At 39.1% G+C, this 56,853-nt stretch carries 69 protein-coding genes (2 of these 69 only partly in view); 21 read left to right on the top strand and 48 right to left on the bottom strand.

The window, feature by feature from the left end; translation table 11 throughout:
* From metH to QF028_RS33230, 6 genes are all read left to right on the top strand, one after another.
* On the top strand, positions 1-1,746 hold the 3' portion of the coding sequence (gene metH / locus QF028_RS33255; RefSeq protein ID WP_429472131.1) for a methionine synthase. The gene continues 1,704 nt to the left of window position 1, outside the view; 1,746 of the gene's 3,450 nt are visible here — the last part of the coding sequence; the start codon falls outside the window, past its left edge; it ends in the stop codon at positions 1,744-1,746.
* Between the two features lie 253 nt (positions 1,747-1,999).
* Positions 2,000-2,413 (top strand): MarR family winged helix-turn-helix transcriptional regulator, encoded by a 414-nt coding sequence (locus QF028_RS33250; protein WP_429472128.1) that lies wholly within the window; start codon positions 2,000-2,002, stop codon positions 2,411-2,413.
* A gap of 14 nt (positions 2,414-2,427) precedes the next feature.
* A complete protein-coding gene (locus QF028_RS33245) occupies positions 2,428-3,636 on the top strand; it encodes an MFS transporter (protein ID WP_429472126.1) in 1,209 nt (402 codons plus the stop codon).
* A gap of 221 nt (positions 3,637-3,857) precedes the next feature.
* Entirely contained in the window at positions 3,858-4,421 is a 564-nt protein-coding gene (locus QF028_RS33240; RefSeq protein ID WP_429472123.1) for an FAD-dependent oxidoreductase, read from the top strand.
* A 27-nt stretch (positions 4,422-4,448) separates the two neighbouring features.
* Entirely contained in the window at positions 4,449-4,832 is a 384-nt protein-coding gene (locus tag QF028_RS33235; RefSeq protein ID WP_410882720.1) for a VOC family protein, read from the top strand.
* 212 nt (positions 4,833-5,044) lie between these two features.
* The gene (locus QF028_RS33230) at positions 5,045-6,556 is read left to right on the top strand and encodes an MDR family MFS transporter (protein ID WP_429472121.1); all 1,512 of its coding nucleotides are present in this window, start codon (positions 5,045-5,047) and stop codon (positions 6,554-6,556) included.
* Between the two features lie 48 nt (positions 6,557-6,604).
* Here QF028_RS33230 and QF028_RS33225 read toward each other — a convergent pair whose 3' ends face one another.
* Together QF028_RS33225 and QF028_RS33220 are read right to left on the bottom strand one after the other, a co-directional pair.
* Positions 6,605-7,444 (bottom strand): pirin family protein, encoded by an 840-nt coding sequence (locus tag QF028_RS33225; protein WP_429472119.1) that lies wholly within the window; start codon positions 7,442-7,444, stop codon positions 6,605-6,607.
* A 231-nt stretch (positions 7,445-7,675) separates the two neighbouring features.
* Positions 7,676-9,244 (bottom strand): IS200/IS605 family accessory protein TnpB-related protein, encoded by a 1,569-nt coding sequence (locus QF028_RS33220; RefSeq protein ID WP_429472117.1) that lies wholly within the window; start codon positions 9,242-9,244, stop codon positions 7,676-7,678.
* 353 nt (positions 9,245-9,597) lie between these two features.
* On the opposite strand from QF028_RS33220, the gene QF028_RS33215 reads away from it, so the two are divergent.
* Positions 9,598-10,575: a nuclease-related domain-containing protein gene (locus tag QF028_RS33215; protein WP_429472115.1), complete on the top strand. Its 978-nt coding sequence runs from the start codon at positions 9,598-9,600 to the stop codon at positions 10,573-10,575.
* 237 nt (positions 10,576-10,812) lie between these two features.
* Here QF028_RS33215 and QF028_RS33210 read toward each other — a convergent pair whose 3' ends face one another.
* From QF028_RS33210 to QF028_RS33180, 7 genes are all read right to left on the bottom strand, one after another.
* A complete protein-coding gene (locus QF028_RS33210) occupies positions 10,813-11,211 on the bottom strand; it encodes a cytosolic protein (RefSeq protein WP_098930793.1) in 399 nt (132 codons plus the stop codon).
* Between the two features lie 110 nt (positions 11,212-11,321).
* Positions 11,322-11,483 carry a hypothetical protein gene (locus QF028_RS33205; RefSeq protein WP_179195941.1) on the bottom strand — a complete coding sequence of 54 codons (162 nt, stop codon included), beginning with the start codon at positions 11,481-11,483 and terminating at the stop codon, positions 11,322-11,324.
* A gap of 114 nt (positions 11,484-11,597) precedes the next feature.
* The gene (locus tag QF028_RS33200; protein WP_429472112.1) at positions 11,598-11,747 is read right to left on the bottom strand and encodes a hypothetical protein; all 150 of its coding nucleotides are present in this window, start codon (positions 11,745-11,747) and stop codon (positions 11,598-11,600) included.
* A gap of 19 nt (positions 11,748-11,766) precedes the next feature.
* A complete protein-coding gene (locus QF028_RS33195; RefSeq protein ID WP_429472110.1) occupies positions 11,767-12,987 on the bottom strand; it encodes a tetratricopeptide repeat protein in 1,221 nt (406 codons plus the stop codon).
* A gap of 167 nt (positions 12,988-13,154) precedes the next feature.
* A complete protein-coding gene (locus QF028_RS33190) occupies positions 13,155-14,093 on the bottom strand; it encodes a magnesium transporter CorA family protein (RefSeq protein WP_088089439.1) in 939 nt (312 codons plus the stop codon).
* A gap of 226 nt (positions 14,094-14,319) precedes the next feature.
* The gene (locus QF028_RS33185) at positions 14,320-15,216 is read right to left on the bottom strand and encodes a cation diffusion facilitator family transporter (protein ID WP_410882707.1); all 897 of its coding nucleotides are present in this window, start codon (positions 15,214-15,216) and stop codon (positions 14,320-14,322) included.
* A gap of 107 nt (positions 15,217-15,323) precedes the next feature.
* Positions 15,324-15,464, bottom strand: a complete 141-nt coding sequence (locus tag QF028_RS33180) for a hypothetical protein (RefSeq protein ID WP_215002630.1) — start codon at positions 15,462-15,464, stop codon at positions 15,324-15,326.
* A 99-nt stretch (positions 15,465-15,563) separates the two neighbouring features.
* Between QF028_RS33180 and QF028_RS33175 the strand changes: the two genes are divergently transcribed.
* Complete coding sequence (locus tag QF028_RS33175) at positions 15,564-15,782, top strand: YozQ family protein (RefSeq protein ID WP_098930799.1); 219 nt, start codon at positions 15,564-15,566, stop codon at positions 15,780-15,782.
* A 50-nt stretch (positions 15,783-15,832) separates the two neighbouring features.
* Here QF028_RS33175 and QF028_RS33170 read toward each other — a convergent pair whose 3' ends face one another.
* Positions 15,833-16,591, bottom strand: a complete 759-nt coding sequence (locus QF028_RS33170) for a yteA family sporulation protein (protein WP_429472107.1) — start codon at positions 16,589-16,591, stop codon at positions 15,833-15,835.
* 230 nt (positions 16,592-16,821) lie between these two features.
* Here QF028_RS33170 and QF028_RS33165 point away from each other — a divergent pair, with 230 nt between their 5' ends.
* Complete coding sequence (locus QF028_RS33165) at positions 16,822-16,983, top strand: hypothetical protein (protein ID WP_429472105.1); 162 nt, start codon at positions 16,822-16,824, stop codon at positions 16,981-16,983.
* 16 nt (positions 16,984-16,999) lie between these two features.
* The gene (locus QF028_RS33160) at positions 17,000-18,355 is read left to right on the top strand and encodes an amino acid permease (protein ID WP_429472103.1); all 1,356 of its coding nucleotides are present in this window, start codon (positions 17,000-17,002) and stop codon (positions 18,353-18,355) included.
* Between the two features lie 34 nt (positions 18,356-18,389).
* Here the strand turns inward: QF028_RS33160 and QF028_RS33155 are convergent, their stop codons facing one another.
* The 5 genes from QF028_RS33155 to QF028_RS33135 form a co-directional block, all read right to left on the bottom strand.
* The gene (locus tag QF028_RS33155; protein ID WP_088089444.1) at positions 18,390-19,016 is read right to left on the bottom strand and encodes a LysE family transporter; all 627 of its coding nucleotides are present in this window, start codon (positions 19,014-19,016) and stop codon (positions 18,390-18,392) included.
* Between the two features lie 113 nt (positions 19,017-19,129).
* On the bottom strand, positions 19,130-19,579 hold the full coding sequence (locus QF028_RS33150; protein WP_429472100.1) for a GtrA family protein: 450 nt from the start codon (positions 19,577-19,579) through the stop codon (positions 19,130-19,132).
* Positions 19,530-20,570: a glycosyltransferase family 2 protein gene (locus QF028_RS33145; protein WP_429472098.1), complete on the bottom strand. Its 1,041-nt coding sequence runs from the start codon at positions 20,568-20,570 to the stop codon at positions 19,530-19,532. Before QF028_RS33145 ends, QF028_RS33150 begins: the two co-directional genes overlap by 50 nt.
* Before the next feature lie 20 nt (positions 20,571-20,590).
* The gene (locus QF028_RS33140; RefSeq protein ID WP_429472096.1) at positions 20,591-22,267 is read right to left on the bottom strand and encodes a DUF6044 family protein; all 1,677 of its coding nucleotides are present in this window, start codon (positions 22,265-22,267) and stop codon (positions 20,591-20,593) included.
* Between the two features lie 134 nt (positions 22,268-22,401).
* Positions 22,402-22,563: a Spo0E family sporulation regulatory protein-aspartic acid phosphatase gene (locus QF028_RS33135; RefSeq protein ID WP_429472094.1), complete on the bottom strand. Its 162-nt coding sequence runs from the start codon at positions 22,561-22,563 to the stop codon at positions 22,402-22,404.
* A gap of 241 nt (positions 22,564-22,804) precedes the next feature.
* On the opposite strand from QF028_RS33135, the gene QF028_RS33130 reads away from it, so the two are divergent.
* Positions 22,805-23,791, top strand: a complete 987-nt coding sequence (locus QF028_RS33130) for a potassium channel family protein (protein WP_429472092.1) — start codon at positions 22,805-22,807, stop codon at positions 23,789-23,791.
* Position 23,792: 1 nt separating this feature from the next.
* Here the strand turns inward: QF028_RS33130 and QF028_RS33125 are convergent, their stop codons facing one another.
* The 6 genes from QF028_RS33125 to yugI form a co-directional block, all read right to left on the bottom strand.
* Positions 23,793-24,206, bottom strand: coding sequence for a YugN-like family protein (locus QF028_RS33125; protein ID WP_429472089.1), 414 nt, complete (start codon positions 24,204-24,206; stop codon positions 23,793-23,795).
* Positions 24,207-24,313: 107 nt separating this feature from the next.
* Positions 24,314-25,660: a glucose-6-phosphate isomerase gene (locus QF028_RS33120; RefSeq protein WP_429472086.1), complete on the bottom strand. Its 1,347-nt coding sequence runs from the start codon at positions 25,658-25,660 to the stop codon at positions 24,314-24,316.
* A 121-nt stretch (positions 25,661-25,781) separates the two neighbouring features.
* A complete protein-coding gene (locus tag QF028_RS33115) occupies positions 25,782-26,945 on the bottom strand; it encodes an iron-containing alcohol dehydrogenase (protein WP_429472084.1) in 1,164 nt (387 codons plus the stop codon).
* A gap of 117 nt (positions 26,946-27,062) precedes the next feature.
* A complete protein-coding gene (locus QF028_RS33110; protein ID WP_429472082.1) occupies positions 27,063-28,346 on the bottom strand; it encodes a Glu/Leu/Phe/Val family dehydrogenase in 1,284 nt (427 codons plus the stop codon).
* A gap of 25 nt (positions 28,347-28,371) precedes the next feature.
* Positions 28,372-29,571: an ornithine--oxo-acid transaminase gene (locus QF028_RS33105; RefSeq protein ID WP_168245561.1), complete on the bottom strand. Its 1,200-nt coding sequence runs from the start codon at positions 29,569-29,571 to the stop codon at positions 28,372-28,374.
* Positions 29,572-29,765: 194 nt separating this feature from the next.
* Positions 29,766-30,173, bottom strand: a complete 408-nt coding sequence (gene yugI / locus QF028_RS33100) for a S1 domain-containing post-transcriptional regulator GSP13 (RefSeq protein WP_168245562.1) — start codon at positions 30,171-30,173, stop codon at positions 29,766-29,768.
* A gap of 218 nt (positions 30,174-30,391) precedes the next feature.
* Between yugI and QF028_RS33095 the strand changes: the two genes are divergently transcribed.
* Entirely contained in the window at positions 30,392-30,589 is a 198-nt protein-coding gene (locus tag QF028_RS33095; RefSeq protein ID WP_098930821.1) for a helix-turn-helix domain-containing protein, read from the top strand.
* 180 nt (positions 30,590-30,769) lie between these two features.
* Here QF028_RS33095 and QF028_RS33090 read toward each other — a convergent pair whose 3' ends face one another.
* The 7 genes from QF028_RS33090 to QF028_RS33060 form a co-directional block, all read right to left on the bottom strand.
* Positions 30,770-31,033, bottom strand: a complete 264-nt coding sequence (locus QF028_RS33090; protein ID WP_429472079.1) for a DUF1871 family protein — start codon at positions 31,031-31,033, stop codon at positions 30,770-30,772.
* A 55-nt stretch (positions 31,034-31,088) separates the two neighbouring features.
* Positions 31,089-31,466 carry a PH domain-containing protein gene (locus tag QF028_RS33085; RefSeq protein WP_429472077.1) on the bottom strand — a complete coding sequence of 126 codons (378 nt, stop codon included), beginning with the start codon at positions 31,464-31,466 and terminating at the stop codon, positions 31,089-31,091.
* A 173-nt stretch (positions 31,467-31,639) separates the two neighbouring features.
* The gene (locus tag QF028_RS33080; RefSeq protein WP_429472075.1) at positions 31,640-32,836 is read right to left on the bottom strand and encodes an alanyl-tRNA editing protein; all 1,197 of its coding nucleotides are present in this window, start codon (positions 32,834-32,836) and stop codon (positions 31,640-31,642) included.
* A gap of 140 nt (positions 32,837-32,976) precedes the next feature.
* Positions 32,977-33,534 carry a hypothetical protein gene (locus QF028_RS33075; RefSeq protein ID WP_429472073.1) on the bottom strand — a complete coding sequence of 186 codons (558 nt, stop codon included), beginning with the start codon at positions 33,532-33,534 and terminating at the stop codon, positions 32,977-32,979.
* A gap of 153 nt (positions 33,535-33,687) precedes the next feature.
* A complete protein-coding gene (locus QF028_RS33070; protein WP_429472071.1) occupies positions 33,688-34,236 on the bottom strand; it encodes a superoxide dismutase family protein in 549 nt (182 codons plus the stop codon).
* 95 nt (positions 34,237-34,331) lie between these two features.
* The gene (locus QF028_RS33065) at positions 34,332-34,541 is read right to left on the bottom strand and encodes a hypothetical protein (RefSeq protein ID WP_410882672.1); all 210 of its coding nucleotides are present in this window, start codon (positions 34,539-34,541) and stop codon (positions 34,332-34,334) included.
* Positions 34,542-34,636: 95 nt separating this feature from the next.
* The gene (locus tag QF028_RS33060) at positions 34,637-35,392 is read right to left on the bottom strand and encodes a peptidylprolyl isomerase (RefSeq protein ID WP_429472069.1); all 756 of its coding nucleotides are present in this window, start codon (positions 35,390-35,392) and stop codon (positions 34,637-34,639) included.
* 111 nt (positions 35,393-35,503) lie between these two features.
* Between QF028_RS33060 and QF028_RS33055 the strand changes: the two genes are divergently transcribed.
* On the top strand, positions 35,504-35,884 hold the full coding sequence (locus QF028_RS33055) for a kinase-associated lipoprotein B (RefSeq protein WP_215002671.1): 381 nt from the start codon (positions 35,504-35,506) through the stop codon (positions 35,882-35,884).
* Positions 35,885-35,923: 39 nt separating this feature from the next.
* On the opposite strand, the gene kapD is transcribed toward QF028_RS33055, so the two are convergent.
* From kapD to QF028_RS33010, 9 genes are all read right to left on the bottom strand, one after another.
* Positions 35,924-36,547 carry a 3'-5' exonuclease KapD gene (gene kapD, locus QF028_RS33050; RefSeq protein ID WP_088089465.1) on the bottom strand — a complete coding sequence of 208 codons (624 nt, stop codon included), beginning with the start codon at positions 36,545-36,547 and terminating at the stop codon, positions 35,924-35,926.
* 195 nt (positions 36,548-36,742) lie between these two features.
* Positions 36,743-37,126, bottom strand: a complete 384-nt coding sequence (locus QF028_RS33045; RefSeq protein WP_429472066.1) for a hotdog fold thioesterase — start codon at positions 37,124-37,126, stop codon at positions 36,743-36,745.
* Positions 37,127-37,252: 126 nt separating this feature from the next.
* Complete coding sequence (locus QF028_RS33040; protein ID WP_429472064.1) at positions 37,253-37,531, bottom strand: hypothetical protein; 279 nt, start codon at positions 37,529-37,531, stop codon at positions 37,253-37,255.
* Between the two features lie 216 nt (positions 37,532-37,747).
* On the bottom strand, positions 37,748-39,256 hold the full coding sequence (locus QF028_RS33035; protein WP_429472062.1) for a leucyl aminopeptidase: 1,509 nt from the start codon (positions 39,254-39,256) through the stop codon (positions 37,748-37,750).
* A gap of 112 nt (positions 39,257-39,368) precedes the next feature.
* A complete protein-coding gene (locus tag QF028_RS33030) occupies positions 39,369-39,977 on the bottom strand; it encodes a 3D domain-containing protein (RefSeq protein ID WP_429472060.1) in 609 nt (202 codons plus the stop codon).
* 175 nt (positions 39,978-40,152) lie between these two features.
* Positions 40,153-40,476 (bottom strand): YuiB family protein, encoded by a 324-nt coding sequence (locus QF028_RS33025; RefSeq protein ID WP_214714945.1) that lies wholly within the window; start codon positions 40,474-40,476, stop codon positions 40,153-40,155.
* Positions 40,477-40,652: 176 nt separating this feature from the next.
* Positions 40,653-40,778 (bottom strand): YuiA family protein, encoded by a 126-nt coding sequence (locus tag QF028_RS33020; RefSeq protein ID WP_168245575.1) that lies wholly within the window; start codon positions 40,776-40,778, stop codon positions 40,653-40,655.
* A 156-nt stretch (positions 40,779-40,934) separates the two neighbouring features.
* The gene (locus QF028_RS33015) at positions 40,935-41,453 is read right to left on the bottom strand and encodes an NUDIX domain-containing protein (protein ID WP_429472057.1); all 519 of its coding nucleotides are present in this window, start codon (positions 41,451-41,453) and stop codon (positions 40,935-40,937) included.
* A 57-nt stretch (positions 41,454-41,510) separates the two neighbouring features.
* The gene (locus tag QF028_RS33010; RefSeq protein ID WP_088089471.1) at positions 41,511-42,728 is read right to left on the bottom strand and encodes an NAD(P)/FAD-dependent oxidoreductase; all 1,218 of its coding nucleotides are present in this window, start codon (positions 42,726-42,728) and stop codon (positions 41,511-41,513) included.
* 467 nt (positions 42,729-43,195) lie between these two features.
* Here QF028_RS33010 and QF028_RS33005 point away from each other — a divergent pair, with 467 nt between their 5' ends.
* Positions 43,196-44,194 (top strand): NAD(P)/FAD-dependent oxidoreductase, encoded by a 999-nt coding sequence (locus QF028_RS33005; protein ID WP_215002687.1) that lies wholly within the window; start codon positions 43,196-43,198, stop codon positions 44,192-44,194.
* A 45-nt stretch (positions 44,195-44,239) separates the two neighbouring features.
* Here QF028_RS33005 and QF028_RS33000 read toward each other — a convergent pair whose 3' ends face one another.
* A complete protein-coding gene (locus QF028_RS33000; RefSeq protein WP_429472055.1) occupies positions 44,240-44,605 on the bottom strand; it encodes a HesB/IscA family protein in 366 nt (121 codons plus the stop codon).
* A gap of 165 nt (positions 44,606-44,770) precedes the next feature.
* The gene (locus QF028_RS32995) at positions 44,771-45,010 is read right to left on the bottom strand and encodes a YuzB family protein (RefSeq protein WP_088089474.1); all 240 of its coding nucleotides are present in this window, start codon (positions 45,008-45,010) and stop codon (positions 44,771-44,773) included.
* Between the two features lie 225 nt (positions 45,011-45,235).
* On the opposite strand from QF028_RS32995, the gene QF028_RS32990 reads away from it, so the two are divergent.
* Positions 45,236-46,303, top strand: coding sequence for an NAD(P)/FAD-dependent oxidoreductase (locus QF028_RS32990; RefSeq protein WP_429472053.1), 1,068 nt, complete (start codon positions 45,236-45,238; stop codon positions 46,301-46,303).
* Positions 46,304-46,345: 42 nt separating this feature from the next.
* On the opposite strand, the gene QF028_RS32985 is transcribed toward QF028_RS32990, so the two are convergent.
* Positions 46,346-46,672: a YuzD family protein gene (locus QF028_RS32985; protein WP_215002741.1), complete on the bottom strand. Its 327-nt coding sequence runs from the start codon at positions 46,670-46,672 to the stop codon at positions 46,346-46,348.
* A gap of 135 nt (positions 46,673-46,807) precedes the next feature.
* Between QF028_RS32985 and QF028_RS32980 the strand changes: the two genes are divergently transcribed.
* Entirely contained in the window at positions 46,808-47,065 is a 258-nt protein-coding gene (locus tag QF028_RS32980) for a NifU family protein (protein ID WP_246869831.1), read from the top strand.
* A 67-nt stretch (positions 47,066-47,132) separates the two neighbouring features.
* On the opposite strand, the gene yutH is transcribed toward QF028_RS32980, so the two are convergent.
* The gene (gene yutH, locus QF028_RS32975; RefSeq protein ID WP_215002693.1) at positions 47,133-48,143 is read right to left on the bottom strand and encodes a spore coat putative kinase YutH; all 1,011 of its coding nucleotides are present in this window, start codon (positions 48,141-48,143) and stop codon (positions 47,133-47,135) included.
* Between the two features lie 197 nt (positions 48,144-48,340).
* On the opposite strand from yutH, the gene QF028_RS32970 reads away from it, so the two are divergent.
* Positions 48,341-48,853, top strand: a complete 513-nt coding sequence (locus QF028_RS32970; RefSeq protein ID WP_088089479.1) for a phosphatidylglycerophosphatase A family protein — start codon at positions 48,341-48,343, stop codon at positions 48,851-48,853.
* Between the two features lie 33 nt (positions 48,854-48,886).
* Here QF028_RS32970 and QF028_RS32965 read toward each other — a convergent pair whose 3' ends face one another.
* Together QF028_RS32965 and QF028_RS32960 are read right to left on the bottom strand one after the other, a co-directional pair.
* Positions 48,887-49,651, bottom strand: coding sequence for a TIGR01457 family HAD-type hydrolase (locus QF028_RS32965; protein WP_215005356.1), 765 nt, complete (start codon positions 49,649-49,651; stop codon positions 48,887-48,889).
* A gap of 67 nt (positions 49,652-49,718) precedes the next feature.
* Positions 49,719-50,156: a DUF86 domain-containing protein gene (locus tag QF028_RS32960; protein ID WP_429472050.1), complete on the bottom strand. Its 438-nt coding sequence runs from the start codon at positions 50,154-50,156 to the stop codon at positions 49,719-49,721.
* A 214-nt stretch (positions 50,157-50,370) separates the two neighbouring features.
* On the opposite strand from QF028_RS32960, the gene QF028_RS32955 reads away from it, so the two are divergent.
* A complete protein-coding gene (locus QF028_RS32955; RefSeq protein WP_088089483.1) occupies positions 50,371-50,637 on the top strand; it encodes a DUF3055 domain-containing protein in 267 nt (88 codons plus the stop codon).
* A gap of 58 nt (positions 50,638-50,695) precedes the next feature.
* The gene (locus QF028_RS32950) at positions 50,696-50,986 is read left to right on the top strand and encodes a cytosolic protein (protein ID WP_429472048.1); all 291 of its coding nucleotides are present in this window, start codon (positions 50,696-50,698) and stop codon (positions 50,984-50,986) included.
* 29 nt (positions 50,987-51,015) lie between these two features.
* On the opposite strand, the gene QF028_RS32945 is transcribed toward QF028_RS32950, so the two are convergent.
* The gene (locus tag QF028_RS32945) at positions 51,016-51,291 is read right to left on the bottom strand and encodes a YutD family protein (RefSeq protein WP_066258581.1); all 276 of its coding nucleotides are present in this window, start codon (positions 51,289-51,291) and stop codon (positions 51,016-51,018) included.
* A gap of 115 nt (positions 51,292-51,406) precedes the next feature.
* Between QF028_RS32945 and QF028_RS32940 the strand changes: the two genes are divergently transcribed.
* Entirely contained in the window at positions 51,407-52,027 is a 621-nt protein-coding gene (locus QF028_RS32940; protein ID WP_410882643.1) for a YhcN/YlaJ family sporulation lipoprotein, read from the top strand.
* A 104-nt stretch (positions 52,028-52,131) separates the two neighbouring features.
* On the opposite strand, the gene lipA is transcribed toward QF028_RS32940, so the two are convergent.
* Complete coding sequence (lipA, locus tag QF028_RS32935; RefSeq protein ID WP_215015394.1) at positions 52,132-53,049, bottom strand: lipoyl synthase; 918 nt, start codon at positions 53,047-53,049, stop codon at positions 52,132-52,134.
* Positions 53,050-53,256: 207 nt separating this feature from the next.
* Here lipA and QF028_RS32930 point away from each other — a divergent pair, with 207 nt between their 5' ends.
* Entirely contained in the window at positions 53,257-54,255 is a 999-nt protein-coding gene (locus tag QF028_RS32930; protein WP_429472045.1) for a M23 family metallopeptidase, read from the top strand.
* Between the two features lie 27 nt (positions 54,256-54,282).
* Here QF028_RS32930 and yunB read toward each other — a convergent pair whose 3' ends face one another.
* The 3 genes from yunB to QF028_RS32915 all read right to left on the bottom strand — a co-directional run.
* Positions 54,283-55,068: a sporulation protein YunB gene (yunB, locus tag QF028_RS32925; RefSeq protein ID WP_215005371.1), complete on the bottom strand. Its 786-nt coding sequence runs from the start codon at positions 55,066-55,068 to the stop codon at positions 54,283-54,285.
* 81 nt (positions 55,069-55,149) lie between these two features.
* A complete protein-coding gene (locus tag QF028_RS32920; protein ID WP_214715652.1) occupies positions 55,150-55,452 on the bottom strand; it encodes a YunC family protein in 303 nt (100 codons plus the stop codon).
* 62 nt (positions 55,453-55,514) lie between these two features.
* Positions 55,515-56,853: the 3' portion of a bifunctional metallophosphatase/5'-nucleotidase gene (locus QF028_RS32915; RefSeq protein ID WP_429472042.1), read on the bottom strand. The gene runs 14 nt beyond the window's last position; 1,339 of the gene's 1,353 nt are visible here — the last part of the coding sequence; its start codon lies off the right edge, out of view; its stop codon occupies positions 55,515-55,517.

Raw genomic sequence — 56,853 nt, 5'->3', positions numbered from 1 at the left:
TATGCTATTGTTAATACAGAAAAACTAGAACGGTTTGCATCTATTTCAAAAGAAGAAGTTCAATTAGCGGAGGCCCTCTTGTTTGATACAACAGATGAGTCTCTCGCTACATTCACTGAATTTTACCGCGGCAAAAAGAAAGAACCGAAAACAACCGTTCCAAATATGACCTTAGAAGAGAGACTCGCCTATTATGTGGTTGAAGGTACAAAAGAAGGCTTGCTGCCGGATCTAGACCTAGCGCTTGAAACGTATCCTGCCCCGCTTGATATTATTAATGGACCATTAATGGACGGGATGAAAGAGGTTGGCCGACTCTTTAACGACAACCAGCTCATCGTTGCTGAGGTTCTCCAGAGTGCTGAAGTAATGAAAGCAGCCGTTTCGCATTTAGAACCTCATATGGAAAAAGGCGATGTTTCTGCTACAAAAGGGAAAATCATTTTAGCTACCGTAAAAGGCGATGTTCATGATATCGGTAAAAACCTCGTCGATATTATTCTCAGCAATAATGGCTATGAAGTAATCGACCTTGGGATTAAGGTGAATCCAACTGACTTGGTTCAAGCCATTCTTAGAGAAAAACCAGACATGGTTGGTTTATCGGGTTTGCTCGTGAAATCTGCGCAGCAAATGGTGTTAACAGCACAGGATATGAAGGATTCCGGTATTGCTGTACCTATCCTCGTTGGCGGTGCGGCACTTTCTCGGAAATTCACAGATACGAAGATTTCCAAAGAATATGACGGCCTTGTCCTTTATGCAAAGGATGCAATGAATGGTTTAGCCCTTGCGAATCAATTGAATTCGGAAGAGGAAGTTCAGAAATTAATGCTTGAGAAAAATGAAAAGTTAGCCTCTTTAAATGTGCCGAGGGAGTATGAACGTCCATCCACTGTTTCCGTTGCCGTGAAACCGAAGCCAGCTGTATCGACAAAGGCTCCTGTATTTACGCCAATGGATACAAAGCGACATATCCTTAAATCGTATTCACTTTCTCATATCGAACCCTATATCAATATGCAAATGTTGATTGGCCACCATCTCGGTGTAAAAGGGAAAATCGCGAAGTTGCTAGCTGAGAAGGATGAAAAGGCTGTTAAGGTAAAAGAAGTGGTGGATCAATTACTAGCAAATGCTAGTGCAAACAATTGGATTACGCCTGCAGCTGTTTATCAATTTTTCCCAGCACAATCCGATGGGAATAAGGTCATTATTTATCATCCGGAAAATCCTGATCAAATTTTGGAAACCTTCGACTTCCCACGTCAGGAATCAGCACCAGGTCTTTGCTTAGCTGATTTTCTAAAGTCAGTTGATAGCGGAGAAAAGGACTATGTCGGCTTCTTCACCGTCACGGCTGGTAGAGGAATTCGTGAAAAGGCAGAACAATTTAAAGCGGAAGGACGCTTTTTGGAGTGCCATGCACTTCAATCATTGGCACTTGAAACGGCGGAAGGCTTCGCTGAATTAATTCACCGCCAAATGCGTGACCGTTGGGGCTTCCCAGATCCACTGGATTTTACAATGCAAGACAGGTTTTCCGCTAAATATCAAGGACAGCGTTTCTCGTTTGGCTACCCAGCGTGTCCAGAACTAGAAGATCAAAAGAAGCTGTTTAAGTTGATTCAACCGGAGGAGATCGGCATCCAATTAACAGATGGCTGTATGATGGAGCCAGAAGCATCTGTTTCTGCCATCGTATTTGCCCATCCGGAAGCTAGATATTTTAATGTGTTAAGATAAGGATTTTATATGAGATTCCGCGGAAGTTCGTCATTCCGCGGAATTTCTCTTTTTCCGTGAGCACCTCTTGTCGTTATTCCGCCAAAAGCGGATTGGATTCCGCCAAACTAAAACATGATTCCGCCAACTTTGTATTTAATTCCGCGAACCGGATTTACAGCCTTAAATCTGTGAACCTTTCTTGACATATTCCAACAAATCCACTATAGTTACCTAGGTAACTAATTAGTAATTTTTGAGGTGACCTACATAAATGAATAGCCACGAATTATTCCATACGCTGCATCAGCTATCACGCCATCTTACCAATAGACTCAATGAAGCATTAAAACCATTAGGGTTATACGGGTCACAATGGTCTGTCATTTTTGTTTTAAAAACCAAAGGCTCTTTAAGCCAAAAAGAACTTTGTGATTACTTATTTGTTGAGGCACCTCCAATGACCCGTACCATTCAACGGCTTGTTAAGCAAGGATACGTACGTCAGGTCCCCGGTAAAGACAAACGTGAGAAACTGATTCAATTAACAGATGTGGCGTTAAAGATGTTCCCCGAATGGGAAAGAAGAGTCTTTGAAACGAATCAGTCAATATTGAAGCATTTCCCAGAAACATCACAGGAAGAGCTTTTAAATTTGCAAAAAAGCTGGTTGCAACAGCTTTTATAAAAGGAGAGGATCATATGAATAAACCTAAATTATGGACGAAAAGTTTTATAAGTATTTCTTTAAGTAACTTCTTTCTATTTTTAACCTTTTATGTTTTACTCGTCACACTTCCTATTTATGCGATACAGGAGTTCCATAGCAATGCATCAGAAGCGGGATTGATGACAACGGTCTTTTTATTTTCTGCGATTATCTCCCGTCCTCTGGCTGGTCAATGGCTTGAAAAAGCTGGTCACAAAAAGGTGCTGCTTACCGCACTGATAATTTTCTCAGGCGCCTCCCTGTTATACTTTTTTCCAAAAACAATTATTGGTTTTCTTTTCATTCGTTTATTACACGGAATTGGTTTTGGCATGGCAACAACCGCTGCAGGGGCAATCGTGGCGGATCTCATTCCGACTTCACGCCGTGGTGAAGGCATGGGCTATTTTATTATGTCGACGAATATGGCGATGGTGCTAGGGCCATTTATCGGCTTAACGGCCATTCAGCAATGGGGAGCAAAAACCCTGTTTATCATCAGTGTCATTGTCGCGATTGGGGCCCTGATTACAGGTTTAAGTGTAAGGGTTAAAGAAATGGGGCAAGCAGACCACATGGTCGTCCATTCTGCGTTTTCATTTCGAAACTTTTTCGAAGTTTCCGCCATTCCTATCGCAATTGTCGGCTGCTTTCTTGCCATCGTTTATTCAGCGCTTCTTTCTTTCGTATCTGTATTTGCCACTGAAATACACCTTACCGAGATTTCTAGTCTTTTCTTTGTCGTCTATGCGATTGTTTTATTGATTTCAAGACCTTTTACTGGAAAATGGTTAGACCAGCATGGTCCCAATGTGATTGTCTATCCATCCATCGTATTGTTTGCCATTGGGATGTTTATTTTAAGTCAAAGCGGCAGCGCGGTCAGCTTTCTCCTTTCTGCAGGAATGATTGGTTTAGGCTGGGGAACACTTTTTCCAACCTTTCAAACCATCGCCATTCAAGATGCTGCGCCTAGAAAACGAGGGTTAGCTACAGCTACTTTCCTATCAATCTATGATATTGGGATTGCATTAGGCTCGTTTCTTTTAGGCTTAGCGGCCGCAAAAATGGATTATAGCTCGCTCTATTTCTTATGTTCATTCTACATTCTTTTGGGTATTGTTCTTTATTACTTTCTTCATACGCGAAAACAAGCATCGTTTAAGGAACATAAAACAGAGTTAAATAACGTTAACTCTTAATGCATGCCAACCCTTTTTAAAAATGGATAATTTAACTACAAGAACCATCAATCCGAAGCAGGAAATGATGGTTCTTTTTATTTTGCTGCCAGCACTAATCGTTGTTTGACGGTCTGCCATTAAGAAATATTTTCTAGGATGGGCAGTTGATTTTACATAAGTTTCTAATTACGCTAAGCTTAATCTAGCTTTAATTTTTTTAAAAAATGGAGGTTATTGATATGATTGACGTTCTAATTGTTGGTGCTGGGCCTACAGGAGCAAGTGCAGCCCTATTTACAGCTAAAGCTGGTAAGAAAACATTGGTTATTGATAATGATAAAACTGTGACCAAGCGTGCTTGGATTGAGAACCATTATGGTGTTGCAGAAATTACTGGACCTGACCTAGTTGAAACTGGTAAGAAACAAGCCAGCAAATTCGGTGCAGAAATTGTCCAAGCTACGGTTTCAAATATCAGTAAAACTGAAAGCGGTTTTAAAGTTGAAACCGGTCAAGGGGAATATGAGGCTAAACATGTTATCCTTGCCACTGGCATGTCTGTTGATCTAGCTGAAACAGCGGGTTTACAAACAAAGCCAGGTACAGAGCCAAGAATCAAGACTATTTTTGACGTAGATGCTGCTGGAAAAACAAATATTGACGGCATTTGGGCAGCAGGAACAGTTGCCGGTGTGAGTATGCATACCATTATTACTGCTGGTGACGGTGCCAAGGTGGCGATTAATGTTATTAGTGAAATAAACGGTGAACGTTATGTTGACCATGATGTTTTAAAAGCTTAAAAAAGGATACATAAAGGGGGAAGCCAGATGGCAGTAAAGAAAATGGACCATGTCGGCGTAATGGTAAATGACCTTAATGCCTCACTTCTTTTTTATCAAAAAGTGGTTGGGATGGAGCTAAAAGACCAATTTACGATTGCCAACGGTACGATAAATTTAGCCTTCCTTGGGTTCAATGGGTCAGACGAAACAGAATTAGAATTAGTGTATGGTGGAAATCCCGACCTTCCAACTGAAGGGAAAGTTAATCACGTTGCCTTTTTGGTGGACGATATAGAAGATGAATTCACGCGTTTAAAAGGTGTCAACGTAGTTTTCATTAGTGATGAGATCGTGACACTTCCGAACGGATATCGTAATTTCTTTGTGCAAGGACCCGATGGTGAAAAAGTCGAGTTTTTCCAAAGGTAAGTTAAATTTAAGAAAAGGGACTCAGCAGTTGAGTCCCTTTTCTTCATTGTGAGTACAAGATGCTTTTCACATAAAAATTGACAGTCTAAAACCTTCCTTTTAAAATTGGTTTAACTTGATTATCATTAGCTTTGGTAATCTTCCTAAATATTTTAAAACACATACAAGGAGCGGTTTCATACTTATCATTTTCTAGAGTAAGGGGAAATTTTATGATTAAAAAAGATACGAATCTTAAACCAGTTGTCGCTGGTTTACTGTTAGCGATTTTAATGGCAGCTATGGACAATACCATTGTAGCTACGGCGATGGCTACGATTGTAGCAGACCTCGGCGGCTTTGATAAATTTATATGGGTCACCTCTGCCTATATGGTAGCGGTAATGGCAGGAATGCCTATTTTCGGTAAGCTTTCCGATATGTACGGACGGAAACGCTTTTTTATTTTTGGACTCATCGTCTTTCTGATTGGCTCGGCATTATGCGGTATTGCCCAGAGCATCGTTCAATTAAGTATTTTCCGTGCCATTCAGGGGATCGGCGGCGGAGCCCTGATGCCGATTGCTTTTACGATTGTTTTTGATATTTTCCCACCTGAAAACCGCGGGAAAATGACCGGTTTGTTGGGGGCAGTTTTCGGAGCATCCAGCGTCTTAGGGCCGTTACTTGGGGCCTACATAACTGATTATATTAGTTGGCACTGGGTTTTCTATGTGAATGTGCCAATTGGTATTGTATCGATTTACTTAATTGTTCGTTATTATCATGAATCATTACAGCATTCCAAGCAAAAGGTTGATTGGCTTGGGGCGATAACACTGGTCATTTCGGTGGTGAGCTTAATGTTTGCCCTTGAGCTAGGCGGGAAAGAATATGCTTGGGATTCTACTCCAATCATCGCTTTGTTTGCAAGCTTCTTCGTCTTTTTTGTGGCCTTTTTCATTGCTGAAATAAAGGCTGCTGAACCGATTTTACCGCTTTGGCTCTTCAAAAGGCGCTTATTTGCCACCTCGCAAATCTTGTCCTTTTTATACGGCGGTACGTTTATTATTTTAACCGTGTTTATCCCAATCTTCGTTCAAGCGGTTTATGGTGGGTCGGCTAAGAATGCTGGATTGATTTTAACACCAATGATGCTCGGGTCTGTTGCAGGGAGTTCGGTGGGCGGTATTTTCTTGACGAAAACCTCCTACCGCAATTTGATGATTGTTTCGATTATTTCATACGTTCTTGGCATGTATTTCCTGGGTACCTTGACTGTCGATACAGCACGTTCCTTGCTGACGATTTATATGATTTTGGTTGGCTTCGGGGTTGGTTTTTCCTTTTCTTTATTACCAACTGCTTCTATGCACAATTTGGAGCCGCAATACCGCGGGACAGCCAACTCAACAAACTCATTTTTACGGTCATTTGGAATGACACTTGGGGTAACAATCTTTGGAAGCCTGCAAAACAATTTGTTTACGGATAAATTGAAAGATGCGTTTAAAGGCATGCAGGGTGCAGGAGATTTTAAAATGGGCGATCCCCGCCAAATTTTCCAAGCGAGTGAACGCTCAAAAATTCCAGATTTTATTTTAGATAAAATTGTTCATGCGATGTCGGATTCAATCACACATACCTTTTTACTAACATTGATTCCCATTGCGATTGCGGCGATTACAATCTTATTCATGGGCAATGCCCGGGTAAAAGTCAGTAAGAAACAGGTAAAAGGATAATAATTAAGCACTTGGGCGTTTTTATCCCAAGTGCTTATTTTTGTAATCTTATTCTGCAAACTTCCCGTCCATATAATCGCGATAGGCCTGGCGGATTTCTTCTTCGGTATTCATGACAAAAGGTCCCCTCGCAACGATTGGCTCATTCAGTGGTTTTCCTGCATATAACAACAAGCGAAGAGATTCCCTGGCGGTAATAGTAACTTCACTGGCTTGTCCCTCCTCGCCTTTTCCTAGCAGAAGCACATGGCCTTTTTCTGCCTCTGTCTTACTTTTTCCAAACTGACCTTTTCCTTCTAAAACATACATGAAGCCATTGTAGTCTCCCGGAAGATCCTGGATAACGGTTGCTCCTGGTTGTAAGTTGATTTCAACCATTGTCACCGGAACATAATTTTTCGTTGTCGATTGAATGCCGCCTGATGAACCGGAAAAGATTCTGATTAATACCCCATCCTCTTCGCGCACTGGCATGTCTTTGGCACGGAGATTTTGATAACGCGGTTCAGCCATTTTGTGCTCACGCGGCAGGTTCACCCATAGCTGCAAGGAATGAACGGTTTCTCCTTCAGCCGGGTCTTCGATATGGATCACGCCTTTTCCGGCTGTCATCCACTGGACATCACCAGGAATTAGCTCCCCCCATCCCGCTTTATTATCCTGATGCTCAAGTTTACCCTCAATCACATAAGTCACTGTTTCAATCCCACGATGCGGGTGGAAATCAAAGGTACCTTTTTTAAAAAAATCTTCTGCTAGAAATAGAAATGGATCTGACTCTTTCATTTGATTTGGATCCAAAACCATTCCCGCTGTATGTATTGGACTATTCTGGTGATGCTGCACCGTCCAAACACGGTCAATACCCCTTTGGAAAATTTCACTCATCCTTTGTATCCTGGTTACTAAAATCTATAAAAATCTACCCTTCGCCTCCGAACCAAGAAAAGAGACATACCGTGACGATTCTCACGTCATTCCATCAGGAAGGGAATTGAACCCTTGTCATGAACCTGCTGTTCAAGACACCCCGCGGTGCTCTGTTAGAGCCGGCGATTTGCAACAGACCATTCCTTCCATTGGTCAGCCTGCCGCAAAGATTGGATTTTAGTACCGAGACTACACCTCCTTGAATTGTAATTCCTGGTTCTTTATTATTAATGTTTTATGAATCACGTTCCATAGCTTCCAGCAATGATTTTCTTTGAATGTTTCTATATTTCTTAACAACATCCCCATATACTTCCGCCTTTGCCTGCCGTTTTTTGACTTTTTCTCGGATTCTTCCATTGACCCAAGAATGGAAATCAGTTTGGGCTTTACTAGCGTACGTACCTGGTTTAGGATTTCTTGCGGTATTTTTTCATCAAAACCAAGACCTCTTCTCCCAATAACAAAAGCAGCCGCTTCATGAACGGATAAGCCATATTTTTTACTATATTTAAACCGTCCAATGACAGATGTGTAAGCCGGGTTAACTTTTTTTATTTTAAACCCGAATTTAATTCCTCTTGAGATGATGGATTTTTGTATCTTTGTTTTTGCAAACGAATGGACAAGGCGATTGAATCGTTTATTCGTGTCATGATCTTGTTTTAATGTGATATCTTCTATAACCATAGCTCCCACGTTCCAAGTCAAAAGATACTGAATGATGTCTTTTGCGATTTCTCCTGAAATATTGGATCTGCGATTGCTTTTTACATATTCCATTTCATGACAATAAAAGGTTTTGGATTCTAATAAATTTCCCTGTTTCGTTAAAATAGACACCGCTACTCGATCAATGTTCACATCAATCCCCGCCACTCGATCAGACAGAATCATTTCATTCCAATTCAGTATGGAACCATGGACAACCTCATCGTAAGTGATATGGACATAGACCTTATTATTTTTCCGTTTTAACTCAATGGAATAGGGGCAATATTCCTCGAGATGTTTTTTCTTTGAGGTAACACCAACTTCATTAGGGAACACGATCTCAACTATTTCATTGAAAAATTTGTCGGGAACTAGAAGTTTGAATCGTAATCTTGGACTTTTTTTTCGCCCCGCAACTTGCAGTGGATTTGCCACTTCTAGATAAAATTGCTGCTCCATGTCATCGAATACGATTCGGGTATTCAAATTCCCCTTTTTAGACTTGTCACCACGAGAATAAAGAGCATTAGAACGTAAATCCTTCCAGTCATTTCTTGATATTTTCCCTTTTAAACGTTCATAAAAGTTCTTTTTTCCTCCAAAGACGACGGGAGGAATTGTCCGATCTTCCTGGTGATTTAATAAAATGGATTCCTTTACTTGAAGTTTTTCTAAGCGGGCGCTCAGTCCCTTTAAACATATCTCAAGGGGAACTTTTTTCGGCCTTTTCTTACCTGTCTGATAATCTTCTATTTTCTTGCAGGTCTTTTTAATTTTCCCTTGTACGCCTTCGATTCTTAAGGGGAGAAGTTCTTTTTGACTTGAGATGATGGCTTGGGCTTGCATCACGGCATCTTCAGCATATCTTTTGTTCAAATGAAAGAGGGCACTTACCGATTTAATTAATCTACCTGACTGTTCACCCTCTAATAGGCGATTAAAGGAATACCGCCATGCCGCACAAAAAACAGCCATTAATCGATTTAGTTTTTCAAGCTCTATGGCATTCCCATCATCAATAAGGCAAATTTTCGTTACCCTCATTCCATTCACCCCTTAAGAACAAATGTTCCGTGTTAATTATAGGGTTTTACTGGAAGGAAAGCAAGATAATAGTCTCCTTATCTTTGGTAGATTTTAATAATATTTTGTAGGTTCTTATAGATAATTTTAAGCAGTTGTATCCTCCCTTTGTAAATTATGATAATGGTATCGTTATAGAGATGTTTTATCAAATTTAAGGATTGATATGTGCAAAAATAGGATCCGCTCATTGAATACCGGGATTCGCCCATTGAAATATATTCAGAAAAATATTTTACAAAAATCGATAAAATTCGGCAGGAATTTCTATACTTCTACTAGAATTCATTCATAAATTGAGAGGAGTGTTAGTTTTGATAATAAAAGAACGGACAAAACCATTAATTATGCTTATATTAGAAGCTTTACTGCGGCGACTCCCCTACAGTCACCAAAAGTACCAACAAATTTTAGAAGAGCTTGGAAGGAGACAGGCCGGCTACCTTGGTGAGAAATCGCTCGATTACTATTATCGTGACCTTCCACAGCAGAAATATATGATCCTCCACGATTTAAACCTACCTGATGGTGACTACAACTGCCAAATTGATACCCTACTTCTAACACCTGAATTCGCCCTAACAATTGATGTGAAAAACATGGCTGGAAAATTAATATTTGATACTGAAAATGAACAGTTTATTCAAATCAACAATGGAAATGAAAAAGGTTTCCCCTATCCGATTGCTCAGGGAGAAAGACATCAAAAATACTTACAGAAACTTCTTGCTGAACATCATTTCCCTCCCGTTCCAGTTGAATATTTAGTGGTGATTAGTAATAGCTATACTACATATGCTGTTACAGGAAAAAATACCCACAAAGTTAAACCTCGAGTATGTAAGGCCGACGTCTTCTTAAACAAAATTACCCTTTTAGAGAAACAATATCCGAATCCGCTACTGACCGCTAAAGACCTCCGTAAGCTTTGCCGTCTCCTCGTGAAAAAGAATACCATTCCAACAAGCTTTGTATTGAATAAATATGGTATTCAGAAATGTGACCTGTTAACGGGTGTCCACTGCCCTACCCACTCTAATCATTCCCTTGTCCGTAAGAACCAAAAATGGTACTGTCCTGCCTGCGATACTTTTTCAAAGGATGCGCATATTAACGCACTGAATGATTATTTTCTGCTATTTGGTCCGACAATAACAAATAAGCAATTTCGGGAATTTGCTCATATAAAATCACATGATATTGCAAAAAGATTACTCAAATCCTGTAACCTTCTACATTCAGGGAATTACAGATTCCGTTCCTACTTTCCAAAGACCATCCCCTGGTATTAATGAACATAATTTCGAACTGAAATAGAGTTAAAATTTAAATTCGCTGATTGATTGGCCAAATTCGCTGATTGAAAGCTAAAATTCGCTGATTGACCACATAAATTCGCTGATAGAACGTAAATTTAATCAAATATAGCAAGAAATTTAGCTTATAAAAGCAAAAAGGACACCTAAATTAGGTGTCCTCTACCATAATATTGAGGAACGCGAGTATCTTTTTCAAAAAATGCCCCCTCGTTATACCTCGAGATCCTTTCCTTCTTCGACTACATGGAACAGAAGATGGGCTAGATGATGAATCGGGCCATATTCTTCCTCGTCCTCATCGTCTGGTTCCTCATTAAACTCCATGTCATTTAAGAATAGCGCCATAAATTCGTAAAAGTCCTTCAATTGGAAGGAATAGCAGCCAACTGGGTCTTCATTGTCTTCCTCATAATGCAATACCATATAAGAGAGGTCCCCGTCCTCATCTTCTGCATCAAAAAACACAAATAGACCAATGTTTGTGTCGAGCTCAAATAAATGCCTTGTTCCACCTTCCGTGGCTTTCGTAAAATCTTCTTGACTAAGTTTTTGAATCTGCATGCTATCTACATTATCTTCTTGATGGAATCCGACAACAAATGATTTCATGTTTTCCTCCTTCATTCTTTTCCGTAATAAAAAACACATGTCAATAGCATACCCTAATTCAAGCACGTTTCATTCCTAATCAGTTAAAAATAGGGAAAAAGGTGACATCATTAATCACACTGTTTCTCTTCCCCTTCAAAATGTTCATTTAATAGTGTATTTTCACTTGGAGCGAAATTAACTGACTGTAAACTCATTTTCGGTTCCAGTCCGTAAAGTTCGTCGACTGATTTCCCCTCATTTTTCTCACTTGGAGATTTTTCTTTTTTCATTTTTATCACCTCTTTCATAATAATATTTTCCTAGTATTGTCTGCCTTAATTTTAATTAACATTCCAATCCTCAAAAAAAAAACCCCTGATCAGTTCAGGGATTTTTGATAACGATCAGCCAATTGGCGGTTGAATGGGATGATATGCAGGGCCACCAGTTGAATAGGCCACGTCACTGCTTGATGTTGACACTTTCACATCCTTAGTTGAAGTAAAAAGAGCAATCAGTGAGATTGAAAACATTATGACAACAAACTTTTTCATAAAAATTGCCTCCTTGGCTTTAAGTTATTTTATTTAAATAAGTAACTGCATCAACAACCATACCCTTTTGATTGTAATAATCTGCAAGCATTTTATAAAAACAGGTTAGGTCATCACTATGTTCATTTTCCTCTTCAAAATAGGGAATTACCTTAGATTCCAAATATTTAAACGCTTTTGCTGGAGAGGCCATATGGAGGAGATAAAAGTCCGCCAAGAGTCTATATTTTTTAACCCCCAGCTCTTTTGACAGTAAGTTAACTTCTTGGAAGCAGTCTTTTGCTTTTTCGATGGAGTTAAGTGAATGGTGCAGCTCACCAATCGCATGTAATGTGACCAGATAGTGCTGATTTTTGTTTGGCTGCAAGGCCAAACTTTTTTGATAATAGTACAGAGCTTCCTTTGCATTCTTCATTTTAAATTGCAAATGGCCCATATTATGATAGATCTCGGGAAGTAATTTAACTTTCTTTAATAATTCTGCGTTACGGATTATGTGCTGAAAACACTCCTGTGCTTCCTCATATATATTGGAGTGGGTATAATTAATCCCGAGCAGCATAAGTGTGTGGAGAATTCGGATGAAGTTATGCTGATTCATGAATATTTGCAGGGCCATCTTACCAAAATGGATAGCATGTCCTGATTGCTCAAGTGAGCTTTTTACAAGTGATCGATGATAGAGAAATTCCCCACTTGATGCTTCATTATTATTTTCTGTATGTAAAACATCGAGGATTTCATCCGCATTTTGATATTGACCCTTCCACATTAAGAATATCGCATGATAGTATCGAAATAAATAATCTTCATGTTGGGAAAAATTTTTCTTTTGCTTATATAAAAGAGCTCTTTGATGCTCTGCATCTTCAACAAGTCCCTTAAATATAAGATATCTAAATTTATATAGCTCGTAGATATACATATATTTGGAGTATGGGATGAGGTGTTCTATTTTCACTAGTTTCTGATAATTTTCTTCTATTTCATCCCTTAGATAAAAATTAATCTTACCGTCTAGCCTTCTTAATAAGATCTTTATTTCTTCTTCTTTTTCCTCCATCTCTTCTAGGCTTATGTTTAGCCGCTTGAGTAACAGGGAAATTGTTTCTTCGTTTGCTTCTTTTGAATTGTTCTCAATTTTACTTAAATGCGGGACAGAGCAAATCCCTTTGGAAAGCTCAGCTTGTGTCATTCCTCTTTGAGTTCGATAGAATTTAATCAGAGCTCCAAATTCCATAATACCACCCAGCGTGCCTTTCCTTTTTACACTATTTTACAACAATTTATGTATTTCTTACAGATACTTTTCAGATTATTAAAAAAATAAGAATTTTAGTACCACTTAAAACTTGGGAAAATTTTTATAATATACAAAAAAACCAGCCCTCCGAAGGACTGGTAAATCTAAAAATATTTCTTTTTCCAAAAAACGAAGGCTGTTAAACTTGTTAAAAAAGCAGAGATTACTAGTGGTATTGCATAGGAATGAGTAGCATGCTGGAATGGGATATCAACGTTCATCCCATAAAAGCTCGCTACCATCGTTGGGAATGATAAAATAATTGTAATGGAAGTTAAGAATTTCATTACAATGTTTAAGTTATTAGAAATAATCGATGCAAAGGCATTCATCATACCTGTTAAGATCGAGCGATAGGTTTCGGCCATTTCAATCGCCTGTGTTTTTTCAATAATCACATCTTCTAATAAGTCCTTGTCTTCTTCATACATTTTTAAATAGTTAAAGCGTAAAATTTTATCGAGGACAACCTTATTTGACTTTAACGAGGTCGTAAAATAAACCAAACTTTTCTCTAAAGCCAGAAAGGCGAATAGCTCTTTATTTTTCAACGATTGATGAACAACGCGTTCAATTTCATTTGTTTTCTTGTTAATTTGCTTTAAGTACCGAAGATAATAAGAAGAGATGACAAACAGAATTTGCAACGCAAAGCGTGTCTTTTTAAACGTAAAAAACTCTTTCACTCTGTTTTTCCGAAATTCTTCTAAAATCGGTGTATCTTTTAAGGAAACGGTAATGATACATTCGTCCGTAAGAATTATACCGATTGGAATGGTTTCATAACCAGCAAAACCATCTTCATCATGAACAATGTAGGGAAAATCGACAATGATATAGACCCGGCCATCATCACGTTCAATCCTCGGGCGTTCTTCATCATCCAGGGCATCTTTGATGATATCCACATCCACTTGAGCATCCATTGATACCTTATTAATTTCTTCTTGTGTTGGGGCATACATATTGACCCAGCAGCCTTTTGAGATTACATCTACTTGTTCTAAAACTTTTGTCTCCGTGCTTTTAAAAATTTCCAGCATGACTTAACCTCCTCACTCAATTTGTTTGAGGAAGCCAACAACCTTTTCTAGAGTTGATATTCTTGATATTCAATTCAATCCATTCAAAGATAACATTGACTTCCCCTCGCCTACTTGGGTCCGGGTCTACGGAATAACTCAAAAATATCAACTCCCTCTAACCTTATATATATCCTTTCCTATCATAAACCCTAATCATCGAAAGTTCAAAGGAGTTTTTTTGGAATTATTCATCTTTCTCAAAATAGGGATTTAAATGAATTAAAACTTCCTGAATGTTATCAAATTTATCCATCAATTTTTGTTTGATGGTTTTTGCGAGGTCATGCCCCTCCTTGATCGTTTTATAGTGATCAATCGCTATACGTAAATCAACCAATACATAATGACCAAGTTCTCTTGCTCTAATCCGGTCAATTCGTTTTACCTCTTGGAACTCGTTAACAACCGCGATGTATTCCTGAAGTGTCTCTGTATTAATATTACGTTCGAGTAAGATGTCAAATGCCTCTGTTAACATTTCCTTCGCTATTTTAAAAATTAAGTAGGCGACAAAAATACTGGCTGCCTTATCTCCGTAAAGTAAAAAATGGATATCGAACCGATTCCCCGCTATTGAAAGGAGAACCCCTATTGCAGCAGCAATTGATGCGACAATATCTGCTTTATGGTCAAAGGCAATTGCCTCAATGGCTTTACTCTTATTCTGTTTCGCAACCTTTAATGAACTGCGGTATAAAATAACCTTGGTTACATATGAAAATAGGGCAACCCACATCGCTAGAAAACTGGGTGATTCCACTTTATGAAAGAAACCGCTAATGCCTTCGTAAACCACATAAATGGCGACGAGAAAAAGCAATATACCAATAATGCCTGAAACAATGACTTCGGCCTTCCCATGTCCATAAGGATGTTCATTATCGGCAGGCTTATTAGCAATTTTAATCACTAACAGCACAATGACAGATGCAAAAACATCTGCGGCTGAGTGGATTCCATCTGCAAAGACCGCGTCACTATGTCCATACCAACCAATGACTATTTTGCCTAATGTAAGAATAATGTTACTGATTACACTGATCCAGGCTACTTTTTTAGCCAGAGTTTCTCTCATCTCCATAAGTAAACCACCTTTAAAATTACCTCTAGAAATCATAGCAAACGTAACCTAGATGGGTCTAGAGAAAAAGTCTTGCCTGCTTCAAGCTATGTTGGGCATACACAAAATCATAATCCTTCTTCACCTTGACTATCCTCTTTTACCATTTCGATCTCTTCAACAACAGAAATTTTATTGATTTGGTCATGCAGAAAATGAAAAGCTTCGTCTAACTTTTCCCGAGATGGGAATTCATTTTTTTCGTTCATAATGTAACCTCCATTTGAGATTTATTTTTTATTGGGAGTAATCCTGTCAAAAAAAGAAAAAAATACCCTTGTATCAAACACGAAAAGGGAGGAATTAAGATGGACAATAAGAATCAGAAAGCTAATCCAAAGAAAGAATTGGCAGGTAGTTTCTATCATCCAAGTTATTATCAAGAATCAGATGACCTTTCTGCCGGGCTTGCCACTACACATGAGCAAGCTAGTGACACGTATACAGAAGGTGAAATTGGCGCAGTGATTGATGATGTAAACGGTAAGGATATCCCCATTCCACAAAAAGGCTATGATAAACAATAAAATTAGAGAAAACAGCTCTCACTTGAAAGCTGTTTTCTTTTTTTAACCCATCATTTATCATCATGATCAACGTAAGGGTCGTGTTCAAATGCAGGTAAATCCCCAAAGCTTGTCATGATTCCTTCCTCATCAAGGGCATCTTCATATTTTTCATGCTGAGGGTTTGGATAAACCTTGATTTCATTACCATACATGTCATTTCCAACGAAATTTTCATAGTCCTCGACATAGCCAATGTTTTCGTCTGCTTCAGAATAGATATCAGTATAACTATCCTGTGGGAAGGCTAAATCAGATGGAGTTTCGGATGTTCCCCATGCTGCAACTGTCTGCCAAGAATCTTCGGCATCATATGCAACATTCTCATCTTTTTCATCCATATCAAACTTACCAAATGGCGGCATCCAAACGCCTTCTTCAACTGGTCGTTTGCGTGAAGTAACCTGATCGGGGCTGTGCTCGATACAATAGGTTGTATTTGGCAAAGCCTCTAAACGTTCTAACGGTATTTCCTTTCCGCATACCTCACAGTTTCCATACGTTCCATTTTCCATTGCTTCTAATGCATGATTTATGTTTCTTAGTTCAAATTGATAATGTTCATTTAAAGCAATATCTTTCTCCCGTTCATATAATTCGGTTCCTTCATCGGCTGGATGGTTATCAATGCTGGATAACTCCCCCATTGACTCATGAAAATGACCTCTTTCTAATCCAAAATGATCATTTTGTTCTAAATGCCCTTCCACTTCACTCTTTTCCTGTAACAACTGTAACCGTAACTCAGCTAGCTGCTGTGTCGATAACATGTGATAAACCCCTTTCAATGAAAAGCGCAATTATTTATTACTCGATCTATTTCACCATTTATTGTTTTTATTTTTTTCGTTCTCCTATATTTTCATTTTTTTCGTGGTTGATTATGTAATGAAAATTTAATTCCATCAAAAACCTAACTAATGCATCAATTTTTAACTGAATAAGAATTGAACAGGCGAGTATCTTAATAAATATCAATTAGGAGAAAAGAGGAGATAATGTGGTTAATGAAAACTTTGATAAATTCAGACAAGAGCAAAAGGAACATCAAGCAGTATATTTAGGCGGTAACAAAACGCAAAAGCCAGGACTTAATGATCCGGAATATAATAATCAAGAAGATACCGACAAATCACCAGGAGCAACCGGACGGGATATTTAGTTAAAGGAGAATTTCAATGAATAAATCTAAAGCCGGTGCGGGCGAAAAAAACGACATGAAATGGTGGCAGCTTTCCTTATTTGGAGTGGGTTGCACAATTGGGACAGGTTTTTTCCTTGGCTCTGGTTTAGCAATTAAGATGACTGGCCCATCTATTTTAGCTGCGTTTATGATTGCTGCCCTTGGTACCTATTTTGTCTATGATGCTCTGTCAAAGATGACTTCCCAAGAGCCGCTTAAGGGCGGTTTTAGGTCGTATGCCAAGAAAGCATATGGAAGATGGGCAGGATTTAGCAGCGGCTGGGTTTACTGGTCCTCAGAGGTGCTAATCATGGGAAGCCAAATGACGGCTCTCTCCATTTTTTCTCGTTTCTGGCTTCCAAAAATACCTTTATGGATTTTCGCCACAATATACGCTGTTTTAGGATTAGCCGTTATTTTAATTGGAGTAAAAGTTTTAAACAAGCTCGAAAATATTCTTGCCATCTTAAAAATCTCAGCAATACTAATGTTTATCGTTATCGCTTTGCTAGCCATTTTTGGGGTCATTAATGGGGATCGCCCGATTCAGTACCCGAATAGTAAAAGCGAAATCCTTCCACATGGATTTAAAGGTTTGTGGTCGGCTGTAATATTTGCTTTCTATGCCTTCGGGGGAATAGAAATCTTAGGTTTAATGGCAACAAATTTAAAAGATCCAAAAGAGGCTCCAAAAGCAGGAAAAGTGATGTTGTTTACGCTGATGGTTATTTATGTTATTTCGATCGGCCTAGCGGTCATCATCGTTTCATGGAATCAATTTAATACAAAGGAAAGTACATTTGTGGTTGCCTTAGATGCTTACCATCTAACTTTTGTTCCGCATTTATTTAATGCAGCATTAATTATAGCAGGGTTTTCGACAATGACCGCTTCTCTTTATGGCGTTACAAGCGTTCTTGTTACCCTTGGAGAAGAAGGCGATGCACCTGCAAGTTTTTCAAAACAAGGGAAATTAAAGGTTCCCCTCCCTGCACTCCTAGTTACAATGCTTGGAATTACTGCTTCGATTGTATCCGCGCTGGTACTGCCAGATCAAATTTATGAGTGGGTGACAACAGGAGCAGCATTAATGCTACTTTATAATTGGCTCTTTATCCTTGCATCCTCCAGAAAAATCTTAGAGTTAAAGCTGAAAGAAAAAATCATGTATTCAATTGGTGCTCTATTTATTTTAATTGCTGTCAGTGGAACACTTTTTCACAAAACAAGCAGACCCGGCTTTTTTATAAGCTTAGCCTTTCTTGTGATTATTGGAGCAATTACCTTAATCATGTCGTTCAAATGGAAAAAGTCTAAGAAAAAAGTACTGAGCCCTTGGCCAACCGCATAAAAAATCCAGCGAGTTTTTTCGCTGGATTTTTTTGTTATCCAAGTAAAATATTAAAGGCTTGCATGCCAAAATAAATCCCAAAGCCAATCAATGAAAGACCAGATAGGCAGGAAATGACTACAAGTAAATGGGCTGTTAAAAATTGTCTGAAGCTGCTAGCGACACTTGCCATCGCAATATCCCAGATTAAAAGTCCAATAAAAATTGCACTGCTATAAATCACTAATTGACCAGTATTATAGGTTGCAGCTGTTTTGGCAAGAACAGACCCATAAATACCTAACCAAAAAAGAATGGTTAACGGATTGGATATCGACATTAGGAACCCAGAAAAAAAAGATTTGATTAGCGGTTCCTTCCCTCTGGAATGCTCTAAATTAATCTTGCCAGCATTCATAAAGGTTTCTATGCCTGTATACATCAGTACAAAACAACCAAAAAACCAGAGAAAGGTTTGCATAAATGCAGTCTCAAGAAATTGGACAACTCCTATGTAAACAACAAACATATATATGCCATCTGCGACAACTGCCCCTACTCCAATAAGCCACGAGTTCATAAAACCGTTTCTTATGCCTCTGTCTATTTGCGCGGCATTAATCGGTCCAATAGGAGCCGCTAGTGACAATCCTAAAAGTATGTAGCTCAAAAATACATTCATCCATATCTCTCCCCTAATAAATGAGTAGAAGCTTGTCTATCCATTTTTATTCAGAGAAATAGGTTTGTACGACAAAAAAATAAAATGAGCTTACTAATAATTCAGGAAAACTATCACGCAGTTTTTAGATTTTTGAAGACAAAATACTTTTGTCCAAGATAATTTGCTATTGTATACAAAGTACTGCCTAATAGAACGGAAGCACTTTCCTTAATAGACGTGCTAAGAAGAACAAATTGACTTGCCAGCTCGACCAATTTCTCACTACAGAAATAGGCGGAAAAATAACAAATAAAAAGAAGCGCGAAAAACCTGGGCAGACCTCTATGAAAGGAAACATTACTTTTAAAAGTAAACGTCCGATTTAATAAAAAGCTTACACATGCCCCGATCGCATTTCCTGCAAATGTGGATGTCCAGTAGGATAAGCCCACAACGTTAAGAAGAAAGAACATAAAAGTCAAACCAATAATTGTATTTACAATGCCTACAAGGAGAAATCGAACAAGTGAGTTAGTTGTTGGTTTCAGATATTTGTCTAAGGTCAAGATTATAAAACTCATCCTCTACTGTTGGATTAAGCAAATGGTGCCTTGGTTTTGCCAGATTAAAGGAATCGATATCAACAATATACTTTGGACGCTGTTTTGATTCTTTATAAATTTTCCCTACATACTCGCCAATCAATCCGATTGCAATTAACTGCAAGCCGCCAATAAGCCAAATCGAAGTAATCAGTGACGTCCAGCCCGTCTCGGTATTCCCAAAAAACTTTAGCGTTAAAAAATAGACTCCAAAGAATAGACTAAAGAAAAAAGAAACCAAACCGATGATTAACACAAAGCGAATCGGCGAAACAGAAAAGGAGGTAATTCCGTCAAAAGCAAAGGCGAGCATCTTTTTTAAAGGATACTTCGTTTCACCCGCTTGTCTCTCTAGCCTGTCATAATAAACTATATCTGAGCGAAAGCCGAGGAGAGGAACAATCCCCCGTAAAAATAAATTGACTTCGCTAAATCGTTCTAATTCTTGCACAGCTCTTTTACTCATTAATCGGAAATCGGCATGATTATAAACGAGGTCAACCCCCATCTTTTCCATGATCTTATAAAATCCTTGGGCAGTACTTCGTTTGAAGAGAGTATCCGTGTCACGCCCCTTCCTTACACCGTAAACAATTTCACACCCTTCATGAAACTTCAGGACAAACTCACGGATTACATTGATATCATCCTGTAAATCTGCATCAATGGATACAACGCAATCAGAAAGATCCTTTGCTGTAAATAAACCAGCAAGTAATGCATTTTGGTGACCTACATTTCTGGATAATTTTAAGCCCCGTACAAATTCATTTCTTAATCCCTCTTTATAAATCAATTCCCATGTTCGATCCTGACTTCCATCATCGACAAACAAGATCTTGCTTTGTTTAGAAACAAGCCTATCGTTAATCAGCTCCTTCACCAATTGCTGGAGCTCAGCAATGGTCAAAGGTAAAACCTCCTCCTCGTTATAGCAAGGCACAACAATTGTAAGAACTGGTTCCATCATCTGTTTAAAACCCCCGCTGTCTACAAAGTCTTGTATAGATATATTTTCCATGCTGATGTTTTCGATTCGAAGACTTTTATTAGCAATAATTGATTTTCCTTTGCGTTATCGATAGGCAGCGCCGAAAAAATAAAGCGGCCTCCCATTTTTTTAAAAACACCCGTATTCAGTTCTAAATGTTTCAAATGACGTTTAGAATCTTTTTTGATCATATAATGTTTTCCAAGCTGTGCGGTAAAAATGTAACAACGGCCTCCCCATTTATCAAAATAGGTGCGAACCTTTTTATTTTTAGCCAATTCCCTTTCAATTATTTTCCTAAACTGACGTTTATAGGTTAATGGATAAAAATTATTATAGGTATCCAGTGTGTAAAACCCGTTATATTGAGAGATGGCTGGGTGTATTCCTATACTGGCAACACGATATTCTTCCTTTGGAAGTGCGATATATTCCTCTATTTCATGGAACATTTCCTCAGCAAAAAATGCTTTGACAGTAGGCTTTTCCCGATAAATGATTTCATCATTAAATAGGAATAAAAAGAGGAGTTGCAGGACGGCATACCATTTTGCGGCTTTAACCCACCCCTGCCCTTGAAGAGTAAGGACTTTTAATGCAAGGGCAAAGCCTGCATAAATGACCATCGGTCGTAAAAAGTGATAGCGGGCGAAATTAAAGGTAGCCAAAAAATGGAATCGGTTGACTATAGGCGCCCATCCTTCATAAAACCAAAAAGCATACCAGATCGATAGCAAAATATTTAGAGCGAATAAAAAAACAAATAGGCTCTCCTGCTTCCAAAGTTTTTTCCTGAAGACAAACCATATGGCGGTAAAGGTTGCAGGTAAAATAAACAGCGTATGAACCGTCATCACATGGGTATGTCCGAGCAGGTAATTTTTTATGGTAAGCCTGATCGCTCTCCAAAAAGGCAAGGTGGCATGAAGATACTCGTCCCGACTATTCGGTTCATCAATTAATAGAAATGAAAAAATGAGCCGATATTCAACGAACATAAAAATGACGGTCATATAAATAATCGCTGCCCAAAAACGAAGGTTCCATCCCTTCCCACTTAAACCATCAGTTACCCAAAAGAACCCGATCGCAGTTAAAAAAAAGAAAAATCCTAAAACAATGCTTGCATAAAAAGGTATGAGGGTGAGCACCAATAAATCCGACCAAGCTCCCTCTCCTTTGCGAATGTTAAGAAGTGCCCAAAGTGCAAGCGGCATCCCCAACGTACTCAACATCCCAGACGGCCAAAAAGGCGTCAGGGCAAAGGCAAGAGCGGTTCCAATTTGTAAAAACAGCCATTTCTCCCCAGGTAAAAAGTGTTTTTTTAAGAGCCAATACATGCCAAAAAAAGCTACGATTCTTGTCAGGGCTTGGCTTAAACCATAGGCAATCATTGTTGGAAAAAGGGCGTAGAGCCAGACAATGATACTATATTCAGTCCCAAAGGCATTTCTCGATAATTGTCCATTGATGATTTGGGGAATCTTCGCATCAACAGGGCCGAACATTTCTCCACTCCTCGTTAAAACCTTATACCAAGCCAGGTTCGAATCAAGATTATCATGAACACGTATATGCGCATCTTCCTGGAGAATAAATAGTGGAGAAAGATAGACCGCTATAACAAGCAGAGCAAAGATGATGAATCTTTGCTCTTTTTTGGTTTTAATAAGCACTCTTCTTCACCTCATAGGTCAAAACTTAAAAAGGACAATTCCGTTTTAACGTTTGCCTATCTGGAAAATATTATTCCCATTTGACAAAAATAAACCTTCCGGGTTACCGGAAGGTTTTATGTTGTGGACATGAATTATTGTTTTCGAAAATTATAATAGACATTTAATAGAGAATCGAGTTTCTGGCTGCATTGTACTACATTTGGATTAGAAAAACCGTAAAGATGCGCTAATTCAACCATTTCTGACCTTGTTTTTTCAATTTTTGATAGTAGCGTATTCAAACCAATCCTCATGAAACCAACCCTCTTTCGATGTTGTAAATATATTAATGTTAATAACCATAATTTATAAGTTTTAAGCATTAAATACAAGTAGATTAGAGAAAAATATTCGTATCTTTTGTGAACATTGACCTATTTTTAAAATTATCAAGTAGTCCTATTAGATCGATTCTTTTTCGTCAATAATAGGAATAACTGTTTCAGCAACAAATCTAAGTGATGGAGCTAGATCACGAGAAAAGAGGTGACATTCGTGCCGAACAGAGTATATATCAGTTTCTTGCGTTTACCGCTCCTCGTTCGAATTCTATTAATTGCGTTGCTAGTGTTTCTCTCATTTGGAATATCCATTCATTTATTAGAACCTGATACGTTTCCAACCATTTTCGATGGCATTTGGTGGGCCATTATTACTGCATCAACAGTCGGATATGGCGATTATGTACCACATTCCTTCTTAGGCAGACTAACAGCGTTAATTTTAATACTGTTAGGTGTTGGATTTGTTTCTTCCTATTTTGGAACATTGGCAGCCGCTGCCGTTACGAAACAAGATGCCTTTTCCGAAGGGAGAATTCCTTTTAAAGGCGAGGGCCATATCATTATTATCGGTTGGAATGAACGGTCAAAAGAGTTAATAAGTAAGCTTACCCACACGAAATTCGCACAAATGATTGTTTTAATAGATGAAACACTTGAAGCAAACCCAGTGAAATCACGGTTTGTCCACTTTATCCAAGGGAAAGGCCATGTCGATGAAACGATCATCAAAAGTGATATCACTCGAGCGGAGAAGGTGCTGATTACTGCTGACAGAGGAAACGATGAACTCCAAGCAGATATGAACAGTATTCTTACCTTACTAACGATAAAAGGGATATGTGCTCAAGTAAAATGTATCGTTGAAATATTAACGGCTGAGCAAGTGGTCAACGCCTTTAGAGCTGGTGCCGACGAAGTCATACAATCCAATAAACTGACATGTGTTTTTATGGTTAACAGCCTGCACTCGAATGGGAATGGACTCTTATCAAACATTGTTCATGAGTTACAGGAAAGTCGATTGTCCTCCTATCGAGCCGAGGAACAGGAGATTGGAAAGCCCTTCAGCGATGTTTGCCATATCCTTTTAAAAAAGGGCTTCCTTTTGATTGGGATTCAAAGAGGGGATGAAACCTTGCTGAATCCATCCCACTCCTTGCCAATCGAAGAAAATGATCAACTGTTAATTTTTAAATAGCCTAATCAGCTAGGAGCAGCATTTCCAATTCCTGTACCAATGCTTTCCCTTCATCGATATATGCTTGTGGAAAGCTAGCATCCTTATCGATAGGCTCTTGAAACTGATTGATGGTTCCAGAAAAGGTGCCTGTTCCTGCTTCGTCATCTAGTTCTGCCTCAAATAGGTGCGACAATAGAAACGGTCGTCCTAGCTTAACGGTACAATTATTAGCATCAAGCTGCCCGTCGACTGCTTGAAAGGGCAAGCGCAAGAACTGATAGCCTTCTTCTTCTTCACCATTAATTTTATAATCAAATGCACCATGATCATAATCCCAGTTCCCGCCAATCGTATAGCCGATTGGTTTTAGTTTTTTTTCAAGCTTATACAAATCAAACTGCTTACCTTCCACCTTTGATGGTACCTCAATCATAAAAATTTACCCCCTAATCATCGATACAATTAGTTTCTCCAAATCAGGTAAATTTCAATAAAAAAAAGAGAACTGATTTATTCACTATCAGTTCTCTTTCTGGTTTATTATAATCGGTTTTCTAATTCTGCCTTTTTCTCTTCATATCCCGGTTTTCCTAAGAGAGCAAACATATTTACTTTATAGGCTTCTACCCCTGGCTGATCGAAAGGATTTACACCCAGTAAGTAGCCGCTCATCGCGCAGGCCTTTTCAAAGAAATAAACAAGGTAGCCTAATGTATATTCATCCATTGCTGGAATATTTACAATTAAGTTCGGCACACCGCCATCTGTGTGGGCAAGCATGGTCCCTTGAAATGCCTTATTATTAACAAAGTCAACCGTTTGACCAGCGAGGTAATTCAGCCCATCTAAGTCATTCTCGACAGCTTCAATTTTCAACTCGTGGCGCGGCTTGTCGACCTTAATAATGGTTTCAAATAAATCACGACGACCTTCTTGAACATATTGTCCAAGCGAGTGAAGATCCGTTGAAAAATTTGCTGAAGATGGATAAATACCTTTTTGGTCTTTCCCTTCACTTTCTCCAAATAACTGCTTCCACCACTCTGAAAAATACTGTAGTCCTGGCTCATAATTAATCAGCATTTCAATCGTCTTGCCTTTATTATACAGCACATTTCTAACGACAGCGTATTGGTAGGCAGCATTATCTTCGAGTTCAGAATGACCAAAGTCGGTTTGTGCTTGTGCGGCGCCCTCCATTATTTTTTCAATGTTTGCTCCGCTTACTGCTATCGGAAGCAGCCCTACTGCTGTTAGGACAGAATAACGGCCGCCAATATCATCGGCGATCACAAATGTCTCGTAGCCCTCTTCTGTTGCTAAAGTTTTAAGAGCACCTCTTGCTTTGTCCGTTGTTGCATAGATTCGTTTGCGCGCCTCATCTTGACCATATTTTTCTTCAAGAAGCTTACGGAAAATGCGGAAAGCAATTGCTGGTTCGGTTGTCGTTCCCGATTTGGAAATAACATTAATAGAGAAGTCCTTTCCGTCGAGGACGTCGATTAGATCTCTCATGTAAGTAGAACTGATATTATTACCAACAAATATTACTTGAGGTGTCTTTCGTTTTTCTTTTGACAATGCATTGTAAAAACTATGCTGGAGCATTTCGATCGCAGCTCTTGCTCCAAGGTATGAACCACCGATTCCAATGACAAGAAGTACATCAGAATCAGCTTTGATTTTTTCAGCTGATTTTTGTATGCGTGAAAACTCTTCCTTGTCATAGTTGGTTGGAAGTTCAATCCACCCTAAAAAGTCACTGCCTGCACCTGTTTGCTCATGTAGAGAATGATGAGCAACTTTTACAGCATCTCGTAAATATGTAAGTTCATGTTCTCCGAAAAAGCTTAATGCTTTTGAGTAATCAAAACGAACGTGTGTCATGCATGATCCTCCAAAAATTTATTTTTCACTAACCACTTTATCGAATGATGAGATGATTATCAAGGAAGGTCACTTCATGTAAGCGCACCCAATTTCGACAAATTTCTTCACAATCGATATATTATAGTGATGCACGATAAATAGCCAATACATCCTCACGGTTTAACTTAGTAAAGTTTCCAAATTCTCCGTTTTCCATCGCTCTGTCCGCCATTAACTCAAGCTTCGAATCGTCAATGTCATAATCGGCTAACCGTGAAGGTGCTTCGATGCTATTCCAGAATTCACGTAACTTTTGAATGCCTTCAAGCCCTGCCTCTTCGGCACTCCTGCCTTCAGGATTAACCCCAAACACCCGAACAGCAAGCTGCTTAAAACGTTCCGGCTTCACCGCTAAATTATGGCGCATCCAGTGCGGGAATAGGATGGCAAGACCCCCGCCATGTGGGATATCATAGACTGCTGATACAGCGTGTTCAAGATTGTGAGTAGCCCAATCGCCGCGATATCCCATATTCAAGATGCCATTGAGAGCCATTGTACCGCAATAAAGGATTGTTGCCCGGTGTTGATAATTTTCTAGGTCTGAGACCAATTTTGGCGCGGTTTCCATTACAGTAATAAGCAGTGATTCACACATGCGATCTTGAAAGTCTGTATTTTCTTCTAAGTGAAAATAGTGTTCAAGGACATGTGACATCATATCGACCATTCCATATATCGTTTGATTCCTAGGAACCGTAAATGTATTAACTGGGTCTAATATCGAGAATTTAGGGTAAGTTACTGGACTTCCCCAGCCATATTTTTCATTTGTTTCCCAATTAGTAATGACGGAACCTGGATTCATTTCTGAGCCTGTTGCCGCAAGTGTTAAGACGGTTCCAAAAGGAAGTGCATCTTTTGCAAGCGCCTTTTTAACGACTAAATCCCAAGCATCCCCATCATGCTTCGCTCCCGCTGCAATTAGTTTTGTACAATCAATGACACTGCCGCCGCCAACTGCCAGCAAGAATTCAATCCCCTCTTGTTTACAAATTTCTACCCCTTTTCGTGCGGTAGTTATCCGTGGATTCGGTTCCACTCCCGGGAGTTCAAAAACCTCAGCACCGATTTCAGCTAATAGGCTAATAACATTTTCATACAAGCCACTTCGTTTGATACTGCCGCCGCCATAGACGAGTAAAACTTTTTTACCATAACGAGGTACTTCTGTTTTTAATTGTTCCAACTCACCTTTTCCAAAAATTAATTTGGTTGGATTCAAAAATGTAAAATTTTCCAAAATAAAACACCACCCTTTACCTTTTCCATTATTAGTTATTATGGTTCAATATGCAAAAAAACTAGCTAAGTTCTAGACAAAAAAATCCTTGCATATTGAATAATGCAAGGATTTTTTTTATACCCATCCTCTAAACAGGGAGGCCTCCGCCATTTTTCTTACACCAACCATATATGCGGCTAATCGCATATTGACGTTGCTAGTTTGCGAAAGATGATAAATATCATGAAACGATTTGATAAGCTTGGTACGTAATTTAACCTCCACCTCATCTTCATTCCAATATAACCCCTGCTTATTTTGAACCCATTCAAAATAGGAGACTGTAACTCCTCCAGCACCTGCCAAAACATCTGGAACGAGCAGAATCCCTCGTTCTGTAAGAATATTCGTTGCCTCCAGCGTCGTCGGTCCATTTGCCGCTTCTACGACAATTCCTGCTTTGATGTTAGAGGCATTTTCAGCTGTAATCTGATTTGAAATCGCTGCAGGGACCAACACATCACATTCCTGCTCTAGTAATTCTTTATTGGTGATTGTCCCCTCAAAAAGCGAAGTCACCGTACCAAAGCTGTCCCGGCGGTCCAAGAGATAATTAATATTTAGACCATCCGGGTTATAGAGGGCACCATAAACATCGGATATACCCACCACGATTGCTCCCGCATCATGCATAAATTTAGCGATATAGCTGCCAGCATTTCCAAATCCTTGGACAATCACACGGGCTCCTTTTACCTTCATTCCGCGTTTTTTGGCCGCTTCTTCAATACAAATGGTTACTCCCTTTGCCCCAGCCTTTTCCCGCCCTTCAGAACCTCCAAGTACAAGTGGCTTGCCTGTAATAAAACCGGAAGAGCCAAATTGGCGAAGTCGGCTGTATTCATCCATCATCCAGGCCATAATCTGAGAATTTGTATACATATCGGGTGCCGGAATATCCTTTGTAGGTCCGACAATTTGACTGATCGCACGCACATAACCTCTGCTTAACCGCTCAAGCTCACCAAATGACATCGTTCGGGGGTTACAAAGAATCGCTCCTTTTCCCCCGCCAAAAGGCAAGTCAGCAATTCCGCATTTTAAACTCATCCACATCGATAATGCCTTTACTTCATTAGCAGTCACTTTAGGATGAAAGCGGACACCACCCATGGTCGGTCCAACCGCATCATTATGCTGTGCCCTAAACCCACTAAAAATTTTTGTAGAACCATCATCCATCCGAACAGGAATTCTAACATCGGACATTCTTAACGGTTCTTTTAATAATTCGTACATTTCTTGGTTATAGCCTATTTTTTTTAATGCATCATGAATAACAATCTGTGTTGATGTGAGTAGGTTCAATTTCTCTATATCCTTTTCATCTTCACTACTCGTTACATCATAAATCCCCATTTTGGCACCCCTAATTAGTAGTCCATTATCCTAGAACGTTGTTTATCCTTTCTATCGCCCAATCCAATTCCTCTTTACTGATAATCAGCGGCGGCGCAAAACGAATCACCGTGTCATGTGTCTCCTTACACAGTAGACCTTGGTCCTTTAATTGTTCACAATATTTTCGGGCCGGTGCCGTTAGTTCAACACCAATAAATAAGCCGCGGCCGCGAACATCTTTGATTAACGGATTTTTAATTTCTTTTAATTTACTGAGAAAATAATCACCAAGTTCAAGGGATCTTTCAGCAAGTTTTTCATCCGTTAGCACATCAAGGGCAGCAATTGAAACCGCACATGCCATCGGATTTCCACCAAAGGTAGAACCGTGCGATCCTGGATTAAAAACACCCAAAATATCTTTATTAGCAACTACACACGAAATGGGGAACACACCGCCGCCAAGTGCTTTACCGAGGATATACATGTCAGGTTCGATCCCTTCCCACTCGCAGGCGAACATTTTACCTGTTCGGGCCAAACCAGCTTGAATTTCGTCAGCAATAAACAGAATATTATTTTCCTTACATAAATCAAAGGCCGCCTTCATAAAGCCTTCAGGCGGAATGACAATCCCAGCTTCACCTTGAATGGGTTCAATTAAAAACGCTGCAGTATTAGGCGTAATCGCAGCTTTTAATGCCTCCAAATCACCATAAGGAATAAGTTTGATCCCTGGCAGCATTGGTCCAAAGCCGCGTTTATATTCATCATCAGATGATAAGGAAACTGCCGTCATGGTCCTGCCGTGAAAGTTTCCAATACATGCAATAATTTCTGCTTGGTTCTCTGCCACACCTTTAACATCATAGCTCCAACGTCGCGCCGTTTTCACAGCCGTTTCCACTGCTTCCGCCCCTGTGTTCATTGGCAGCACCATTTCTTTATTCGTTAATTGACAAACTTTTTCATACCATGGGCCCAGCTGGTCATTATGAAAAGCACGCGAAGTTAACGTAACCTTATCTGCTTGATCCTTTAACGCTTGAATAATTCGTGGGTGACGATGCCCTTGGTTTACCGCAGAATAAGCACTAAGCATGTCCATATATTTATTGCCTTCAGGATCCTCTACCCAAACACCCTCTGCACGAGTGATGACAATTGGCAATGGATGATAGTTTTTCGCACCGTATTTCTCCGTTTTTGCGATTAATTCATTCGAATTAACGTTTGTTGTCATAATGAAATTTCCTCCATTTCAAAGCTGGGATATGTATATATAGTTCTATTGTAGCCGAGCTTGAAAAAAGAATGAACACTTCATCAAAACTTTTATTTATGAAAAAGGCTATATTTTTGTATAATTTGTGTGCATAAAAAAAAGGCCTAGTCCACTGCTAAAATCATAGCATTTGGACTAGGCTTTTTTAAAATTTATTTTTTAATTAAATCTTCACGTTGAGACTGGTCAATCCATTCTTGAAGCTTATCTTTTAATGTGTTAAAGCCTTGTTGTCCTTCCACTTCTGGAATAATCGCAGCTGCTTGGCGTTTACGAGGCTTCTTTGCTTTTGGAGCAGCCTGTTGTTGAACAGGTGCTTCTTCAGTAGCACGGATGGACAGACCAATCTTGCCTGCACCTTCATCTACAGATAATACTTTAACCTTAACTTCATCGCCTACTTTAAGGTGTTCATTAATATCTTTCACGTAACCATGTGTAATTTCAGAAATATGCACAAGGCCTTGGGTATTATCGTCAAGCGCAACAAACGCTCCATATGGTTGAATTCCTGTAACTTTACCTGTTAATATACTTCCAGTTTCGATCTTTTCTGACATGAAAACACTCCTAAGTGATTAATTATTTTATCCATTATATATGCATTATAATATTATATCACAAAGAATGCCTTTAATCAAAAAAGATTAAAATATTAAATATAAAAGGGCTCATTTAAAAAGCTTAACATAATGTTCAAGTTGTGCAGGAAAAAGATATACCAAACGTGATACACTAATAGTGAGGAAATCTAATTTTTAAAGGAGAGGTGAACCAAATGAATACAATCGGCCAAACCATTAAAAATGCCCGCGAAATGCTCAACATGTCTCAAGAGGAGCTGGCACAAAAAATCAGAGTTGGATCACACACAATTGAGAAATACGAATCTGGTGAACAAATTCCAAGTACGCAGACACTGTTAAAGTTATCTACTGTTTTAGATCTCCCAGCTGCAGAGTTATTAAAACAATAATATATTCAACCATTTTTTGATGCAATGATCCTTATGGTAAAATAATCCGTTTTTTCTTTCCACGACGGTATAAAAAAAGGAAATACTGGAAAACCTTTATATCATAAGGCTTTCTAGTATTCCCCCCTTTTTGAAGTGGACATCCAATAATGGTATGTCCCTTTTTTTTTTCCTAAATTGCTAAATGGAACAAGAATCATTTGCTTTAATAGCTAGTAATTCTTTTGCTACTTTCAGACATTTTTCCATTGGTATTACCTTTTCAAATGAAAATTCATAAATGCTTTGTATTTTTTTGGCCAACTCATCCGAGGCATCAAGTTCATGAATCGCTTGGATCGTATCAGCGATTTCTGTTTCATATCCTCCGTGGGTCAATTGGAATGGGTCCCACTCATTTAATACGTCAACATATTGCAAATTTATTTGAAGCTCTTTTCTCATATGCTTTACTCCTAATTTTTGCTTTTAAATAGTATACCATAATACACTGTTTCACTTACTTAAGAACATACTCAGCTAGAACACTTTGAAGCTCGTAGATGTTTAAGTTCTTGTTAAATTGTTTTTGTAATGGCAGGGCATTTCCAGAAATCCATATTTTCAGTTCTGCATCTAAATCAAAGTTTCCCGCAGTTTCAATGCTGAAATGTGTAATGCTTTTATAGGGAATGGAATGGTATTCAATCTTTTTACCCGTTAGCCCCTGTTTATCCACTAAAATCAAACGTTTATTGGTAAAAATAAACATGTCACGAATTAACTTGTACGCTTTATCAATACGCTCATTCGGTGAAAGCACTTTTCCAAATTCCCGCTGTACATCGGCGGCATTTACCTCTGATGCGTTACCCATCAATCCATCTAAAAACCCCACTAACTTCACCCTTTCAAACTAATAATTTACTTCAAGTCCATCCTTACCTTTGATTAAATAGGCACTTTTATATTGCCCTGGGGTCAACCCTGTATACTTTTTAAATAGGGAGGTGTAATAGCTTTGATTGCATTGGGCTTCCTTGGAATGGAGGCCTATTTTGCGTTGCGTGACTATTGTGCTGTTTCCAATATATGCTGTAGCATTTGCTCCCCTGACATCAGGGCTTCACCGCCACCCTGGGCAAAGGAATCATTTCCACCGCCCTTTCCGTTTATAAGGAAAAGCGCCTTGGCGATTACTTTCTTCATACTTTCCGTTCCAGATGCCCCCCTCGCACAAACTAGCTGCAGCCGATTTTCAGTTTGTGAAACAAAGTAAACGATTGCTGTTTCATCTTCCGCAGTGATGATTCGGGCAAGCTTTTGCAGATCTTGAAGCGATCTATTTTGAAATACTTCACTGACGAGTTTCTGCTCATTCGGATTACTTTTTCCAAGTAAGTCTTGCGCCTCATAATGGAGAAGGTTTTCCTGAGTTTCTTCCAGGGCTTTTTCTAAGGTTTTATTATTTTCAAGGAGACGAAGGGCAGCTTGTTCCATTTCTTTTTCTGGTGCATTAAGAATCTTTGTTAATTCTAGCAGTACCTTTTGTTTTTGACCAAGTTGCTTAAGCACTCGGTTTCCACAAACAAATTGGACTCGAACTTTTTTCTTTTGCCTTTCCCAATCCAATACTTTTATTGCGCTAACCTCACCAGTTGCCTTTGGATGCGTGCCACCGCAGCCGTTATAATCAAAGTCTGGAATATTAACAAGGCGAATATCCTCTTTGACCTTGGTTTCTTTTCGTAGTGTAAATTGAGTCAACTCTTCTTCAGACACCCATTTAATCTCGATCGGCCTGTTTTCAAGGATGATCTGATTCGCAAGTTCTTCTGCTTTTTGAACTTGGTGCTGGGTTAGATTTTCTGTCTCTAAATCAATCGTGAGCAATTCCGCACCCAAATGGAAGCCGACGGTCTTGAACTCGAATAACTGGTCAAAGGCCGCAGATAAAATATGCTGTCCAGCGTGCTGCTGCATATGATCATAGCGCCGTTCCCAAGCAATGATACCAGATACTTCCTTCCCTATCCCTGGTAATGGCCCCACAAGATAATGACGAATTTCCCCGTCGATTTCTTCAACATTTATTACGTTTTGATCAGCAAGGGTTCCTAAGTCGTGTGGCTGTCCGCCACCAGTTGGATAAAAAGCGGTCTGATTCAAAACCACGTACCAATTACCAGTTGAGTCTTGCTCTTGTTTTAACACCAACGCTGTAAAGGCTTTTATATATGCGTCCTGATAATACAATTTATTCTCCATTTTTGTTGTGCACTCCTATGTATTTAACATTTATTTATAAACTCATTGTCGTGAAAAAAGGGAAATAAATCAAGGTATAAGAAAACTGTTCCCTCGGTTATGAAGGAACAGTTTTATATAACCATATTATTTCTTACCTGTTATTTCTTTCCTTTACGCTGCGTGGGTTTAGTTGGTGGTTTTTGTCCACTTTGCTGGGAGCCGCCCATGCCTTGAGAGAAACCAGTATGCTGTTGTCCGCCCATCAGTTGCGGTAATCCGCCCATGCCTTGAGGGGATCCTGTTTGTTGTCCTCCCATCATTTGCGGAAACCCTCCCATGCCTTGAGGGGATCCTGTTTGTTGTCCTCCCATCATTTGCGGGAACCCTCCCATGCCTTGAGGGGATCCTGTTTGTTGTCCTCCCATCATTTGCGGGAACCCTCCCATGCCTTGAGGGGATCCGTGATGATATCCACCCATCATATGTGGATAGCCCGGTTGTTGGTATCCCCCCATTTGCGGGTAGCTAGGATGTTGGTATCCCCCCATTTGTGGATAGCCAGGTTGTTGGTATCCTCCCATTTGTGGATAGCCAGGTTGTTGGTATCCTCCCATTTGTGGATAGCCAGGTTGTTGGTATCCTCCCATTTGTGGATAGCCCATTTGTTGGTAACCAGGTTGTCCCGGAAATCCTCCAAAGAATTGCCTTTTTTCCATTATTTTCGCCTCCTAAACTGTCTCCATGCTAGTGTATGTCCACTTTTAGGATAAGCTTAGATTACTACCTATTTAGAAGAAAATTTCTCAAAATAAAAACCTTCATGATGAAAAATAGACTATCACATTTCGGTGATAGCCATTAAAATTTTATTATTTCTCATCCTGAGCATTCGTTTGACCTTCTTTTTTATTTTTAGTAATTTCACCGCAAGCAATCCGTTTACCAGAATCTCCTGCAGGTGGTGTCATGCCATCATCTTTTCCTTCATCAACCACAATCGTGGTTCCTTTTTTTGTAAACAATGAAGTTTTTCCATCTTTTAAGGTAACATTGGGTGCCATTAAGTCTGCCTTAACTGACCCATCATCCTCGACGATTAAATTAGGAAGATCCCCTGCGTGGGCACCTTTAGGATGGAGAAGCCCATGTTCCTTATTCTCAGGATTAAAATGGTCCCCTGCAGATTTAAAATCTGGAGCCTCACATTTCCCGCTATCATGAATATGAATGGCATGTTCCCCAGCTGGAAGGCCCTTTAAATCCACTGATAATTTCACACCACTAGCCTGCTCAGCTAACTTAACTTTACCAAGCGAATCTCCCACTGCATTATACATTTCCACATCAATCTTTCTAATTTCCTTTTCAGTACAACCTGTAAGAATGAGCAGTGGAATGATCAACCAGGTTTTCTTCATATGTATACCCCCACACTAGCCAATTTGCCCTTAGTATGGTCAATCACCCCCTCCTTTATCCAATGGAAGGATAATTGAAAAGGAACAGCTATTTGTTAACTGTTCCTTTGTGGTGGCTGCTGATTTTTTAATTGTTCTTCTAATTCTTTTGCTTTTTGGGCCTCCCGTTTGGAAACCACAATTATTAATCGCATCGTAAGAAAGGCTCCAATTAAAAAAATTGCAAACGTAATTGCAGCAGGAATATATTCTGATTTATCTTCTGGAAAGTATAAAAATAAAGAAAGTACCAATGGTTGAAACATTTTCCTTCTCCCTTTCTATCAAGGAACTGCTCTAAAAATTAATTATAGCAACAAAAAATGTTTCCTACCACTTTATCCATTCGATATTCATTTCTTTATTTTAAAACCTTAATCTTTTCAATGATAACATCTTTTTTGGGTTTATCTTGGGCACCAACTGGAGTGTTGGCAATTTTATCAACAATATCCATGCCATCAATCACCTGGCCAAAAACCGTATGACGATGATCCAGCCACGGTGTACCGCCGTTTTTATTATAAGCTTCAATAATTTCTTTTGGATACCCAGCCTTTTCCATTTGTTCTTTCATTGCTGGATCAAGTGAAGAGCTTTGCACAATAAAAAACTGACTCCCATTAGTGTTGCTGCCCGAATTAGCCATGGACAAGGCACCGCGGAGATTATAAAGATTCTTTGAAAACTCATCTTCAAAAGGCTTCCCATAGATGCTCTCTCCGCCTGTTCCGTTCCCGCTCGGATCTCCGCCCTGAATCATGAAATCCTTTATGACTCTGTGAAAAATTAGTCCATCATAATAACCTTCTTCACTATGTTTTACAAAGTTTTCAACCGCTTTTGGTGCATGCTCAGGAAATAATTTGATTTTAATGGTTCCCATTGACGTTTCCATTTCAACAAGCTTTTCATCATCGGAAACCTCGGTTGAAAGTTGAGGAAAGCCTTCATTTGTCACTTGTTGGTCCCCTTCCTTCTGTTCCGTTTTTGGTGTCGTCGTTTTTGGTGTCGTCGTTTTCGGTGTGGATTCTTCTTTCTTTGTGCTTGTCCCACATGCGGCCAATACTAAAACAATCGCCCATAATGTAAACAAGATTTGCAAATTCTTTCTCATATATCATTCCTCCATTTTTTTCACTTTAACCGAAATAATTTCCTCACAATGTTTTAAATTTACTATGTTTCATATTAAAATGAAAGAGGAAAAGCGAAAGGGGTGTTTGTTGTGTCAGAATTACAAATCGGTGAAATCGTAACAGCCATTTATAAAACAGGAAAATATATCGGAGAAATAACAGAAGTACGCCCACAGCATTATTTAGTAAGAATCCTCGCAGTACTTAAACATCCGATGCAAGGAGATTTACATAATCCGAAAGATGCTGATGTACTTATTTTTCATGAGAGAAAAGCGCTCAGCTATCGTGAGCAAGCGAATATTCCATACAAAATGGTTAAGGCCTTCGAAAATGAAGTTCCAGACTATATGGAGTCCTTAAAAGAGGCCGTAGCCATTATGAAAAAGGAACTGGCAGAGACATCTTCAGATTGGGCTGAGATGAGCTTAAAGGCATTAGAATCGCTAGAAAAAGATTATAAATTATAAAAATGCTAAAGGCCAAATCAGTTTGAATGATTTGGCCTTTTATGCGAATTCGCTTAATAACTTTGAGAAATCAATCCGATCACCAATTGTCGTTGGTTCTGGTTTTTCTAAATAACGTTTATCCTTTTCAACGAGCTTGAATATATTAAAGGTAGTCAACGCATCATCAAGTGCTCGGTGATGCCTGCCTGTCCCTTCTTTCCCATATTCCTGTACAGCTTTCCAGAGGCCAGTTTGATTTTGGTCACCAAAAAAGCGTTTATATTCCATGGAAAGATCTAATTCAGCTGCCTTGAGCGGAAAAGCAACCCCTGCCTTTAAGCAATTATGCCGAAGGACCTTCATATCCATATTTCCCCACGTAACAATGGTTGTTTCATAATTATGCTTATTGAACTCCTCCAATTTTTTTACAAGTTCAAAAATAGATAAACCCTTGTCTACTTGCTGCTGGGAAATATGTAAAAAGGATTTACAGCGTTCCGTAAGTTTTGGGAATTTAAGTGGAGTCACAAAGGAAGAAAACTGTTCCGTCACTTGGTCATCAACGACTGCAACTATTCCAACCTCGATAATTTCTGCATAAAAGTCCTTCATTCGTACATTTCGTTCAGGCATTGTAAACTCAAAATCGATAAACAAATATTGCCGCCTTGCTCTCATCAATTTCACCACCTTTACGTTTCTTCTTAATACATTATATAAAGAAACCTGTACAAAGAATTGTGCTTTTTTTCTATTTTTTTATTTCTTACATTATAACATGAAATTAAAGTTAATTTTTTAAATTTTTCATCAATATAAAAAAGAATGGGAATGACTCCATCCTTATATACAATCTTGGTATGTACGTTTTTATTATCTTTTTAACTTAATGACCGCCATCGTACATCTAGACACGCAAACAAGGCGGTCTTTCTCATCGGTAATTTTAATGTCCCATACCTGAGTCGATTTCCCTTGATGAAGGACAGTTCCTACCGCTGTAACAACCCCTTCCATTTTGGGACGAACATGATTAGCGTTAATTTCTAAACCAGCTACGGCTTCGGTCTCTTTATTTACCAATTCATAAGCACCAACACTTGCAACCGTTTCGGCTAATGCAACAGATGCACCCCCATGGAGCAATCCGAATGGCTGTCGGGTTCGTTCATCAACGGGCATTGTTGCAATGACCTTACCTTCTTCTAAATGGGTAATTTCAATTCCAAGAGCTTTCAGTAATGTGTTTTCAATCATTTCTATTCCTCCAATATGTAAAATGTTGTCTATATTAATCTATTCGCTTTATTTATTAATTTTCCTTTTTTGCAATTAATTCTTTTATAGAAAAAAACAGCCCCCACTAGAGCTGTTTCTCTTTCATTAATAGTAATACGGGGCTCCAAAACCAGGGGCTCCAAAACCAGGAACTCCAAAACCAGGAACTCCAAAACCAGGGGCTCCAAAACCGGGAGCTCCAAAACCAGGATACCCATATCCAGGGTAACCGAATCCTCCGTAAAATGGACGTGCCGCAAATGAAGCACCTAGTCCGCCTCCTATTAAACCTCCTAAAAAGCTTAGCCCACCTATTGCCAAAGGCAATCCAAAACCTATAAACCTTTGATCTTGTACTGGGTAGTGACTTCGATAAGGGTACATATAACCATACCTCCTTTTGCTCTATACTTGCCTACACTATTTCATATGCGAAATAAAGGGGTTTGGAGTGGGCGAAAAGGATCGCCAAAACGACATATTGGTTTTCTACGGCGAGGAGAAACGCAATCAATAGCAATATAGATAGATGTCATGGAAATCTGCATCTTAAAGCAAAAAACTGCCCTCATGAGGCGGTCATGAGGACAATTCAAGTGGTTATTTCTCGATTGGTTCAAACCGTTCTACAAATAAGGCAAGTGTACGGGTCATGACTCCTGTTGCCCCAGCTGGACCTAAATCATATGCCTTGGAAGAGGTTGCCGTCCCAGCGATATCTAAGTGTACCCACGGTGTTCCTTCGGCAAATTCACCGATAAACGCCCCAGCAACAAGCGCATGGCCTTCACTGCCTGGGGAATTATTTAAATCGGCGACTTTACTGTTTCTTACCCGCTCGATCTCCGTTTCAAATAATGGCAGCTGCCACATCTGCTCACCAGCTTCCACCGAAGCTTCTAACACCTGTTGATATAATTGCTCATGGTTAGTCATTGCTCCAGTAGTATGGAGGCCAAGAGCTGTTATCACTCCACCGGTTAAAGTTGCCACATCTACCAGGTAATCTGCGCCATGATGCTTGGCATAGGTAACTGCATCAGCTAACACAAGGCGCCCTTCTGCATCGGTATTTAAAACCTCAATGGTTTTACCGCTCATCGAGGTAATTACGTCATCAGGTTTAAAGGCATGACCGTTAATCATATTATCTGTGGATGGAATGACCGCGACCACGTTTTGTTCTGGCTGGGTCTCGCCGATGATTTCCATTGCCCCTAGCACTGCTGCTGCTCCGCCCATGTCCGTTTTCATCCCAACAATTCCAGCTTTTGTTTTAATAGAGTAACCGCCTGTATCAAAGGTAATCCCTTTTCCGACGAGGCCGATGACATCTTTCCATTGGTCTTTTCCTTGATATTTCAGGACAATCATTTTTGGCGGCTCTGTGGACCCTTGGTTAACTGCAAGGAAGGCTCCCATACCGAGCTTTTCGATCTCTGCTTTATCTAAGATTTCCACTTCGAAATCATACCTTACAGCAAGGTCTTTGGCATAATTAGCCACATCTGTTGCTTTCAACATATTGCCTGGGAGGTTAACAAGTGTTCTCGCCGAATTCGTTGCTTTTCCAAACGCAAACCCTACAGTTAGTGATGCTTCGACTTCATCTTCCTCATATGTATCACAATAAATCGTCACATGCTCGAGTTTTTTCTCAGGCTCGTTCGATTTTTGTTTGTAGCCTTCAAATTGGTAAGTGGAAAGAGAAAGTGCTTCACTCAACGCATGTGAGGCATCTAAACCATTTACTTCCACTGCTGTAAAGGAATCTAAATAAACAGCGGTTTCCTCAATTTTACTCTTTTGTATTTCCTTAAAAAGCCTGCCAAACGCTTCTTTTAGTTTATCGAAGGTTAAATCCTTTTCTTTCCCTAGACCAACAAACCAAATTCGTTTTGCACCGATTTTACCAAAGCTATGTACTTTACTGATACTTTTTAACTTGGCCGATAAATCACCCGATTTTACTAGGTTTGTAAGCTGGCCTTCGAACCGATAATCAAGACTTGTCAATAATCCTGAAAATTTTTCTGGTTTATCAAAAAGACCAATGATTAAACCCTCATGCTCAGTAGATAGGTCTATTTCCTTTTTAACATCAAACAAACTACTTCACCTCCATAATATTGTATTTTTATTATAACGAATAAACGTTTATTTCGACTAACTAATTATCTTACAATTATATTAAAATAAAAAACAGGCCAGCAGCCTGCTTCTATCGTTTCTCCGAGCTAATGTATTGCCCGCGAAAAACTTGCATCGATTTATCTTCATTTAATGATTTGAGTGTTTGCTCTGTCAGTTTCCCATTACCTTTTTCGACGACATAAATATCTAACTTCTTTTTCCCCCATTTATTATAAACATCATCTACCGTTTCATAATAAAGGTCTAGTTCATTCCCTTTAATAGCCCCGCCTTTATCAGCTACAACTCCATACCCGTATCCAGGGATAAAGAGAATCGTTCCAATCGGAAAAACAGTTAAATCTGCTGCGATCGTTGAAAATAAATCACGTTTAACTTTTACTCCTGAGTAGGTAATCCCGTATTCAGGATGACCTTTACTCTTTCCTGTTGATTCTACTCCCGCAGTATAACCAGTGGCTGTAACAGTTAGCTTAGGATATTTTGACCAATCAATTTCGTCTTCTAAGGAACGTGAGGTTCCAGCAACGGTTTCAGTGGTTGAGATAACCGATGCAAATTGCTTAATTAGCAACTCGGCATTTACTCCGGAAATAGATTGGAAGGTCGCTAATATTGCCATCAAGAAAAGACACACCATCGCAAAACGCCTAGTCCAATTTTTCATTTTATTCATAAAAATTTTCACTCCTCCCAAAATATTCATTCCCAAGCTAGAGGAAATTATTCAAAAAAGGAGGAGGAAAATTTTTAGAACTGATTTTTCTATTCCTTAAATCCTTGTTCCCCAAAAAAGACCCTTACCTAGAGGTAAAAGTCTAAAATCATCTGGTATTCATTTATTAAAAGTCTTAAAACATTTGGTATCCATTTTTTCGTAAAAGCTTGATTGTAAAACCAGCTGCGACTGCACCAGCAAGCCCACTTATTAAGATAAGAATATCTGCAGTTGCTAGCGAAGTAAACCTGTGGCCCAACTCGTTGAAGGCCATTTTACTATTTGTAAAATATTCACTAAACCTTACTTTATCTACAATAAAAATTGCCACAATTGGATAAACTACTGCCATAACCCATGACATTCTTAGAAGCATATTTAAGATAAATCCAATTCCAAAAAATAAAACAAAGAATAATAAAATCGAAATGATTAAGACCACAATGCTCATTTGCATCCGAGATTCCCCCTTATACATCAACATTTAGTGTACTTAATGTCGAAAAGGGAGTCAATATAAACGAATTATTTTTGCAAGGCAATACTTTCCTTACGAAAAAAAAAAGCCCCTCGAAAGTCTCGAAGAAGCAGTTATGGCTCGTTATCCAACCGGGACAGAAAAGGTAAAAAGCTTTATTCTTTTTTCTTGCCTGTTCCATTACAGCACGTACAGGTTTCTGATCCGCCTAGTACTAGTTGAAAATAGCCTTTTCCAGAGCAATAATCACAGGTTTTTGAATCCAAACTCTTAACTGTCATTGTCCATCATCTCCTTAAAAATTAACTTAATTTTCTGATAATATATCAAGGATTAGCTAAAATGGAAAGGTCAGAATTTGAGCGAATTACCCCAAGAAAACGAATACACATTAAGTATCCTTTCATTTACTAAGTGTTCCTTAAATTTTCTAAAAATTATAAAAATAATTTATAGGCTGTATACCCGAACTGATCGCCAGGGTTCAGGTCACTAATACCTGGCTTCGAAAAGGAAACATCATTTTTTATCAGGTAGTGGAGAATAATCGATGCGTCTTTCTCGAGCAGCAGTTCTTCTGGAGACATAAATCTCGCTTCAAAGAGTTCGTTTTCCTGGTGGATCACCTCACCCTCTTCTATCGGTTCAAGCAGGAAATGAAGTAAATTATCACTAATTTCGCCTTTAATAACACCGGTTCTCAATCCCATGAACCCCTTGACCTGACATTGAATACCGGTTTCTTCCTTGACTTCCCGAATGACTGCTTCATCCGCAGTTTCCCCCATCTCAACAAAGCCTGCTGGCAATGACCATTGTCCTTTTAAACCGCCATATCTTTTCTTCACGACAAGCCATTGTCCATCTTTAGACTTTACCACCCCAGCAACAGCCAACCAAACCTTCCCGCGTTTTTCACGATTGCTCACCCAAACTCCCCCTAACAAAGAATTCATTTGTTCAATCATATCAAAAAGGGACAGATTTCTCTGTCCCTTTCACATTAAAATATTTTAAAATACGTTAAATTTACCTTTTTTCAATACAAGGCCTGCGCCGCCAATCATGTATAAAGAGCGATTATCGACTACTTTTTTCATGAAGGATGCCTTGGCACCAGTTATTTTTTTACCAAAAACAACACCGATTGCATCATCTTCACCAAGGGAGCAAACAGTCCCTTTGTTGTCAAACGTAAAAGTTTCTAACTCAGCTTTATTGCGAACTAGGGCCGCTATATTACGGGCACAAACTTCGCCTTGCTGCATAGCAATTTGAGCGGTCGGAGGATAAGGACGATTAATCTCCTCATTAATCATAAGGGAGCTGTCACCAATCATGAAGACATCCTCAAAGCCAGGAACACGAAGGTCCGGCTGAACCTTTACCCTGCCTCGCATGGCTTCGAAACCTGATTTTTCAACAATCGAGTTCCCGCGAATGCCAGCGGCCCAAACGACGGTACCAGCCTTAATCTCACGCGGTTCCTCATCACCTTTTGCTACAAAAATTCCTTCTTCCGTGCATTCCTTAATCGCTGTTCCAATTAAGAATTCGACACCTTTTCGTTCCAGTTGTGAAACGGCGTAATTCACTAATTCTGGGTCAAAACCAGGGAGTACGGTTGGTGCAGCTTCAACACAAATAATTTTTACTTTATGGAAATCCACATCATATTCATGGCACAATTCCGGTATTCTGTTTGTTAATTCACCTAAGAACTCAATTCCTGTAAATCCAGCACCACCAACAACAATAGACAAACGATTGTCGTTCTTCACTTCTTCCATATTGTAGGTGGCAAATTGGTATTCAATATGTTCGCGCAATTGACGTGAAGAATTTACATTAGAGATTCCAAATGCAAATTCTTTTAATCCTTTAATACCAAACGTTTCTGGCTCACCGCCAAGGGCAATAACAAGGTAGTCATAGTTGACTTCACCTTTTTCTAAAATAACCTTTTTTTCTTCTTTGTTTATTTCTACTACTGTATCTTGAACAAAATCCACTTTACTGCGATCAATCACATCACGTATATCATAACGGACACGATCATGATGTAACGTTCCTGCAGAAGCTTCATGGAGCCATGTGGTTTCATAATGGTAGTCATTTTTATTCACTAATACAATATCCGCTTCATTAACGCCGATTAATTTTTGTAAGCGAACTGTTGTCATTAGTCCACCATAACCAGCACCGAGAATAACAATTTTAGGCTTTCTCAAAGTGATCACTTCCACCTTTTATTTTTTTTGAATAAACTCTCTTTTTCTTAGCTTCCACTGCTTTAACCATTTTTATTTTGAATAATAGAAAAATGTATGTGATATAATTCACGTATGGGTCTAAAAAAAACGAACTGCTTGGTCTGAATATCGATTTTCGCAGAGATTTATTACGCTAAGAAAGTAAATATTTTTTCCATGATTGTCATAAAAATGTGCTTTTTGTGTCACAAAAATTTAACAATCTATCCTCAATACATCTTATGCTACTTTCACAGGATTATCAAGCAATTTTTATAAATTAATTAAGTTTAATAGATAAGGAATTGCATCTCCTGTTATCTTTTAGACCTTGTTTTAAATATTGTTTCTATTGCGAATATTACCTTTATAATGATGTGAGAATTTTTTATTTTATGATATTATAGTGAGTAGAGTTTCTAACTACAAGTTGGGGGGGATACGGAGTGCAAGAGAATCAAAAAGTTTATGACATTACAATCATCGGTGGCGGCCCTACCGGTTTATTTACCGCCTTTTACGGAGGAATGAGACAAGCATCTGTGAAGATCATCGAGAGCTTGCCACAGCTAGGCGGTCAATTATCAGCGCTTTATCCAGAAAAATATATTTATGATGTGGCAGGTTTTCCAAAAATCCGTGCACAAGAATTAATAAATAACTTAAAAGAACAGATGCGCAAATTCGAACCTACAGTTGCTCTTGAGCAATCTGTTGAAAAGTTAGAAAAACAAGAAGATGGCACGTTCAAATTAACAACAAATAAGGAAGTTCATTATTCAAAAACGATTATTATTACCGCCGGAAATGGTGCTTTCCAACCGCGTCGTTTAGAGCTAGAAAGCGCTGCTCAATATGAACGGAAAAATCTCTACTACTTTATTGAGGATCTAAATCAGTTTGCAGGCCAAAAAGTTGTTGTTTTTGGTGGCGGAGATTCTGCCGTTGACTGGGCACTAATGCTTGAGCCAATTGCTGAGAAAGTATCTATTGTTCACCGCAGAGATAAATTCCGTGCTCATGAACATAGTGTCGAAAACTTGTATAACTCAAAAGTAGATGTGAAGACACCATATGTTCCTGCCGAACTTATTGGCGATGAAAGTGGAATTAAGCAGGTAGTTCTTGAAACGGTTAATGGTGAAGAGAAAGTAACACTCGATGTGGATGCTGTTATTTGTAACTATGGTTTTGTCTCATCCCTTGGACCAATTAAGGAATGGGGTCTAGACATCGAAAAGAATTCCATTGTTGTAAATTCGAAAATGGAAACCAACATACCTGGCATTTATGCTGCGGGCGATATTTGCACCTATGACGGAAAAGTGAAATTAATTGCTTGTGGCTTTGGTGAAGCACCAACTGCCGTTAATAATGCAAAAGCCTTCATTGATCCTAAAGCAAAAATCCAGCCATTGCATAGTTCATCGATGTTTAATAAATAAGGGAAAAAAGCGTCCCTCAGCGGACGCTTTTTCATGTTCAATATTTTAGCATTCTTCTGGTGTACCTGTTGTTGTAGCCGTTCTAAACGAAGAGCCACAGCCGCATGATGCAATGGCATTCGGATTATCAATCGTAAAGCCGCCGCCCATCATGGATTCTTTAAAATCAATCTTCGTCCCTTGTAAAATAGCAGCACTCTCTTTATCAACCAGCAATTTTATCCCGAATTGTTCAAACGTGAGATCATCTTCGTTTACCGTATGCTCAAAGCCCATCCCATAAGATAAACCGCTGCAGCCACCGCCTTTTACACTGACTCGTAACAGCGCACCTTCTTCTTCGTTATGCTTCATCATTTCTTTAATATGGAGCGAAGCTGCTTCTGTTAAAATAACCACTTCATTACTCATTGTATTCCCCTCCTTAAATGAGGCTTTTATTAAATTATATACACAGATTGTTAACTACTCAACTAATTGAATCCTTTTAACTAATATATGGAATAATAAAAAATAAGGGAGCGGCGTTGCTCCCTTATTTTATTCATACTGATGAACTTAGCGCTTCCGCTTTTCTTAAAACATTGGATTTTCTTCTAGATATTGATAAATGTTATCTACCAACTCATCGGCTGTTTTTCCCGTTACCACTTCGCCATTTACAAGAGCATATAGGGTAGTTGCACATTTCCCGCAATATCCAAGACATCCATATTCAATAATATCCAAGTTAGGATCTTTTTCTAATTTTTCAAGTGCTTTTTGTGCACCATTAGCAAGATTGCTAATACAAAATTCAATGATGGGTTGAATCATTGCCTTCACCTCTCCACAACTACTTATCCTACTCTATTTAATTTGCTTAGTCAATTACCATGTTTACCCTGCTGATGTCAAGAAAATCATGAATAATGTTGTTATTTCTACACATTTTAGATATACTCGTATTTGGTAAAGAAACGAAAGAATTATACTACTTTTTTTATTGCACTCAGCCAATTTTTTTAATATGAAAACCGGATATTCAAAGGGGAAATAATAATGAAAAACCTTGTAATTTTAGGTGGAGGATATGGTGGGATGAAAGTTTTAAACGAACTTCTCCCCAACCATTTACCAGAGGACGTAACGATTACTCTTGTGGACCGTGTACCCTACCACTGCTTAAAAACGGAATACTACGCTTTAGCCGCAGGAACCATTTCAGACAAAGAAGTCCGTGTTGCTTTTCCGGAACACCCTCAATTAGTAGTAAAATATGGTGAAGTAATCGCAGTTGATACCGCGGGGAAAAGAGTCGTAATGAAAGATGCAGAACCCATCGCCTACGATGATTTAATTATCGGCCTTGGCTGTGAGGACAAGTACCATGATGTTCCCGGCGCAGATCAGTTCACTTACAGTATACAGAGTATCGAAAAGTCCCGCCTTACTTACTCCGTCTTAAACAATTTGGGACCTGGCTCAGTTGTGGGTATTGTGGGAGCCGGTCTTAGCGGTGTAGAGTTAGCAAGTGAATTAAGTGAAAGCCGTGAAGATCTAAACATCAAATTATTTGATCGAGGAAAACATATTCTTTCCTCTTTCCCAGAACGTTTAAGCAAATATGTTGAAAATTGGTTTGTGAAAAACAATGTTGAAATTATCAACGGTTCCAACATTACCAAGGTGGAAGAAAATGTATTATACAATCACGATCAGCCTATTCATTGCGATGTGATTGTCTGGACGGCAGGGATTCAAGCCAATAAAATTGTCCGCGATATGGACGGGGAAAAAGACGGAATGGGCAGACTAGTCCTTACCCCAATTCATCATTTACCAAATGATGAACATGTTTTTATACTCGGTGATTGTGCAAGTCTCCCCCATGCACCAAGTGCTCAATTAGCAGAGGGACAGGCTGAACAAATTGTTGAAGTCTTAAAGAGACGTTGGAAAGGTGAAGAACCTCCTGCTTCCTTCCCACAAATTAAATTAAAGGGGATCCTTGGTTCCCTGGGGAAAAAGCATGGTTTTGGGATGATGGCAGACCGCGCCATTACAGGACGCGTCGCCCGTATGCTAAAAACCGGTATACTCTGGATGTACAAATATCATAATGGCTGAATAAATAAGAAGCATTCCGATGTTATGGAATGCTTCTTCTCATTAAATTGCTTTATACCCATATTTTTCTAGTTCTGAAAAAATAGTTTTTAGGCGAGGGTTCCCTTCGCCAACGACTTTTTCTTTAATGACAACTACCGGGTAAAACATATCCTCTTCGACCACCTTTTTGGCAAAATCGAGTTGTTCATTCTCCCCTGTGGGCTGGTAAATATCAACGTACGTCATTTTAAAAGGTTGATCCGGAAATTTCCTAGCTATAGCTGCCTCCAGCCATCCAAACGTTTCTTTTGAAGAAGGTAAATTTACACAACTTGGGCATAATTGTTCCGCTCCATAAACAACAATTTCTACTTCTTGACTATTCATCATACGATTCCTGCCTTTTCCTTTAAGATTGACTATCTTATTTATACTATACAAACAAAGAAAATGTCTTTAAATGTGTGTTTTCCTAATTTCTGATAATGGATTTTTAGCGCCGATGACATTATAATATAAACTATAGGAAGGGAGTCGATTCATTTGGCAGAACAAGAAATTTTTGAGCAAGTTCAAGAAGTATTAGATAAATTACGTCCATTTCTTCTTCGCGATGGCGGAGATTGTGAATTAGTAGATGTGGAAGAAGGCATTGTAAAACTTCGCCTGTTAGGTGCATGTGGAAGCTGCCCAAGTTCAACAATCACACTTAAGGCTGGTATTGAAAGAGCTCTTTTAGAAGAAGTTCCTGGTATTGTTGAAGTAGAGCAAGTATTTTAAATAATACTCAAAAAAAGCGATTGCCTACCGAGGCAATCGCTTTTTTCGTGATACCTGTAATTAATTATTAATAAAGCCATTCCAATAGCGGGAGTTTTAAAGTCTTAATGGGGGCATCCGTTAGTTGATAAAAACCAGCCAAAAACCGTTCATATTCGCCAGACTGCCGTAAAATTCTAGTTAACTTCTCCTCCAATACTTTTTTATCCTGTTCCGATGTCGTTATATAATAACTCTCGATGCATTCAAAGTAATGAAGAGGGAAAATTAAGCGCGAATATAGTAATCTCCATGTAAAAGGCGACAATGGTGAAATACTTTGGTACTCTTCAAAAAATCGTTTTAATTCCACATCATAGGTTTGAAAATTGTGAAGGTATCTTTCTCTTGTCCATTCAGCTAGGTCACGACTGCGATGGTCAAAAACCCAATCGAATGGGTTTTTAATCATATAATTATTGAGTGGCCCCCATGTTTTTTGGGTAAAACGTTCATGACAAACAGTGCCGCTATCTGTTTCCAATGGTTCATCATCGATTTCGGTATCCACTAAATATTGAATAGCATTCTCCGTTAACCCTAAATAATAGGGGAAAGAATCAATAAACATTCGTTGAAACTCATCTTCAGGTGTTTGAAAAAGCAATCCATTCCAAACCTTTTCCATTTGCTCAAGCCGCTTTTCCCATAATGACTTCCATTGGCCAATCCTGCTGGACCTCTCTATTTGAAAGGGAACCCTTCTCCCACGTTCATGAAATCTAGCCAATTTCCTCCCCAATTTTATTTTTCGCTGTGCTTCCGTTTGTCGATTGGCCAAGACACAATATTTATTTTCTTCCCATGTCGTAATTAGATGGCCTTCTTTCGATTGCAAAAAGACCGGGACATTTTGATCGCCATAATTTCTTAAATGCTGCGATATTTTTTCAAGCTCGGCAAGATCCTCTTCTTCCTTGCCAGTTGGTTTGGAGATTAAGTAGAGCCAACCATTTCCTCTTAACGCATCGTAAGTATCTAATTTTACATATTCATCCACCGTAATGCCATATTGATTTTCCAGCATTTTCTGAAGCATTAAGGTCCCACCTCATTTCTTTCTCTTTTCTTACCTCATGTATATGTATTTAGCTTAAAAAACTTGTTTCTGAATAACGAAGAAAAATGATGGAGAATATAAGGCTTTATCCATGCTCTTTTTTAAGGTGAATTTGCATAAGTTAGAATAATAAAGTATATATTCAGTGAAAATCCATAGAAAAGGTGATCAGAGGAATGGCAGACGACAAAAACGTAAATCTAACCGAAGTAACTGCACGCAGATGGCTGAAAGAAAGAGGCGTTGAAGTACAGGACATCGCTGATTTAGTTTTCTTTTTACAGGAAAAGTATCACGAAAATTTAAAAATGGAAGATTGTTTAGCGAACGTGGAACGCGTTCTTTCAAAACGTGAGGTACAGAACGCAATTTTAACAGGAATACAGCTGGATATACTTGCTGAAAAAGGAATGCTTGAAGAGCCTCTTCAATCCATCATTGGAACAGATGAAAGCCTCTATGGTGTGGATGAAATTCTAGCCTTTTCCATTGTAAATGTATACGGTTCGATTGGTTTTACAAATTACGGTTACATCGATAAGTTAAAGCCAGGGATTTTAGCCCATTTAAATGATAAATCAACGGGAGAGTGCCATACCTTTTTAGATGATATTGTTGGTGCGATTGCAGCGGCCGCATCGAGCAGACTCGCACACCGGGCGGCCCGCGAGGAAAAAGAGAAAAAATAGGTTAGAAAAAGGATGGGGTTCCCCCATCCTTTTTTACATCTCCCATTGATCTAAGGAATCAACGGTATAGGTTGGCTTTCGGCTATAGCCGGAAAGCAGTTCTTTTGTCGTTACACCCGTATGAACTAATAAGGTATCCATGCCTGCATTCATACCTGCTAAGATATCCGTATCATAGTAATCTCCAACCATCAACGTCTTTTCTTTTGGTGTTCCTAGTACCTTTAAGGCCTGGTCCATTATGATTGCTTCAGGTTTGCCGATAAAAATTGGCTGTGTTTGTGTAGAAACCGTAATAACTGATGTAAGTGAACCATTCCCTGGAAGCAAGCCTCTTTCTGTAGGTATGGCAATATCGCCATTTGTCGAAATGAATGTTGCTCCATTTCGAACGGCCAAACAAGCCACCGCCAATTTTTCATAACTAATCTCCCGATCAATTCCCACTACCACAAAATCGGCATCTTCTCCGCCAAAGTTTAATCCCTTCTCTTCTATGGCTGTCTGAATGCCTTCTTCCCCAATCACATAAACGGTGGCATCATTTTTTCGTTCATAGATATAATTAGCTGTCGCTTGGCTGGTTGTAAAGACCTGCTTCTCTTCCGCGGGAATATCAAACTGGGTCAACTTCTCAGCCACCTGTGCCGGTGTTCTTGATGAGTTGTTCGTCACAAATAAATACGGTATTTGTTGATCGCGAAGTTTTTTTACAAAATCGGAAGCTGCTTCAATTCGCTCTGTCCCTTTATACATTGTTCCATCTAAATCAATTAAATAGCCTTGATATTTCTTCATGATTTATCACTCCTAAAATCTATTATGACCATATAAAACAAAAAGACCGCGCAAAACGGTCTGATCATTAGTTCTTAAACGCCGAAACCGGACCTAATTCATTGGCAAGATAATCACGGACATTGGCTGCAAAATTAACCAGTTCATGTAAGTGTTTTGAAAAGACCTCTTGCAGTTCCCGGTGATCAACATCCGTATAAGATTGAACAAGTCTTTTTCGATACTGAATCAGGATTTTTAAACCTTTCCCCGTTTCAGCTGAAATCACCTTTTCATCCATTAAAATATCAATGATGTCATCGTAACTGCCTGGGTCCCGCATAATAAACCCATCAATCATCGAATTTCCGACATCCAAAACCGATTCAATCATCATCTGGTTTAAACGCTCTAGTGCTGCCTTTTCAAGCGGTGTGGACCACTCCTTTTGACTTAAGAATAATTGTATTTGCGTTTCTAAATATTTTAAGATTTCTTCAATTTTTTCTCTGTCAACAAAATACATCGTATCACTACCTCCATTTTTCTAAATGCTACATTTTTACAAGCGCTGCAGGAGAATTCAGATTAATTGTAACATAATTTGACATCGTTCGTGTTTTTCGATTCCTAAAAGCTTGTGAAATTTCAGGAAAAATCTTTACTCCCCTACATTCACTTTATTTGTTACTATATAGAAGATGTAGAAAATACGTATTTTTTATTAAGGAGACGGTTAGATGAAAGAACGCTTTTTCTTATACGATGATACAGAAGATACAAAAACAAGATTTGTCAGCTTTGTTGGTGAAAATCAACGCTTTGATTTAGCGATTGTTCAAAGTGACCGCCATTTCGGAAAACATTTGGTTCTTGATATGCAAGGAAGCCGATTTGCAATCATTGGTTTAGACGATTTGCAAGAGGAAGGCTATTTAGAGTACGCTTTTCAGTTGAATGATGAAGATGCAGAGGAATTAAGGTCCTTTTTAATGGAATTAATTTAATGTGATGTCATGAATTACACTCCCTTTGAAAATAATAGTAGTAAAAGGGGGATTAATCATGACAAAAAACGAAGAAGAAAAATATACGGAATTATCCAACGTTGAAAAACAAAGGAACTTTCTTACGGCGGAAGAATATCCGGAAGGTCCTTATGGTTCTCCAATCCGTGAAAACGAACCGGTTCAAAACAAAAGCACACCTTGGACAGATGGACAAAGGCCATACAGCGCCTTTAATTACGAAAATAAAACACTGCATCAAGATCTTCCACGGCAGATGGACGGGGCACATCCAACACATGATGACTCTGAAAAAGATGAACAGCCACCCTATATGGAGACAACGTAAAAGAAGGGCCAGTTTAACTGACCCTTCTTTTATTTCTTTACTTTTTTCAAGACAAAATATGCACAGCCAAAATTGCAGTATTCATACAGGTATTCACTTAGTGTACTTATTTTTGTATCAAACGTGGCTTTTTGGTTTTGGTCGTCGAAAAAGCCCTTTAACCGAAGTTGACCATAACCCCAATCGCCAACAACATAATCATACCTTGTTAAAATATCACTAAACCTTGCTTTAAGGGCTTCCTCATTAAAGCCGTTTCTATGTTCTTGGACCATTTCATAAACAGTATTGTTCATTATAATCATGATATTTCACCTCTTTTGCCAGCTAATTCCTATTAACCATTATAACCGATTCCCCATCAATTACTAAGAAAAAAAATCCTCTAAATGGCTATTCTAATAAAAGGAGGTGTTGAAATTGAAAAAATTAGTCATAATCTTGGGATTATGTACAATGACAGCTTTAACAGGGTGCACAAAGGATATGGGAAACCGTGATGTGTATGAAGAAAGTGGTAATACCATAAATGTAAATAATAAAAGGCATGACCTTTACAATGAAGGGGCAAGCCGTGGTGTTCGTAACGTGAGCAACAATTATGGATTTGTCCGTCATCAAAAGAGTCCGTTGATGAATGATAATACGGCTAATGACCACTTTACAGCCTTAAATCGTGAACAGGTGGCGAATATTATCAGTAAATACAGTACAGAAATTCCCAATGTAAATGATGTGGCTACACTAGTGACAGACCAAGAAGTATTAATTGCGTATGATACAGATTCAAAAGATCGCAATTTGACGGCAGACCAAGTCAAGAAAACGGCGATGTCTGTCGTTCCAAGATATTACCATGTCTTCGTTACTGACAATAAAGTGTTAATGAGGGATGTTGAAAATCTCGCGAATCTTGACTCCACAAGCAGGAACGCCCGGAATTTGGTTAATGGGCTAATTAAGCAAATGAAAAAATCCCCACAAGGACAGCGAATGAACGCAAGTGAGGACGAAAATGGACTAACGCCTGACGATAAATAGAAAAGCGGAAGCGCCTTACACAGGGGCGACAGGCATAAGACGAGCTAGACAGTCATTCCCAAATAAATTAAAGAGTTCAGTCACTTTGACTGAACTCTTTGGTTTTAAGCTTGTTGTGCTTCTTGTTCACCAAGGATTTGCTTGTGTTTTGCTGCAGCATTAACTTGCTCATCTGCATGATAGGATGAGCGGACAAGCGGGCCTGCTTCACAATGGCTAAAGCCTTTACTAATTGCAATTTGTTGTAATTCTTTAAATTCATCAGGGCTATAATATTTCTCCACCTTCAAATGACCTTTTGTCGGCTGTAAATATTGGCCAATCGTCATAATATCGATATGATTTGCTCTTAAATCATCCATAACCTCGATTATTTCTTCCTTCGTTTCCCCTAAGCCAACCATTAAGCTGGATTTTGTTGGAATATTAGGCTGCATTTCCTTTGCCCGACGAAGAAACTCAAGGGAACGGTCATATTTAGCTCGGGCTCTAACTCTAGGTGTCATCCGTCTAACCGTCTCAATGTTATGGTTTAAGATATCAGGTTTAGCATCCATTAATACACGTAAATTTTCTTCTTTTCCTCCCATATCGGAAGGCAGAACTTCAATACTTGTAAATGGATTTTTCCGGCGAATCGCTCGAACTGTTTCCGCAAAAATGGCTGCCCCGCCATCCCTGAGATCATCACGGGCTACCGCTGTTACAACCACATGTTTTAAGTTCATCAATTGAACAGAGTCTGCCACTCGTTCTGGTTCTTGCCAATCAAGCTCTGTAGGTAAACCCGTTTTAACCGCACAAAAGCGGCAGGCACGAGTACAAGTATCCCCAAGAATCATGAAGGTAGCCGTACGTCTTTCTGCCCAGCATTCATGAATATTAGGGCAGCGTGCTTCTTCACAAACCGTGTGCAGATTCTTTTCACGCATCATTTTTTTCAAGCCCGTATAGGACTCGTTAGTATTTAGTTTTATTTTTAACCATTCCGGTTTTCTAAGAATTTCTTCTTTCTTACTCACGTTCAGCACACCCCTTGAAACGATATATATGTTTCTATATGTTGTCACTTTAACATACTGAAATAATATCGACAAGCAAATCGGTTTATATTATCTAATACAAACCATCTTGATTCAGCTAAAATCTCGTTTACCATTTATTAACCATAATGAAATGGTTTAGAAAACATAAACTAACCTTGTACATTACTCGGAAGGAGGATTCTTGTGCGGACTGTTCTAATCATCGGAACCTTTCTTTTATTCTTTACCACTTCATTCACGGTCAGGGAGGCTCAAGCAAAAACAAACGATACTGATCCATATCAAGAAAGAATGAAGCTTTATAAGAAGGTTGAAACGGTTACCCAAATTCCTTGGTATTACTTAGCGGCTATTGATCAATACGAAAGAAGCATCCGCCAGGTCCGCAGAGACTTACCTAAACCAGATAGCGTAATCGGCATCTATTTTCGTCCAGAAGAATGGGCTGGTTTAACCAATCCAAATCCTATGGAAGAAAACCCAGCAATCATCCAGTTTTTTGATGGAAAGGGTGTGGATGGGGATGGGGACAGGAAAGCGAGTCTTAAAAATGATGAGGACGTCCTTTATACGTTTGCCAATTATCTACTTTCATACGGAATTGATCATGATAATATAAAAATCGGCTTATGGAATTACTATCATCGCGATAAGACCGTTAGCATCATTGCTGGAAAAGCAAAAATATATCGACATTTTGGCCGGATTGATTTAGATACACAAGTATTCCCAGTACCGATCCGAAGCAATCACAGTTACCGGAGTACCTGGGGGTCTGCCCGCGGCTGGGGTGGGCGCAGGATTCATGAAGGTACCGATATTTTTGCTGGCTACGGTGTTCCGGTTCGAGCAACAAACTATGGCATTATTGAAATGAAAGGCTGGAATAAGTTTGGAGGATGGCGTATCGGCATTCGTGATATCAATAATACCTATCATTACTTTGCCCATCTCAGCGGTTTTGCTAAGGACATAAAGGTCGGCCAAATTGTTGAGCCTGGTATGATTATTGGCGGTGTAGGGAGCTCAGGGTACGGCCCTCCAGGAACCTCAGGAAAATTCCCTCCCCATTTACATTATGGGATGTACAAAGACAACGGTGTGACCGAATGGTCTTTTGATCCCTACCCTCATTTAGCTAAATGGAAACGAATGGAGCGGATGAATGCCAGGAAAAAATAGGACTGTCCATGGTGGATAGTCCTATTTTTAGTTTCCCGATTTTTTCGAGTCCGACTGTTTATCTGGAAGCTGTATTGATGGAGTTACTCCGCCGCCACTATTGTAGAATTGCGGGACATCTCCTTGTATGAGTGATCCGTCAACCGGAATACTTTGGGTAAGCTTTGTTATTTTAGTAGCAAACGGGGTAATAATCTGGACAGACACTTCAATATGAATAGAAACATCGACCCAAGTATTATTGATGCCCATATCTTTCGTCTCGATTTTAACATCCGGTTCGACTTCACCAATGGCATGGAACTTTACCGGGATCTTCGGACCAAAATTTCCTAATAAGGAGATATTTGTTGCTTGCCCTAGAGGGACATACCAAATAATTCCGTCTTCCTTTTCCGAATTTTGCGTTTCGATTTCTACATCAGTTAACTGCTCTAACGAGGCAAGATCACCTTTTTTAGCTGCTTTTAGGTTTTTTTGAATTTGAGCGGTTGTTTCCGCTAAGACCCGGTTTATATAAACTGTATTGAGTTTAACGTTGGAGGCCTTGCCATTTTCACTTGGTAAGATCACAATGACGTCATTGTCTTCACCTGTGTCTGTTGTCCGTTTTGTAATCGCCTTATTAATAACAAGGGAAGCAATATTACGGGTTTCGGAAGTAGCAATTCTCATTAATGTCGGCTCAATCCCCTTATTCACAAGCCATAAGCCGGTGGCAGTTGAAAATAGAAAAAAGACAAACGTCAATAGCATGACATAACGGAAAGGCAACGGTCCCTTCCTCGGAAGCCGCCTGCGAAACTTCGCCAAAAAAATCACCCCTTCAAGCTATATGTATGCTTTATAATGGGGAACTAATCCATAAAAAAAAGCCCGCATGGAGCAAGCTTTTTAAATCATTTTTAACAAGGCGTCTTTACCAATCATTCCTTGGTGAATCCCTAACGCCTCTGCCTCCCATGTTACCGACTCTAACGGCGCATTTAGGAGCTGTTCAATGGTTCTTACTCCAACAGCACGTCCGGCAATAATCTTACGGTCCTTTAATTTATCATTTAATAAACCCACATCCAAGGCACCGCACATGATATATCCCTTATCGTTCGATACGGCAAGCAAGGTTGTTTTTGGAAGTAAAACGGTAACTGCCAAAAAGGTATGGCCGTTTATTTCAATTGGTGAAAGCTCAATCAAATGGTCCACACTCCTTTCCTCTCTATCACTTTATGACAGGTTATGAAAAGCGTGTACCCATTCTATGACTGTATTTGTAACCTCCATTTTAATAAATCCCTTAGGAATTCTGGCAAGAAATACTTCTTTTCTTTTTGCGGAAGGATGTCTTTGAAAAAGTGGCCAAACGTAAACATATCAGGTAGGGCTAACGAATAATTTCTTTCATAATCGACTTCCGTCCCATGAATAAACATGACGTCACCATGAAAACTAATTCGGTCAAAGACAAATATCCCTAAAAGTGTTCCTCTGAATCCAAGTCCTTGGATATGCTTATGGATTAAGCCCTCATCTTTTGTCTGCCAATAAACCTCTTCTAATTCTTTTCCTGTTAGTTCAACCACACACGGATTTATAGGATGAGGACAGATCTTCAGCAAATCGTAAACCGTAACATCACCCGATAAAGGCCCTAACAATAGCCCTGCGTTAATCATGGCACAATCAGCGTTACACCATTCTCTTAATGCCTTGCAAAGCATAAATGAAAACTCCGTTTCATGAAAAAGATCATTAATTACAGGCTTAGCTAAGGTGGTTACTTTTTGATTTAAATCGGCTTTTCCTCTTGTAAAATAAGCATCGATTTGCTCCTGCTCATTTTTAGCTCTCGGCAGATCTTTACTGTCATATAAAATAGCCTTCTTAGCGGTAATCTCTTTTTGTTCATCCACTTTAAGGGTAATGTGGCCAACAAAATATCCATACTTTCCTGCCGCCCCAAGGAGTGTTTCCCCCACTAGCTTTCCTTTTTCAAGGAAGTGATGGGTATGTGATCCTAATATGACATCAATTTCGGGAAAATCTACAGCAATTCTTTCGTCTTCCTGAAGACCTAGATGGGAGAGTAAAATGATGATGTCAGATTCTGCTTTTACTTTTTCAATCCATTTTTTCAGCTCTTCAATCGGCTCTGTCACCTTCCAGCCCAGTAAACCATAAAGATGGGCAAACGGTGCCGTTAAACCGATGACACCCACCCTTGTGCCCTTTTTCGAATGATAAATCTTATATGCCTTTACCCAGCTAGGATAGCATCCATCTTGCTGATAAAGATTAGCTAACAGAACGTCAAACTGAGCATTTTCATATAGTTCATTTAAGTCTTCATAGGGAAGGTTAACCCCTTCATTGTTTCCGATCGTAACCGCTGTATACTGGCTCTCATTTAAGAGATCAATATTCCCTTTTCCTCTTGAAGCTTCAGTGAAAGGATGCCAGCGATCAATAAAGTCGCCGATATCAAATAGAAAGACATCCTCTTCTTTTTGGTGATGCCTCTCATGTTTTTTTGCTAGGAACTGCTTAATTCGGGGCCAATTTTCTAAGTGACTGTGGACATCGTTTGTATGATAAATA

Source organism: Neobacillus sp. B4I6 (assembly GCF_050434045.1).
Classification (GTDB): Bacteria; Bacillota; Bacilli; order Bacillales; family Cytobacillaceae; genus Neobacillus.
Note: the sequence above shows the minus strand (reverse complement) of the source record. Positions and strands in the feature narration are given on the sequence as shown.

Coding starts and splice junctions, on each gene's coding strand:
- QF028_RS33250 (WP_429472128.1), top strand. CDS start 2,000: ATGAATAGCCACGAATTATTCCATACGCTGCATCAGCTATCACGCCAT.
- QF028_RS33245 (WP_429472126.1), top strand. CDS start 2,428: ATGAATAAACCTAAATTATGGACGAAAAGTTTTATAAGTATTTCTTTA.
- QF028_RS33240 (WP_429472123.1), top strand. CDS start 3,858: ATGATTGACGTTCTAATTGTTGGTGCTGGGCCTACAGGAGCAAGTGCA.
- QF028_RS33235 (WP_410882720.1), top strand. CDS start 4,449: ATGGCAGTAAAGAAAATGGACCATGTCGGCGTAATGGTAAATGACCTT.
- QF028_RS33230 (WP_429472121.1), top strand. CDS start 5,045: ATGATTAAAAAAGATACGAATCTTAAACCAGTTGTCGCTGGTTTACTG.
- QF028_RS33225 (WP_429472119.1), bottom strand. CDS start 7,444: ATGAGTGAAATTTTCCAAAGGGGTATTGACCGTGTTTGGACGGTGCAG.
- QF028_RS33220 (WP_429472117.1), bottom strand. CDS start 9,244: ATGAGGGTAACGAAAATTTGCCTTATTGATGATGGGAATGCCATAGAG.
- QF028_RS33210 (WP_098930793.1), bottom strand. CDS start 11,211: ATGAAATCATTTGTTGTCGGATTCCATCAAGAAGATAATGTAGATAGC.
- QF028_RS33205 (WP_179195941.1), bottom strand. CDS start 11,483: ATGAAAAAAGAAAAATCTCCAAGTGAGAAAAATGAGGGGAAATCAGTC.
- QF028_RS33200 (WP_429472112.1), bottom strand. CDS start 11,747: ATGAAAAAGTTTGTTGTCATAATGTTTTCAATCTCACTGATTGCTCTT.
- QF028_RS33195 (WP_429472110.1), bottom strand. CDS start 12,987: ATGGAATTTGGAGCTCTGATTAAATTCTATCGAACTCAAAGAGGAATG.
- QF028_RS33190 (WP_088089439.1), bottom strand. CDS start 14,093: ATGCTGGAAATTTTTAAAAGCACGGAGACAAAAGTTTTAGAACAAGTA.
- QF028_RS33185 (WP_410882707.1), bottom strand. CDS start 15,216: ATGGAGATGAGAGAAACTCTGGCTAAAAAAGTAGCCTGGATCAGTGTA.
- QF028_RS33180 (WP_215002630.1), bottom strand. CDS start 15,464: ATGAACGAAAAAAATGAATTCCCATCTCGGGAAAAGTTAGACGAAGCT.
- QF028_RS33175 (WP_098930799.1), top strand. CDS start 15,564: ATGGACAATAAGAATCAGAAAGCTAATCCAAAGAAAGAATTGGCAGGT.
- QF028_RS33170 (WP_429472107.1), bottom strand. CDS start 16,591: ATGTTATCGACACAGCAGCTAGCTGAGTTACGGTTACAGTTGTTACAG.
- QF028_RS33160 (WP_429472103.1), top strand. CDS start 17,000: ATGAATAAATCTAAAGCCGGTGCGGGCGAAAAAAACGACATGAAATGG.
- QF028_RS33155 (WP_088089444.1), bottom strand. CDS start 19,016: ATGAATGTATTTTTGAGCTACATACTTTTAGGATTGTCACTAGCGGCT.
- QF028_RS33150 (WP_429472100.1), bottom strand. CDS start 19,579: ATGAGTTTTATAATCTTGACCTTAGACAAATATCTGAAACCAACAACT.
- QF028_RS33145 (WP_429472098.1), bottom strand. CDS start 20,570: ATGATGGAACCAGTTCTTACAATTGTTGTGCCTTGCTATAACGAGGAG.
- QF028_RS33135 (WP_429472094.1), bottom strand. CDS start 22,563: ATGAGGATTGGTTTGAATACGCTACTATCAAAAATTGAAAAAACAAGG.
- QF028_RS33125 (WP_429472089.1), bottom strand. CDS start 24,206: ATGATTGAGGTACCATCAAAGGTGGAAGGTAAGCAGTTTGATTTGTAT.
- QF028_RS33120 (WP_429472086.1), bottom strand. CDS start 25,660: ATGACACACGTTCGTTTTGATTACTCAAAAGCATTAAGCTTTTTCGGA.
- QF028_RS33110 (WP_429472082.1), bottom strand. CDS start 28,346: ATGGGGATTTATGATGTAACGAGTAGTGAAGATGAAAAGGATATAGAG.
- QF028_RS33105 (WP_168245561.1), bottom strand. CDS start 29,571: ATGACAACAAACGTTAATTCGAATGAATTAATCGCAAAAACGGAGAAA.
- yugI (WP_168245562.1), bottom strand. CDS start 30,173: ATGTCAGAAAAGATCGAAACTGGAAGTATATTAACAGGTAAAGTTACA.
- QF028_RS33095 (WP_098930821.1), top strand. CDS start 30,392: ATGAATACAATCGGCCAAACCATTAAAAATGCCCGCGAAATGCTCAAC.
- QF028_RS33090 (WP_429472079.1), bottom strand. CDS start 31,033: ATGAGAAAAGAGCTTCAAATAAATTTGCAATATGTTGACGTATTAAAT.
- QF028_RS33080 (WP_429472075.1), bottom strand. CDS start 32,836: ATGGAGAATAAATTGTATTATCAGGACGCATATATAAAAGCCTTTACA.
- QF028_RS33075 (WP_429472073.1), bottom strand. CDS start 33,534: ATGGAAAAAAGGCAATTCTTTGGAGGATTTCCGGGACAACCTGGTTAC.
- QF028_RS33070 (WP_429472071.1), bottom strand. CDS start 34,236: ATGAAGAAAACCTGGTTGATCATTCCACTGCTCATTCTTACAGGTTGT.
- QF028_RS33065 (WP_410882672.1), bottom strand. CDS start 34,541: ATGTTTCAACCATTGGTACTTTCTTTATTTTTATACTTTCCAGAAGAT.
- QF028_RS33060 (WP_429472069.1), bottom strand. CDS start 35,392: ATGAGAAAGAATTTGCAAATCTTGTTTACATTATGGGCGATTGTTTTA.
- kapD (WP_088089465.1), bottom strand. CDS start 36,547: ATGAGAGCAAGGCGGCAATATTTGTTTATCGATTTTGAGTTTACAATG.
- QF028_RS33045 (WP_429472066.1), bottom strand. CDS start 37,126: ATGATTGAAAACACATTACTGAAAGCTCTTGGAATTGAAATTACCCAT.
- QF028_RS33040 (WP_429472064.1), bottom strand. CDS start 37,531: ATGTACCCTTATCGAAGTCACTACCCAGTACAAGATCAAAGGTTTATA.
- QF028_RS33030 (WP_429472060.1), bottom strand. CDS start 39,977: ATGAATAAAATGAAAAATTGGACTAGGCGTTTTGCGATGGTGTGTCTT.
- QF028_RS33025 (WP_214714945.1), bottom strand. CDS start 40,476: ATGCAAATGAGCATTGTGGTCTTAATCATTTCGATTTTATTATTCTTT.
- QF028_RS33020 (WP_168245575.1), bottom strand. CDS start 40,778: ATGACAGTTAAGAGTTTGGATTCAAAAACCTGTGATTATTGCTCTGGA.
- QF028_RS33015 (WP_429472057.1), bottom strand. CDS start 41,453: ATGAATTCTTTGTTAGGGGGAGTTTGGGTGAGCAATCGTGAAAAACGC.
- QF028_RS33000 (WP_429472055.1), bottom strand. CDS start 44,605: ATGAGTAATGAAGTGGTTATTTTAACAGAAGCAGCTTCGCTCCATATT.
- QF028_RS32995 (WP_088089474.1), bottom strand. CDS start 45,010: ATGATTCAACCCATCATTGAATTTTGTATTAGCAATCTTGCTAATGGT.
- QF028_RS32990 (WP_429472053.1), top strand. CDS start 45,236: ATGAAAAACCTTGTAATTTTAGGTGGAGGATATGGTGGGATGAAAGTT.
- QF028_RS32985 (WP_215002741.1), bottom strand. CDS start 46,672: ATGAATAGTCAAGAAGTAGAAATTGTTGTTTATGGAGCGGAACAATTA.
- yutH (WP_215002693.1), bottom strand. CDS start 48,143: ATGCTTCAGAAAATGCTGGAAAATCAATATGGCATTACGGTGGATGAA.
- QF028_RS32970 (WP_088089479.1), top strand. CDS start 48,341: ATGGCAGACGACAAAAACGTAAATCTAACCGAAGTAACTGCACGCAGA.
- QF028_RS32965 (WP_215005356.1), bottom strand. CDS start 49,651: ATGAAGAAATATCAAGGCTATTTAATTGATTTAGATGGAACAATGTAT.
- QF028_RS32960 (WP_429472050.1), bottom strand. CDS start 50,156: ATGTATTTTGTTGACAGAGAAAAAATTGAAGAAATCTTAAAATATTTA.
- QF028_RS32955 (WP_088089483.1), top strand. CDS start 50,371: ATGAAAGAACGCTTTTTCTTATACGATGATACAGAAGATACAAAAACA.
- QF028_RS32950 (WP_429472048.1), top strand. CDS start 50,696: ATGACAAAAAACGAAGAAGAAAAATATACGGAATTATCCAACGTTGAA.
- QF028_RS32945 (WP_066258581.1), bottom strand. CDS start 51,291: ATGATTATAATGAACAATACTGTTTATGAAATGGTCCAAGAACATAGA.